This window comes from Pseudomonas sp. UBA5706, assembly GCF_002419965.1.
Classification (GTDB): domain Bacteria; phylum Pseudomonadota; class Gammaproteobacteria; order Pseudomonadales; family Pseudomonadaceae; genus Aquipseudomonas.
On record NZ_DIHC01000054.1, the window covers coordinates 1 to 57,671 of the forward strand.

Consider the following 57,671-nt stretch of genomic DNA (forward strand, 5'->3'; position numbering starts at 1 on the left):
TCGTCGAGTTCAAGCGGGTGACGCCATGACGAAAGAGGAAATCGCAGAGCTTGGCCCAAAGGTCGCAATTGCGATCGAGGCCGGCAAGGCAGCAGCGGCAGCGTGCAACAACGACGGCGGCAGCGCCAACCTCGACAGGGTGGTGATCCCGATCCCTGGTATGCGCGCAGCATCGGTGAAAGGTCTACCGGGCTACGTGCAGAAAAAGCACGGCTATCACCAGCAGGGCATTCACCTCGATACCCCTTGGCCGGGAATCGGCAACCAGCACAGCGCAGGCGTCCAGGCCATGCACAAATCACTCAAGGATCAGGGCGTGGACTGCTACGTCTACTACCAGATCGACTGATTAACCCCAGCCATCCATATGCCTGTCAGTACATAGCGGCACCTTCTACCGGCACCACTGACGTTCGCAGGGAATGCCGTTGTGATCACCGTCCATTTTGGTGCCAGGGCAATATTTCAGGAAGTATTTAGCCTCGGCGCACGAAGTCATCTGCGAGCAGTACTTACGACCGTCACATTTGAAAGAACCAGGCGGAGCATTTGAGACGAGCGAAGGGACCGGTGCTTCCTGCCGGACTGTGCGTAGAGGTGCCAAATAATCCCCCGCCCACGCTTTAAACACTGGGGAGGTGCTCAACACAAAAGCCACCAGGAAGGCCAGCAAAACCAGAAATATTCCTTTCATTACTCACTCCTTGATCAATCGCGCATTCACGCGCCGCCTGATTGCCAACGCAAACTTCCTATGAACCATAGCCTGCCGGTGTACGGCGGGCGGGAGATTTCTGTGTCCAAAGAAAACCCGATTCACCAGCAAGACCAGGCCCTGATTGAAGCCATTCATTCACAGCACCTCGAAAGGATAGGAGTGCTGGGCGATGAAGCGATCAAGTTTCAAGACGCCTCTTACGCGGTCGGCAGGCAGCGCGGCTCTAAAGAAGCGAACGAAACGCTGCTCGCCCTGGTGATCCGAATGCGCAGCTACATGGATCAGGCAGGCATCGATCCGAGACCTGAGAGCATGAATCCAATGGAGAAGCTTGCTTCGGACATCGACATCGCGCTTGAGGCGTTCAGCGCACTCAACCCCGCATAGACCCCGGACGGAGGTAGCCATGTTCCTGACAGCAAAAGAAGTGGCCGATCTGACGGGCTATCTTAAACCCAGCGCCCAGATCAAATGGCTCGAGGCGGAGCGTTACGGATATGCAGTCGGCGGTGACGGACACCCAAAGGTGCTGCGAGAGGTTGTGATATCGCGGTTGGGTGGGATTCAATCGAAGAAAGGACCGCAATTGCGGCTTGCATGAGGAAGGGATATGCGCCCTCGGAAGAAAGACCGACACCTGCCGGCGTGCATGTATTTCGCGCACGGTGCTTATTACCTGGTGCGCAAAGGAAAATGGAGGCGCCTGGACACAGATTATCAGGCGTCCCTAATGCTGTACGCCCGAGAGCAAGGGCGCGCTGGGAAAGGGGGAATGGCCGAGTTGATCGATGAAGCGTTGGCATACATGAAGCCGGCGCTCGCGGCCAACACGGTTACCCAGTACGAAGCAGCCGCTGAAAAGCTGAAGGATCAGCTTGCGGAGTTCGAGCCCCGCGACGTGCTTCCCCGCCACGTGGCCGCAATAAAGATGCATGGCGCAGCCACTCCGAACATGAACAATCGGATCATTTCGTTTCTACGTATGGTGTTCGCCTACGCCCTCGAAAAAGGCTTGGTTGACTCCAATCCGTGCGTCGGTATCAAACGTCACGCCGAGAAAAAGCGGGACCGGTACCTAACCGACGCTGAATTTAATGCGATATGCGCGGGAGCGAGTGACAACATGCGCGCTATTTACGAGATGTGTTATCTGACGGGGCAGCGTATCAGCGACGTGTTGAACATTCGGCTAGCAGATATCAGCGATGAGGGGATCGCCTTCACTCAGCAAAAGACGAAGGCAAAACTGATTGTGCGAATGACTCCTGACTTGAAAGCGCTTATTGCCAGGGTGAAGGCGTTGCCTCGGAGAGTCAGTGGTCTGACGTTATTCACGGCGCGAAGTGCGGGCAAGCCAGTCAGTTACGACACTGCGAAACAGGCGTTTCGAGTCGATTGCAAAAAGGCAGGGGTCAAAGGCGCGACGCTTCATGACCTTCGCGCCAAGTCACTTACCGATACTGACAAGCAAGGCAACAACGCCCAGAAACTTGGAGGCCACAGCGACCCAAGAATGACCGCCCGCTATCTGCGGCTTCGCGAGATCGACATCGCCGAGCCGCCGACAATGCCCAAAAAATCCCTGTAGTATTAGACGAATATCCCTTGTCAAAAAGACAGATCGAGCTAAGCCCCTGAATGTCTGACCTTTCTAGCCATACCCCAATGATGCAGCAGTACTGGAAGCTGAAAAACCAGCATCCGGACCAATTGATGTTCTATCGCATGGGCGACTTCTACGAGATTTTCTACGAAGACGCCAAGAAGGCCGCCAAGCTGCTGGATATCACCCTGACCGCGCGCGGCCAGTCGGCAGGCCAGAGTATCCCTATGTGCGGCATTCCTTATCATGCCGCCGAGGGTTATCTGGCCAAGCTGGTGAAACTGGGCGAATCGGTAGTGATTTGTGAGCAAATCGGCGATCCGGCAACCAGCAAAGGTCCGGTTGACCGTCAGGTGGTGCGGATCATCACGCCCGGCACGGTGAGCGATGAAGCGCTGCTCGATGAGCGTCGCGACAACCTGATCGCTGCCGTACTGGGTGACGAGCGCCTGTTCGGACTCGCGGTGCTGGATATCACCAGCGGCAACTTCAGCGTTCAGGAAATCAAGGGCTGGGAAAATCTGCTCGCGGAACTTGAGCGCATCAACCCGGTTGAATTACTGATCCCCGACGATTGGCCTCAGGGTTTGCCGGCCGAAAAACGTCGAGGCTCGCGTCGCCGCGCGCCTTGGGATTTCGAGCGGGACTCTGCACACAAGAGTTTGTGTCAGCAGTTTTCGACTCAGGATCTCAAGGGCTTCGGTTGCGAAAATCTGACCCTGGCTATAGGCGCAGCCGGCTGTTTGCTTGGCTATGCCAAGGAAACCCAACGCACCGCCCTGCCCCATCTGCGTAGCCTGCGACACGAGCGGATGGATGACACGGTGATCCTTGATGGCGCCAGCCGCCGTAACCTGGAACTGGACACCAATCTGGCTGGCGGTCGCGATAACACCCTGCAATCGGTCATGGACCGCTGCCAGACCGCCATGGCGACTCGTTTGCTCACGCGCTGGCTGAACCGCCCATTGCGGGATTTGACGGTACTGCAGGCGCGTCAGGAATCGATCGGCTGTTTCCTTGAGCGCTATCGCTTCGAGCATTTGCAACCGCAACTTAAGGAAATTGGCGATATCGAGCGGATTCTCGCGCGAATCGGTCTGCGCAATGCCCGCCCCCGGGATCTGGCACGCCTGCGGGACGCTCTTGGAGCGTTGCCGCCATTGCAACTGGCGCTGGCAGAACTGGAGGCGCCGCATATACAAAAACTGGCAAAAACCGCTGGCACCTATCCCGAACTTGCCGACCTGCTGCAGCGGGCGATCATCGATAACCCGCCTGCTGTCATTCGTGACGGTGGCGTGTTGAAGACCGGATATGACGGTGAATTGGACGAGCTGCTGTCACTGAGCGAAAACGCCGGCCAGTTCCTGATTGACCTGGAAACCCGCGAGAAAGCCCGTACCGGCCTGGCCAACCTCAAGGTCGGCTACAACCGGGTGCATGGCTACTTTATTGAACTGCCGAGCAAGCAGGCCGAACAGGCACCTGCTGATTACATTCGGCGCCAGACACTCAAAGGCGCCGAGCGCTTTATCACACCGGAGCTCAAGGAGTTCGAGGACAAAGCGCTGTCAGCCAAGAGCCGCGCCCTGGCTCGAGAAAAGATGCTCTATGAGGCGCTGCTCGAAGACCTCATCGGCCATCTCGCGCCGCTGCAGGACACTGCTACCGCATTGGCCGAACTGGACGTGCTAAGCAATCTGGCCGAGCGCGCGCTGAATCTGGATCTGAACCGTCCGCGCTTTACCGACGAGCCTTGCATGCGCATCGAGCAAGGTCGTCACCCGGTGGTCGAACAGGTGCTGACATCACCCTTCGTGGCCAACGACCTGGATCTGAATGACAACACCCGCATGCTGGTCATCACCGGTCCTAACATGGGCGGTAAATCTACTTACATGCGCCAGACCGCGCTGATCGTGCTGCTGGCTCACATCGGCAGCTTCGTTCCGGCCGCCAGCTGCGAGCTTTCTCTGGTTGATCGTATCTTCACCCGTATCGGCTCAAGCGATGACCTGGCGGGCGGGCGCTCGACGTTCATGGTGGAAATGAGCGAAACAGCGAACATCCTGCACAACGCCACCGACAAAAGCCTGGTGTTGATGGACGAAGTCGGACGCGGTACCAGCACCTTCGACGGTCTTTCGCTGGCGTGGGCGGCGGCAGAAAGTCTCGCCCAGTTGCGCGCCTACACGCTGTTCGCTACCCATTATTTCGAGCTGACCGTGTTGCCGGAGAGCGAACCGCTGGTGGCGAACGTGCACCTCAACGCTACCGAACATAACGAACGGATTGTGTTCCTGCACCGCGTGCTACCAGGGCCTGCGAGTCAGAGCTACGGATTGGCAGTGGCCCAGCTCGCGGGAGTTCCAGGCAAGGTGATCACCCGCGCCAAGGAGCACTTGCAGCGCCTTGAAACCACCAGCCTGCCCCACGAGCAGCCCAAATCCAAGCCCGGCAAGGCGCCAGCGCCGCAACAGGCCGACATGTTCGCCACCCTTGCGCACCCTGTGTTGGAAGAATTGTCGAAACTGAAGATTGACGAAATGACGCCGCGCCAGGCGATCGAATTGTTATATGGACTGCAGAACCGGATCTAACGGTATTGGCAACAAGCTGTTAGAATCCCGCGCGGTTTGGGAACGGTACGGCCTGCAGCCGGGCTGTATGAGATCCGAGCCGCGTTCGAACATGGCGAACCAAGCCAAGCCCTCATGTGCTGTCGCCAGGAGGGCTGGACTGACTGTGTTCTGAATGGCCCGGGAACGATCCCAACCGAGCAACCCTGACGTGAAGGGCTCTGCTGCCGCCGCCTGAGGAGAAAATTAGCAATGACCTTCGTCGTCACCGACAACTGCATCAAGTGCAAGTACACCGACTGCGTAGAAGTCTGTCCGGTGGACTGCTTTTATGAAGGCCCGAATTTCCTGGTGATTCACCCGGACGAGTGCATTGACTGCGCCCTTTGCGAGCCTGAGTGTCCAGCTACAGCGATTTTCTCGGAAGACGAGATTCCGGCGGGTATGGAAAATTTCATCGAGCTTAACGCGGAGCTGGCTGACGTCTGGCCCAACATCACCGAACGTAAAGATGCGTTGCCTGACGCCGCAGAGTGGGATGGCAAGCCTGGCAAGATCGCTGACCTTGAGCGTTGAGCTCTGGCGCGGCACTTGGAAACGCAAACAGGCCCTTCGGGGCCTTTTTAGCGTCTCGTTCAAAAGGCTGGGGTGCGCTGTTTCGCGAGCAAAAAAAAGGGGCGGTTTGACCCGCCCACATTTTTTTCGTAATCCCTTTATTCCTTTTCATCGTCCTGATGAATCGCATCCTGCGATGTCCTTGAGCAGTCTTCCGTGACCACCTGTACCCATCCGTTGGTACAGTTCTGATCTTAGTGAAATATCAGCGCAGGGCAATACCCACGACTTTGCAAAAAGCGACAGAAATCAAAGCTGTTAAAAAATAAACTCTATTTAAATCAACTGGATAATCGATATCTCGCATATGAAAACGTCGCCTGCTGTCAGAAAACAACGTGATCGCTGACAACCTGCGTAAGAAATGTCTTACAACTAAAATTAGATAAAATCGCCATTTGCACAAAGATTAAAACTTACGTATAGCCGTTTCTATTTCGCTTAGTCGGGCGTACTTTAAAATTGCCGCAATAAAAAAGCCCCAGTTAATGGGGCTTTAATGATGCCAGTTCGCTATGAACCGGTAATAGCGGCGTTACTGAAACAGTGACTCGCTGGACAGGCCATTCTTTTCAAGAATTTCCCGCAGACGCTTCAATCCCTCGACCTGAATCTGCCGCACCCGCTCGCGAGTCAGGCCGATTTCAAGACCGACGTCTTCAAGCGTGCTGCTTTCATGACCGCGTAGACCAAAGCGGCGCACTACCACCTCACGCTGCTTATCGGTGAGTTCGGAGAGCCATTGGTCAATGCTTTGGGAGAGGTCATCGTCCTGCAGCAGTTCACACGGGTCGGTAGGTCGATCGTCTGTCAGGGTATCGAGCAAGGTTTTATCGGAGTCCGGGCCCAGGGATACATCTACCGAGGACACCCGTTCGTTAAGCCCCAGCATGCGCTTGACCTCGCCTACCGGCTTCTCAAGCAGGCTGGCGATCTCTTCGGGAGAGGGCTCGTGGTCCAGCTTCTGGGTTAACTCGCGCGCTGCTCGCAGATAGACATTGAGCTCCTTGACCACATGAATCGGCAGGCGGATGGTCCGCGTCTGATTCATGATTGCACGCTCGATAGTTTGGCGTATCCACCAGGTCGCGTACGTTGAGAAGCGAAAGCCACGCTCGGGATCGAATTTCTCGACCGCGCGAATCAGGCCAAGATTGCCTTCCTCGATGAGGTCCAGCAAGGACAGGCCACGATTAACGTAACGCCTGGCAATTTTAACCACCAGTCGCAAATTGCTTTCAATCATGCGCTTGCGCCCGGCCGGGTCGCCCTTTTGCGACAGGCGCGCAAAATGGACTTCTTCTTCCGGGGATAGCAAGGGGGAAAAGCCGATTTCATTCAGATACAGTTGCGTGGCATCCAATGCCCGCGTGTAGTCGATGTATTTGTGCTGTTTGAGTGCTGTCGAGTTTTTGGTTTTCGCACGAACAGAAGGTGCTGCTGGCTTCTCATCCGCTGCAGAATCCAGGACGATTTCGGGCTCCATGAGGAGCACTTCATCGTCAATGTCAAACTCCGGCACTTCTCTGTTGAGAGCCATTGTAATAGTCCTTTGGTGAGTTCGACCTCAAGCTCCAGTGGCGCCTTTTTCCTTGGCATCACGTGAGCCTGTCCCCTCTACGGCAGGAACAGGCTGGTAACCGATCAACGACGTGGCAAGAATTCCAGTGGATCTACCGGTTTGCCCTGACGGCGAATCTCGAAGTGGAGTTTCACCCTGTCAGTCCCCGTGGACCCCATCTCGGCAATTGCCTGCCCTGCCTTGACCTGCTGCCCCTCCCGAACCAGAAGCCTACGGTTGTGACCGTAAGCACTGACGTAGGTATCGCTGTGTTTGATGATGACTAATTCGCCGTAGCCCCGCAATCCACTCCCGGCGTAAACAACTGCCCCATCAGACGCGGCCAAAACAGGCTGTCCCAAATCACCGGCGATATCAATGCCTTTATTCAAACTACCGTTTGAAGAAAATTTGCTGATCAAAACACCGCTCGCTGGCCACCCCCAACCGCTTGCAGAACGTGCGCCAGCGACCACTGGCGTATTGACGGGAGTGGTTACCGGCGTGGTCGCGGGCGTGCCGCTGCTACCTGAAGGCGCCCCCACCGGACGTGTAATGATCGTGGTCTTGATCGAACCGGAGGGCGAGCTTGAGCTGCCGGTGGTGGTCTGGGGGAGCACGACAGGTGCCGCGGCGACTGCGGTGGATGTAGAGTTCGAACGCCCATCGAAGCGAATCGTCTGACCGACGTGAATGGTATAGGGCTCCGGTACGTTGTTGCGGGCAGCCAGCGCTTTCCAGTCCCAGCCGTAACGGAAGGCGATTGAAAAAAGCGTATCACCCCGCTTGACCACGTACTGGCCGGTCGTCACGGGTTGCCGGGTGGGTGCGGCCGGTTTGCCGCCATTGCGATCGACGACACGCACTCCGCCCGCCGGCGTGCTGGAGCAGCCGACCAGAAGGACACTCAGGGCAATGCCAATCACCAGACGTGGAAAACTTGCTGAAAACGTACGCTGCCGAATGACTGTGAGACTCACCCGCCACTCCCTTTAACGGTGACTGAAATAATGCTGCCTATTGTGTCTTGAGGATGACGGGCAGCCATGGGGAAACTGGTTACGAAAAACTTCATGACAACGTCCAGCGGGCGGACCGGGCCCTCATCGAAAACCGCCAGCCTGTAGACAGGTGCCGCCTCACGGAATTCATTGCCGCTGCAAAACTGTGCTTATGCCAATGGCCCGTTGAGCAACGGCACGAACCTGACCGCCCCCAGGACGTGCCGGGAGAAACCATTGTCTTCGCGGATGATCAACATCAGCTGCTGCACTTCGCCTGCCCCTACCGGTATGACCAGACGCCCGCCGGGTGCCAGTTGATCCAGCAGTGCCTGTGGCACGTCCGTTGCCACTGCTGTAACGATGATGCCGTTGTATGGCGCCAGGGCCGGCCAACCTTCCCAACCATCGCCCCAGCGAAATACCATGTTGCGCAGGTTGAGTTCGAGCAGACGTTCCTTTGCCCGATCCTGCAATACTTTGATGCGTTCAACGGAAAACACCCGCTCCACCAGTTGCGCCAGTACCGCAGTTTGATAACCGGAGCCTGTCCCGATTTCCAGCACCTTGTCCAAGGGTCCCGCCGCCAACAGCAGCTCGCTCATGCGCGCAACCATGTAGGGCTGGGAAATGGTCTGATTGTTGCCGATCGGCAATGCGGTGTCTTCGTAAGCGCGGTGCGCCAGCGCTTCGTCGACGAATAGATGACGAGGCGTCTTGCGAATGACGTCAAGCACTTGGGTGTTAGCGATGCCTTCTTCGTATAGCCGCTGAATCAAACGCTCGCGGGTACGCTGAGAGGTAAAACCCACGCCACGACGCAACAGATCATCTTGTTCACGCGACATCAGGCCATTCCCTCCAGCCATGCGTTCAGACTGCTGAAACCGTCCTGATAGGTTCGATCCAGTTGCAACGGGGTAATCGACACGTACCCCTGCATGACCGCGTGAAAATCCGTACCGGGTCCGCCATCCTCTGCATCGCCTGCAGCGGCGATCCAGTAACCGGCGCGGCCACGCGGGTCCACCACGCGAACCGGTGCGGCGGCGCGGGTACGATGTCCCAGGCGAGTCAACTGAATGCCGCGCACGTTTGCCAGCGGCAAATTAGGAATATTCACATTCAATACGGTACGTGGTGGAAGATCGAGCTGCTCATGCGCCTCGACCAGAAGCCGTGCGTAATGTGCGGCGGTTCCCAGGTTATCGACCTGACGCGACAAAAATGAAAAGGCAAATGACGGACATTGCAGGAAACGCCCCTCCAACGCGGCAGCCACGGTACCTGAATAGAGCACGTCGTCGCCCAGATTGGCACCCAGATTGATACCCGATACCACCATGTCCGGCTCGTGTTCAAGCAAGCCATGAATGCCCAAATGCACACAATCGGTGGGGGTACCATTGATGCTGATGAAGCCGTTGTCCAGGTGTTGAGGATGCAGCGGACGGTCGAGGGTCAGCGAACTGCTGGCCCCACTCCTGTCTTGATCCGGAGCGATGACCACGCACTGGGCATAGTCCGCCAGCGCTGCGTAGAGCGCAGCGAGTCCGGGTGCCGAGACCCCATCATCATTTGAAATCAAAATACGCATGAGCTGTCCGTCTGTCCTGCGGGCGCCAGATCGACGAGTTCACGCACCAATACAGTGGCGAAGCACCCGGCTGGCAGGACGAATTCCAGTTGCAGAATGTCAGGCTCGGGATAATGCCACGTCAACCGCCCGATGGGCAGTCGCAGGATACGACGTTCGTGTTCCATTCCTGCTTTTATCAACCAGTTACAGAGCGATGCCTCACGCTCGGCGATGCCGTTTTCAAGCTCGGCAGTGGCGCCAGTTGCAGGTGAGTCACCCTCGCCCCACTGGGGGCCGGTGGGATGCAAGTCTAGGATCGCCAGACGCGGGTCATTGCACTCGGCCTGCGCGGCGGGAAAGAAGCTGCGACTGTCGGTAAAGGCCAGAAGATCGCCGACCCGGGCCCGCTGCCAGCTGCCATCGGCAACCCGCGCTGCCAGCACTTGATTGAACAGGTAACTGCGCGCCGTGGAGAGCAGCCGTGAGCGCACGTTGCGCTGCTCAGGCAGCGCCTGACGCTCGGCATAGTGCCGAGCTTCGCCAACGTTACCGCCTTCGTAGCCAAAACGCTGGGCACCAAAATAATTGGGAATACCTTGTAGCTTGATGGCTTCCAGTCGCTTGTCGAGTTCTGCCCGGTCCGCGTGCAACTGGGTCAAGCGCACGGTGAAACCGTTGGCAGCATGCGCGCCGCGCTGCAATTTGCGCTTGTGACGCTTGCGGTCAAGAATCTTCAGCGCTTCGTTTTCGGACGCCGACATGTCGGGATCGGCCTTGCCCGGCAGCTGGATACTGAACCACTGCCGGGTCAGCGCCTGACGGTCTTTCAGCCCTGCGTAAGCGACGGTGCGCAGCGACACACCTGCAGCCTTGGCCAGACGTCGCGCGGCCTCCTCGGTATTCAGCCCTCGCTTCTCGACCCATAACCATAGGTGCTCTCCGTCGCCGGACAGCGGAATGTCCAGCACCTCGTCTACCTGGAAATCCTCGGTCGCGGCCTTGAGTACGGCCGTACCCAGCGCATCGCCATAGGCCCGGGGGCCCAAGAGTTCGAATTCGGTCATGCGGCGATCAGCAATGCGACGGCGTGAACCGCGATGCCTTCCTCACGACCAGCGAAACCCAGCTTTTCGGTGGTAGTGGCCTTTACATTGACCTGATCGAGTTGGACCTGCAGATCTTCAGCAATCAGCGCGCGCATGGCGTCGATATGTGGCGCCATTTTCGGAGCCTGGGCGACGATGGTGGCGTCGACATTACCGACCTTCCAGCCTTTGGCCTGAACCTGTATCAGCACGTGACGCAACAGCGCGCGGCTGTCGGCGCCCTTGAATTGCGGGTCGGTATCGGGAAAGTGCTTACCTATGTCGCCCAGCGCGGCGGCACCCAGCAGAGCATCGCTCAGTGCATGCAACAGGACGTCGCCATCGGAGTGCGCGAGCAAGCCGAATCTGTGCGCGATCCGCACCCCACCCAAGGTAATGAAATCGCCTTCAGCGAAACGGTGCACATCATAGCCGTGGCCAATACGCATAAAAAAACGCCCTGAAAAAGTCAGGGCGTGATTCTACCTACTTTGTCGAACATTAGGGCCTGGAGGCGCTCAATTGCCCGCCAGTCGATTGCGATTGAATGCCAGCCCCTCAACCCGCCAATGCGCGCCCGTGATAGCGCAAATGATCCTCGATAAAGCTGGCGATGAAATAGTAGCTGTGGTCATAGCCGGGCTGCAGGCGCAGTTCCAGTGGATGACCAACCGCCCTGGCCGCCTGCACCAACGTTTCAGGCTTGAGCTGATTGGCCAGGAAATCATCGCGATCGCCCTGATCCACCAGCAACGGCAAACGTTCGGACGCATCGGCAATCAACACGCTGGCATCCCATTCGCGCCAGCGCGAGCGGTCTTCACCCAGATAGCGGGAAAAAGCTTTCTGGCCCCAAGGGCAATCCATTGGGTTGGCAATCGGTGAGAAAGCCGAAACCGACTTGTAGCGCCCCGGATTGCGCAAAGCGCAGACCAACGCGCCATGACCACCCATCGAGTGGCCGCTGATGCTGCGCTTGTCCGAAGCCGGAAAATGCGCCTCGATCAATGCAGGCAGTTCGCTAACCACATAGTCGTACATCCGGTAGTGGCGGGCCCAAGGTTGCTGGGTGGCATTCAGATAAAAGCCTGCACCTACACCGAAATCGTAGGCATTGTCCGGATCGTCCGGCACATCGGCGCCGCGAGGGCTGGTGTCCGGCGCGACGATGATCAACCCCAATTCAGCGGCAAGACGGTGGGCACCGGCCTTCTGCATGAAGTTCTCATCGGTGCAGGTCAGGCCCGACAGCCAATACAGTACCGGCAGCTTGCCGCCCTGCTCCGCCTGAGGCGGCAGATAGACTGCAAATACCATGTCGCAGCCCAACACATCAGAGTGATGTTTGTAACGTTTATGCCAGCCGCCGAAGCTTTTCTGACACGAGATATTTTCCAGACTCACGGTCGTTACCTCCCGGTTGCGAGCTTCAGGCCACAAGCTGCAAGAGGGTGCAGCACTCCTGCTTGCAGCTCGGGGCTGCCTTTAGAAGTGGATGACCGAACGAATGCTCTTGCCTTCGTGCATCAGGTCGAATGCTTCATTGATCTTGTCCAGGCCCATGGTGTGGGTAATGAAGGTGTCCAGCGGAATCTCGCCCGTCTCTGATTTTTCGACGTAGCTTGGCAGCTCGGTACGGCCCTTCACACCGCCGAACGCCGACCCGCGCCAGACGCGGCCGGTGACCAATTGAAAAGGACGGGTGGCGATTTCTTGACCCGAGGGCGCAACACCAATAATGATCGACTCGCCCCAGCCTTTGTGGCAGCACTCCAGTGCAGCGCGCATCAGCTGGACATTACCGATGCATTCGAAGCTGTAATCCACGCCGCCGTCGGTCAATTCAACGATGACGTCCTGAATCGGCTTGTCGTGGTCCTTCGGGTTGATGAAGTCAGTGGCGCCCAGTTCGCGTGCCACCTCGAACTTCGCCGGGTTGATATCGATCGCGATGATGCGCGACGCCTTGGCCATCTTCGCGCCGATGATCGCCGCCAAACCAATTCCGCCGAGACCAAAAATCGCGACGGTTGCACCCTCTTCAACCTTGGCGGTGTTCAGTACAGCGCCAATCCCTGTGGTCACGCCGCATCCCAGCAGGCAGATTTTTTCCAGCGGGGCTTGCTTGGGGATCTTTGCCAAGGAGATTTCCGGGACGACGGTGTACTCGGAAAACGTCGAGCAGCCCATGTAGTGATAAACCGGCTCGCCGTTGTAGCTGAAACGGGTCGTACCGTCTGGCATCAGACCCTTGCCTTGCGTTGCACGTACCTTTTGGCAGAGGTTGGTCTTACCGGATTTGCAGAATTTGCATTCGCGGCATTCGGCGGTGTACAGCGGAATAACATGGTCACCGACGGCCAGCGAGGTGACGCCCTCGCCAATAGCTTCAACAATACCGCCACCTTCGTGACCAAGGATGCACGGGAACACGCCTTCGGAATCAGCACCGGACAGGGTATAGGCATCAGTATGGCAAACGCCGGAAGCGACGGTTCGGATCAGCACCTCGCCGGCCTTTGGCGCCTCAACGTCCACTTCGACGATTTGTAGCGGTTGATTGGGCGCGAAAGCAACGGCAGCTCGTGACTTGATCATCATCCTCTCCAGCAAAGTAAAAACGAGCCAGAAGTGTAAAGCACTGCCGTTTAATTAATAATCCGCGTAAAAGCAAAACATTAATGCCGTACAGGGATAATCGATGTACACCAATCGCTGGGATGGGCTGGATGAATTCGTCGCGGTGGCCGAGTGCGGTCAGTTCACCGCCGCTGCGCAACGGATGGGGGTTTCCTCCTCGCACATCAGCCGCCAAATTGCGCGACTGGAAGAACGCCTGCAAACCCGTTTGCTTTATCGCAGTACGCGCAAAGTTGCCCTCACCGAAGCCGGACAGACATTTCTGCACCACTGCCAGCGTCTGCAGGATGGCCGCGAAGAAGCATTGCGCGCGGTGGGTGATCTGACCAGCGAACCCAAAGGCTTGCTGCGCATGACCTGTGCGGTGGCTTATGGCGAGCGTTTCATCGCGCCTCTGGTCACCCGCTTCATGGAGGACTACCCACAACTACGCGTTGATATCGAACTCACTAACAACACGCTGGATTTGCTGCATGAGGGGCTGGACCTGGCGATCCGTCTCGGCCGCTTGCAGGAATCTAGACTGGTGGCCACCCGCCTGGCGCCCCGACGCATGTACCTGTGTGCCTCACCTTCTTATCTTGAGCGATATGGACGTCCCCATAGCTTGTCGGAGTTGAGCCGCCATAACTGCCTGATCGGCAGCTCCGACAATTGGCTGTTACAGCACAACGGGCGTGAATTTTCCCAACGGGTACAGGGAAACTGGCGCTGCAACAGTGGGCAAGCCGTACTGGACGCCGCATTGCAAGGGCTAGGGTTGTGTCAGTTACCGGACTATTACGTGCATGAACATCTAAACAGTGGTGCGCTGATCTCGTTGCTCGCCGCCCACCAGCCGCCCAATACAGCGGTTTGGGCGCTGTATCCGCAGCAGCGGCATCTGTCGCCGAAAGTCAGAAAACTGGTGGATTATCTGAAGGCGGGATTGGTGTTGCGCGCCGAATACCGACAACAGGGACCGAGTAATGGCGACAAGGAGCTGTAGTGGCGCGGCTTACCGACCGTCGCGACCCTCCGAACGTCACCGCTGGCGAGCCGTACCGCTACGTGCGCCCGGTGTCGATTGAGCCTGTCAGCGGTTAAGCTCGCCGCGCCGCTGCCGCAACCACTCAAGATCCTCGGGGCGGGTGACTTTGATATTGTCAGCCCGACCTTCGATAAGGCGGGGCGCCTGCCCCGACCATTCGATAGCCGACGCTTCATCGGTAATCGAAACATTCGACACCAGGCTGTCCGCCAGCGCTCGATGCAATGCGCCAAGGCGAAACATCTGCGGCGTGTACGCCTGCCAGATCAGGCTGCGATCAACGGTTTCGGTGACGCGGCCATAGGCATCAGCGCGCTTCAACGTGTCCTTGGCCGGAACCGCCAGCAGGCCTCCGACCGGGTCGTCAGCCAATTCAATGAGCAAATTGTCCAGATCCGAACGAGCCAGATTCGGTCGGGCGGCATCGTGTACCAGCACCCAGTCATTATCATCTGCGCCGCCAGCGTGCAGATGCAGCAAGGCATTGAGCACTGAATCCGCCCGTTCCCTTCCACCGGCTACCTGCTGGATGCGCGAATCCTGCGCACAAGGCAATGTGGGCCAATACGGGTCGTCCGCAGCCAGACTGATCACCAGCCCCTTGAGTCGAGGGTGATCGAGAAAGCAAAGCAGACTGTGTTCCAGAATGGTGAGGCCGCCCAGTTGCAGATACTGCTTGGGACGGTCTGCCGCCATGCGCGTACCCACACCCGCTGCGGGAATCACTGCCCAGAAGGCAGGAAGGGATTGTTTCATTTACGCCAACGTCACTGTGCCAACTGATAGAGAGTCTCGCCGTCCTTGACCATCCCCAGTTCGTGACGGGCACGCTCTTCGACGGTCTCCAGGCCCTTTTTCAGCTCCAGCACCTCCGCGTCCAGAACCCGGTTACGTTCAAGCAACGCATCGTTTTCGGCATGCTGATCGGCGATTTGCTGGGTCAGGCTGGCGACCTGCGCGAGGCTACCGTTACCCACCCATAGTCGGTATTGCAAGCCAGCGAGCAGCAAGAGCAGAACGAGGAACAACCAGTTAGGACTGCGCATTGTGAATATCTGTTACCTGGTAGAAAGACAGCAAAAACCGACCATTTCAAATGCCCAAGAGCCCGGTGGTCACCGGGCTCTTGGATCAGGACGTCAGGACAAAACGCTTTCAACGAATTTCCCTACAGCGCCTGCTGCCTTTTTACCATCTTGCACTCAACCGCGAAACTCGCCGCGACCACGGTACACCGCTTTGGCACCCAGTTGCTCTTCGATACGCAGCAATTGGTTGTACTTGGCGATACGATCGGAGCGGCTCAGCGAGCCTGTCTTGATCTGGCCGGCAGCCGTCCCCACAGCCAGGTCGGCAATGGTCGAATCTTCGGTCTCGCCGGAGCGGTGGGAGATCACTGCTGTATAGCCGGCGGCCTTGGCCATCTGGATGGCTTCCAGGGTTTCGGTCAGGGTGCCGATCTGGTTGAACTTGATCAGGATCGAGTTACCGATTTTCTTGTCGATACCTTCTTTCAGGATCTTGGTGTTGGTCACGAACAGGTCGTCGCCCACCAGCTGAATCTTGTCGCCGATCTTGTCGGTGAGGACTTTCCAACCGTCCCAGTCGGACTCGTCCAGGCCGTCTTCGATAGAGATGATCGGGTGTTTGCTGACCAGATCAGCCAGGTAGTCGGCGAAACCGGCGGAATCGTATTCGCCTTCTTCGCTCAGGGTGTACTTGCCGTTCTTATAGAACTCGCTCGCTGCACAGTCCAGCGCCAGGGTCACGTCGGTGCCCAGCTTGTAGCCGGCGTTTTTCACGGCTTCAGCGATTGCGTCGAGGGCATCGGCGTTGGAGTTCAGGTTCGGTGCGAAACCACCTTCATCACCCACTGCAGTGTTCAGGCCACGAGCCTTCAACACAGCCTTCAAGTGGTGGAAGATTTCGGTGCCCCAGCGCAAGCCCTCCGAGAAGGTCTTGGCGCCAACCGGCTGGATCATGAATTCCTGGATGTCGATGTTGTTATCGGCGTGCTCGCCACCGTTGATGATGTTCATCATCGGGACTGGCATCGAGTAAACGCCCGGCGTGCCGTTCAGGTTTGCGATGTGCGCGTACAGCGGCAGATCCTGATCCTGAGCAGCGGCCTTGGCAGCGGCCAGGGACACGGCAAGAATGGCGTTAGCGCCCAGGCTCGCCTTGTTTTCGGTGCCGTCGAGCTGAATCATTGCCTGATCCAGCGCCTTCTGGTCAACCGGGTCTTTACCCAGCAGCAGGTCGCGGATCGGCCCATTGATGTTGGCCACCGCCTTCAGAACGCCCTTGCCCAGATACCGGCATTTGTCGCCATCGCGCAGCTCAAGTGCTTCACGCGAGCCGGTGGAAGCACCGGACGGCGCACAGGCACTGCCGATGATGCCGTTGTCGAGGAGCACATCAGCTTCCACGGTGGGATTGCCACGGGAGTCGAGAACTTCACGACCTTTGATGTCGACGATTTTTGCCATTGTTGTTAACACTCCAAGATTGAAGAAAACGACGCAGCTGGGAAAACGACTGGCATCAAGGGCACTAGACAGCGGGCAGCCCCGAGATGACAGTATTTCCCGACCCGTTGGTCGGGAAATAAACGAGCGGCACTGTACCGGAGGCCATCGCGCCGGAGAAGCGGGTTTATGCCGTTTCTATCGTCGGGAACGCCTTGACCAGGTCATCGAGCGCCTTGAGCTGGGTCAGGAACGGCTCCAGTTTGTTCAGGCGCAATGCGCAGGGTCCGTCGCATTTGGCGTTATCCGGGTCCGGATGCGCCTCGAGAAACAGACCTGCCAAACCCTGGCTGATACCGGCTTTGGCCAAATCCGTCACCTGCGCGCGGCGGCCACCGGCGGAATCGGAGCGCCCACCCGGCATCTGCAGCGCGTGCGTCACGTCGAAGAACACCGGGTATTCGAAGGCTTTCATGATGCCGAAGCCGAGCATGTCTACCACGAGGTTGTTGTAGCCGAAGCTTGAACCCCGCTCGCACAGGATCAACTGATCGTTACCGGCTTCTTCGCATTTGTTCAGGATATGTTTCATTTCCTGAGGCGCGAGAAACTGGGCTTTCTTGATATTGATCACGGCACCGGTTTTCGCCATTGCCACGACCAGATCGGTTTGACGGGACAGGAAAGCTGGCAGCTGGATGATGTCGCAGACTTCGGCCACCGCTGCGGCCTGGTGCGGCTCGTGCACGTCGGTGATCACGGGCACGCCGAACGTGCTCTTGATTTCTTCGAAAATGCGCATGCCCGCTTCAAGTCCCGGTCCCCGGTACGAGGTCACGGAAGAACGGTTGGCTTTGTCGAAGCTGGCCTTGAATACGTACGGGATATCCAGCTTCTGGGTGACCCGCACATATTCTTCGCAGACCTGCATGGCCATGTCCCGCGACTCCAGGACATTCATGCCGCCGAACAGGACCATAGGCTTGTCGTTGGCAATGTCGATGGAACCGACGCGGATGGTTTTCTGTGCCATGTAATGAGTTCCCTGTCAGGCGTTCTTCTGGTGTTGAGCGAGCGCTGCCTTGACGAAGCCACTGAACAGTGGGTGACCATCGCGAGGCGTGGAGGTGAATTCAGGGTGGAACTGGCAAGCGACGAACCATGGATGATCCAGCGACTCGACCACTTCGACCAGCGCGCCGTCACCGGAGCGACCGGATACTTTCAGGCCGGCCTCGATCAATTGCGGCAGCAGCTTGTTGTTCACTTCATAGCGATGACGATGACGCTCCACGATCACCTCGTTGGCGTAGCAGTCGTGCACCAGGGAGCCCGGCTCCAGTTGGCACTCTTGTGCGCCCAGGCGCATGGTGCCGCCCAGGTCGGAAGCTTCGGTACGGGTTTCGACGGCACCAGTGGCATCTTCCCACTCGGTGATCAGACCGACCACCGGGTGCGGGCTGCTGCGATCGAATTCGGTGGAGTTGGCGTCCTTCCAGCCCAGCACGTTACGCGCAAACTCGATGACCGCCACCTGCATGCCCAGGCAGATGCCCAGATACGGCACCTTGTTTTCACGCGCGAACTGAACGGCGGTGATCTTGCCTTCGACGCCGCGCAGACCGAAGCCGCCCGGAACCAGGATCGCGTCCACGCCTTCCAGCAGGCCGGTGCCCTGGTTTTCAATGTCTTCTGAATCGATGTAGCGCAGATTGACCTTGGTGCGGTTGGTGATGCCAGCGTGACTCATCGCTTCGATCAGCGACTTGTAGGCGTCCAGCAGCTCCATGTACTTGCCGACCATCGCGATGGTGACTTCGTGCTCGGGGTTGAGCTTGGCATCGACGACCTTTTCCCATTCGGAAAGGTCGGCGCCTGCGCACTGCAAGCCGAAGCGCTCAACGACGAAATCATCCAGGCCCTGGGCGTGCAGGATGCCCGGGATCTTGTAGATGGTGTCGGCGTCTTCCAGCGCAATGACCGCACGCTCTTCAACGTTGGTGAACTGCGCGATCTTGCGCCGCGACGAGACGTCAATGGCGTGGTCGGAGCGGCAAACCAGCACGTCGGGTTGCAGACCGATGGAGCGCAGTTCCTTTACCGAATGCTGAGTCGGCTTGGTCTTGGTTTCGCCGGCGGTGGCGATATAAGGGACCAGCGTCAGGTGCATCAGCATCGCGCGCTTGGCGCCGACTTCGAACCGCAGCTGACGGATCGCTTCCAGAAACGGCTGCGATTCGATGTCACCGACGGTGCCACCGATTTCGACCAGGGCCACATCGGCATCGCCTGCGCCCTTGATGATGCGACGTTTGATTTCATCGGTGATGTGCGGGATCACCTGGATGGTCGCGCCCAGATAATCACCACGGCGCTCTTTGCGCAGGACGTGTTCGTAGACACGGCCAGTTGTGAAGTTGTTGTTCTGGGTCATGGTGGTACGAATGAAACGCTCGTAGTGCCCCAGGTCCAGGTCGGTCTCGGCGCCGTCGTGAGTGACGAACACCTCACCGTGCTGAAACGGGCTCATGGTGCCCGGATCGACGTTGATGTAAGGGTCCAGCTTGAGCATGGTGACCTTAAGTCCCCTCGCCTCCAGGATGGCCGCCAATGAAGCCGAGGCAATGCCTTTCCCCAATGAAGAAACAACACCGCCCGTGACGAAGATGTAGCGCGTCATGAAAAACCCTAGAAGTCTGCGTTAAAGCGGTCAGAGCCGCCGGGGAAAGCGAAGGAAGGCCGAAGCCCCCGATGACCTGCATGCTTCACAGTGCATTTCAGAATCTGCTGCGTTGAAAGCGACCGGCCGTATCCGGACCTGTCCATTACTCGCCACATTTTAAGAATCGCCCAGTAAAGACTGGCTGGTAATCGGCAACTTGCATCGTTCCGAAAGGATCGACATAAGCTGTATCAAGAAGGGAGCGTAGTCTACCGGAAACGGGCACTCATCTCAAACTGTGGTCGTTCGTCGGTGGCTGCCAGTGCAATCGCCAGTCGCCACCGGGGTCGGCATCCAGCCCGGGAAGGTTGGCAACCGCCAGCAGTCGCTCCCCGCGATACAACAGCGGCAATCGGCCGCGCAGAAACACCGGCACGCCCTTTTCATTGAGCAGGCGTTTGAGGTCGCGGCGCCCGCGATCAGGCACATCCAGCACTTCGCCGCCTTGGCGATAATGCACATGCAGCCCGCCGCGGGGAATTTCCCCAAAAATTTGCAACAGGCCGTTGCCCGGTAGATACAGCGGCTGTGAGGCTGTGGACCAATGCTGCGAACCGGCGACATCCCTGAGCCAGATGCCGGACAGCCACCAGATTCGCCCTTCGGCGCGATGCAACTGCCCGTCGGCAAGCCGCCATATCGGCCGGCCGTCGGGTCCGGCATCGCGCAGCGAATCCCAGCCTGCCCAGTGATCGCTGTCGGGTAAACGTGTCAACGCAGCCAGCCAATGACGCAGCGCATTGCGCTGGCGCGCGGCAGACAATCCCTGAAGTGGTGCCAGCTCCAATGACGGCAGACCCAGCCAGGACCATGGGCACGGTGTATCGGCGAGCGACAGATCCTGCAGCGCCAGTTCATCCAGCAAGCCTTGGGCCTCGGCCAGATGCGCCGCGCTTCGGGTCATGCTGGCGACGGCCTGCGGCCAACGACTGGTCAGCATCGGCAGCACCTGATTGCGCAGGTAGTTACGCGAAAAACGGCTGTCGCTGTTGCTGGGGTCTTCAATCCAGCTCAGCCCCTCCTCTTGCGCGTAACGCTCAAGCAGCGCCCGCGGCTCTTCCAGCAGAGGCCGGAACAGGCGTCCCTCGCCCAACGTCCGTTGCGCAGGCATCGCTGCCAATCCTCGGACGCCGGCGCCGCGCAGCAGACGAAACATCAGGGTCTCTGCCTGATCGTCACGATGCTGAGCTGTCAGCAGCACTTCGCCGGTCTGCAACAGCTCATTGAAGGCGGCGTAACGCGCATCCCGGGCAGCCTGTTCCAGACTCGCCCCGGGATGAATCTGAACGTCAATGACCTGCAGCGGCACACCCAGTATCTGGCAAACCTGACGGCAATGTCCCGGCCACGATGCAGCCACGGCCTGCAAGCCGTGATGAACGTGAACAGCAGTCAAAGGTGGAAGACGCTGGTGCCTGGTGAGCTCGGCCAGCAGATGCAGCAGAACGGTGGAATCAAGCCCACCCGAGAAGGCAATGCGCCAAGCGGCTGCGTCGCGCCAAGGCTCGAGGCGTGACAGCAGCCGAGTGGATAACGCTTTCTTGCAACTGTCCGGCTTGCTCATGCTGGGTAACCCTGGGCGTCAAGCTGGCCGGACCATCGAAAACCAGCGGTCAGAGGCCGTAGCTCATCAAGCGATCGTAACGGCGAGCCAGCAGCGCGTCGTTGTCAAACTGCTTGAGCATGGCCAACTGGCTGCTCAGTGATTCGCGGATGGAGGCCGAGGCTGCTGCCGGATCACGATGCGCGCCGCCCAGCGGCTCGTCGATAACCTGGTCTACGATACCCAGCCCTTTGAGACGCTCGGCGGTGATGCCCATCGCCTCGGCAGCGTCAGGCGCCTTCTCGGCAGTCTTCCATAGGATCGATGCACAGCCCTCGGGCGAAATCACCGCATACGTGGAGTATTGAAGCATGTTCAATTGATCGCACACGCCAATGGCCAGCGCGCCGCCCGAGCCACCTTCGCCGATCACAGTAGCGATGATGGGGGTCTTCAGACGCGCCATCACGCGCAGGTTCCAGGCGATCGCCTCGCTTTGGTTGCGCTCTTCAGCGTCGATCCCAGGATAAGCGCCCGGTGTATCGATGAAGGTCAGGATCGGCATCTTGAAACGCTCGGCCATTTCCATCAGACGGCATGCCTTGCGGTAGCCCTCAGGGCGCGGCATGCCGAAGTTGCGACGCACCTTCTCGCGCACTTCACGGCCTTTCTGGTGACCGATCACCATCACTGGCTGGTCGTCCAGCCGCGCGATGCCGCCAACGATGGCTGCGTCATCGGAGAAGTGGCGGTCGCCATGCAGTTCGTCGAACTCGGTGAAAATGTGTTCGATGTAGTCCAGCGTGTACGGACGACGCGGATGACGCGCCATGCGCGCGATCTGCCAACTGGTCAGGTTGCCGAAAATGCTTTCGGTGAGCGTATTGCTCTTCTCTTGCAGTCGAGAGATTTCATCGCCGATGTTCAGCGAGTTGTCATTGCCAACCAGGCGCAGCTCTTCAATTTTGGCTTGCAGGTCAGCAATCGGCTGTTCGAAATCCAGAAAATTCGGGTTCATAGGCATCCGTCTTGGGTCGACGGCCAAGAGGCCGGCCGGTTGATCCGTAAGCGCCATACCTTAATGGAGCGGGCGCCGTCCGGTCGAGTTTAAATAATTCGTTAGATCAGCTTTCAGCGATACTGCAGGAAGACGTTCTCTCGTCCGAACTGGTCACGCAGGGCCTGAATCAGGCTGTCTGCGGGATCGATCCGCCACGCTTCGCCGAACTGCAGCAAGGCGCGGGCATCCTGAGCGGTGTAATCGAGCGTGATCGGACACGCTCCCCGATGTTTCCTGCACAAGTCTCCCAACCAGCGTAGACGATCGCCCTTGAGCGCCTCGCTACGTACGGTCAGGCGCAAACTTTCAGCCAGGCCGGTCCGCGCTTCCTCCAGGCTCATCACCCGCTTGGCCCGCAGACGCAAGCCGCCGGAGAAGTCATCGGAGCTGACCTCGCCTTCCACCACAACCATCGCGTCGGTCTGCAACAGCGACTGCGCGGCCTGGAAAGAGTCGGCGAACAACGATGCTTCAATTCGGCCTGAGCGGTCATCGAGGGTGATGAAACCCATTTTGTCGCCCTTTTTGTTCTTCATGACCCGCAACGCAATGATCAAACCTGCAACGGTCTGGGTGTCGCGGGCCGGCTTCAGATCGACGATGCGCTGACGGGCGAATCGACGAATTTCGCCCTCATACTCATCGATCGGGTGACCGGTCAGGTAAAGCCCAAGGGTTTCCTTCTCGCCACGCAGGCGCTCCTTGAGAGTGACCTCCTTGGCAGCGCGATGGTTCGCGTAAACATCCGCATCGGCTTCGACGAACAGCCCGCCAAACAGATCGGCGTGCCCGCTGTCATGGCTGCGTGCCGTCTGCTCCGCGGCCTGGATCGCGCCTTCCAGCGCGGCCAGCAATACGCCGCGATTGCGGTCGATATTGGCCTGATACTGTTTAGGCTCATCGAAAAAGAATGGTCCGAGCCGGTCCAGCGCACCACTGCGAATCAGGCCGTCGAGGGTCCGTTTGTTGACGCGCTTGAGATCAACACGCGCGCAGAAGTCGAACAGATCCTTGAAGGGACCCGCCTGCCGCGCTTCGGTAATCGCCTCCACCGGGCCCTCACCGACGCCCTTGATCGCGCCAAGGCCGTAAACGATGCGACCTTCGTCGTTAACGGTGAATTTGAATTCGGAGTTGTTCACGTCCGGCGCATCGAGGCGCAACTTCATGGTCCGCACTTCTTCGATCAAGGTCACGACCTTGTCGGTGTTGTGCATATCCGCCGAGAGAACCGCAGCCATGAACGGCGCCGGGTAATGCTTTTTCAGCCACGCCGTTTGGTAGGACACCAGGCCGTAGGCCGCAGAGTGGGACTTGTTGAAGCCGTAGCCAGCGAATTTTTCCACCAGGTCGAAAATGTTACCCGCAAGGTCCGGGTCGATATTATTGGTCTTGCAGCCTTCGATGAAACCACCGCGCTGCTTGGCCATTTCCTCTGGCTTCTTCTTACCCATGGCGCGACGCAGCATGTCCGCGCCGCCGAGGGTGTAACCGGCCATGACCTGGGCAATCTGCATCACCTGTTCTTGATACAGGATGATGCCGTAGGTGGGGGCCAGTACGGGCTTGAGGCCCTCGTACTGATAGTCGACGTGCGGATACGAGAGTTCGGCGCGACCATGCTTACGGTTGATGAAGTCATCCACCATGCCCGATTGCAGCGGGCCGGGACGGAACAGCGCCACCAGTGCGATGAGGTCTTCCAGGCAGTCGGGCTTGAGCTTTTTGATCAACTCTTTCATGCCGCGAGATTCAAGCTGGAACACCGCAGTGGTTTCAGCTTTCTGCAGCAGGTCGTAGGTCGGGGCGTCGTCCAGCGGAATGAACGCGATGTCCAGTGGCTCCTCGCCTACCTTGGCACGGTCGCGGTTGATGGTCTTCATGGCCCAGTCGATGATGGTCAGCGTACGCAGACCGAGGAAGTCGAACTTCACCAGACCCGCCGCTTCGACGTCATCCTTGTCGAACTGAGTGACAAGGCCGCTGCCCTCCTCATCGCAATAAATAGCCGCGAAGTCGGTGAGCTTGGTTGGCGCGATGACCACGCCCCCGGCGTGCTTGCCGACGTTACGCACCACGCCTTCGAGCTTGCGCGCCATCTCCCAGATTTCCGCCCCTTCCTCGTCGGTCTTGAGGAAGTCGCGCAGGATCTCTTCCTGCTCGTAGGCCTTTTCCAGGGTCATGCCGACTTCGAACGGGATCATCTTCGACAGGCGATCGGCCAGGCCGTAAGACTTGCCTTGCACCCGCGCCACGTCGCGAACCACCGCCTTGGCCGCCATCGAACCAAAAGTGATGATCTGGCTGACCGCGTTGCGGCCGTATTTCTCGGCCACGTAATCGATCACCCGGTCGCGACCGTCCATGCAGAAGTCAACGTCGAAGTCGGGCATCGAAACCCGTTCGGGGTTGAGGAACCGTTCGAACAGCAAATCATATTGCAGCGGATCGAGGTCGGTGATCTTCTGCACATAGGCCACGAGAGAACCGGCACCCGATCCCCGGCCCGGTCCGACTGGCACGCCGTTGTTCTTGGCCCACTGGATGAAGTCCATCACGATCAGGAAGTAACCGGGAAAGCCCATCTGGATGATGATATCCAGCTCGAAATTCAAACGATCGACGTAGACCTGACGCTTGGCCTCGTAGTCGGGCGTGGTTTCCTTGGGCCACAGCACAGCAAGACGCTCTTCCAGACCTTCGAAGGACACCTTGCGGAAATATTCATCGATGGTCAGGCCATCGGGGATGGGGAAGTTGGGCAGGAAGTGCGTACCCAGCTTGACTTCGATGTTACAGCGCTTGGCGATTTCGACGGTGTTGGCCAGCGCGTCGGGCAGGTCGCTGAACAACTCGGCCATCTGCTCGGCGCTTTTGAGGTACTGCTGATCGCTGTAGTTATGCGAGCGACGCGGGTCGTCCAGCGCTCGGCCTTCGCCGATGCACACACGGGTTTCGTGGGCTTCGAAATCTTCCTGCTTGATGAACCGCACATCGTTGGTTGCCACCAGCGGCGCGCCATGACGCTCGGCCAGGGCCACGGCGGCATGCAGATGTTCCTCGTCATTGATACGGTTGGTGCGCTGGACCTCGACATAAAAACGGTCCGGGAACACCGCCATCCATTCCTTGAGCAGCTCATCGGCCTCGGCAGGATTACTGCCCAGCAGGGCCATGCCGATTTCGCCTTCCTTGGCCGCCGACAGGGCAATCAATCCTTCGCTGGCTTCTGCTACCCATTCGCGGTCGATTATCACCAGGCCGTTGCGCTGGCCGTCCATGAAGCCACGGGAAATCAGCTCGGTGAGGTTCAGATAGCCTCTGGGGTTCATCACCAGCAGACTCATGCGGCTCAGTGGAGCATCGCGGTCGCGGCCGGCCAGCCAGATGTCGGCACCGCAGATCGGCTTGATACCGGCGCCCATGGCGGTTTTATAGAATTTGACCAGCGAGCAAAGGTTGTTTTGGTCCGTTACCGCTACCGCAGGCATGTTCATGCCGGTCAGCGCCTTGACCAACGGCTTGACCCGAACGAGACCGTCAACCAGGGAATATTCGGTGTGCAGGCGTAAATGAACGAAAGAAGCCGGCATGGGTGATCCTATAGCGCACGGAAAACGAAGGCCGGATTGTACCGGCCGCTGAGCAAAACATCAGCCCGCGTTCAATTGAATGGCAATGGTGTAAAGCCGGTGGAAATCATCATGTCTTGCGCTTCATACGCCGCGCGCACCGGCGCAAAGGAGCGTCGATGAATCGGCGTCGGCCCCAGCCGCGCCAACGCTTCCAGATGAACCGGCGTGGGATACCCCTTATGACCACCAATGCCGTAGCCCGGATAAACCAGCTCCAGCGCGGCCATTTCCCGATCACGAGAGACCTTGGCGAGAATCGATGCCGCAGCGATGGCCGGCACCTGCCCGTCCCCTTGAATGACCGGCGCGCTAGGCACCGACAGCTGCGGGCAACGGTTACCGTCGATAAGTGCCAGCTTGGGCGTGATCAACAATCCTTCGACTGCGCGCTTCATCGCCAGCATCGTGGCGTGCAAGATGTTCAACTCGTCGATCTCGTGCACTTCAGCCCGCGCGATGTGCCAGCACAGGGCCTTTTCGCAGATCTCGTCGAACAGCTTTTCGCGCTTGGCTTCAGTGAGTTTTTTCGAATCGTTAAGACCCACAATCGGGCGCTTGGGATCGAGGATCACCGCAGCGGTCACCACAGCGCCGCACAGCGGACCACGGCCCACCTCATCGACACCGGCGACCAGTTCCTCGACCAGATTGAAATCCAGACCCATTTGCATTGATTACACACTCATCGTGAAGGCGATGGGCCAATCAGGCTCAATACCGCATCGGCGGCCTGATTGGACGCATCGCGACGCAAGGTACGGTGAATTTCGTCGAACCCGACAGTCTGCTCCTCGCCATTGTCGAGCAACGGCAGCAGGGTTTGCGCAAGGGTGTCGGCAGTCGCTGCGTCCTGCAGAAGCTCAGGAACCAGCAAACGCTGGGCCAACAGGTTCGGCAGCGACACATACGGACTTTTCACCATCCGCTTGAGTATCCAGTAAGTCAGCGGTGCCAGACGATAGGCAACCACCATCGGTCGTTTGTACAGCAACGCTTCCAGCGTCGCGGTTCCCGAGGCGATCAGGACCGCATCGCAGGCAGCCAAGGCAACATGGGAGCGGCCCTCGAGCAACGTCAGTGGCAGATCGCGGCCCTGTAGCAGTTGTTCGATTTGCGCACGACGCTGGGGACTGGCGCATGGCAGAACGAAACGCAGATCTGGACGTCGCGCCAGCAGACGCTCTGCGGTATCGAAGAACAGTGCGCCCAGCCGCCCGACTTCACCGCCACGGCTGCCGGGCATCAGTGCCACGACGGGGCCTTCGCCGAACCCCAGTTCGGCGCGGGCTGCCTGTCGATCGGCTTCAAGGGGAATGGTGTCCGCCAGCGGGTGCCCGACAAAGCGTACCGGCACGCCCTTCTCTTCGTAGAATCTTGCCTCGAAGGGCAGCAAGGTCAGCATCAGATCACAGCCTTCGCGAATCTTCAGCACGCGCTTCTGCCGCCACGCCCAAACGGATGGGCTGACGTAGTGCACGGTCTTAATCCCGGCTTGACGCAGTTTGAGCTCTATATTCAGGGTGAAATCAGGGGCGTCGATACCGATGAAGACATCCGGCTTTGCATCGATCAGGGTCTGGATCAGCAGCTTACGCCGCGCCAGCAACTCCTTGAGCCGGCCCAGCACTTCCACCAGTCCCATGACCGACAGGCGCTCCATGGGGAAGTAGGAGGCCATGCCTTCAGCTTCCATGAGCGGACCACCGACACCGATGAATTGTGCGTCAGGATGTCGGGCTTTGATGGCATGCATCAAACCCGATCCGAGAATGTCGCCGGAAGCTTCCCCGGCGACCAGCGCGATACGCAGTACACTCATGGTTAACGGGTGATGCCGCGGGTCGAGTTCTGAATGGACTCAAGGAACAACGCAACTTCCGTAAACCTTGAAGCGGGCTCGGCGAGTTCGACCACGGCCTGCTCCACCGTCAGGCCCTGGCGATAAACCGTTTTGTAGGCGCGACGCAGCGCGTGGATCGCATCGTCGGAGAAACCGCGACGGCGCATGCCTTCGAAGTTCATGCTACGCGCTTGTGCCGGGCTGCCGAATACGGTGACGAACGCAGGAACGTCCTTGCCGATGGCCGTGCCCATGCCGGAAAAGCTGTGAGCGCCGATATGGCAGTACTGATGAACCAGTGTAAAACCCGACAGGATCGCCCAGTCAGCCACATGGACATGGCCCGCCAATGCCGTGTTGTTGACCAGGATGCAGTGATTGCCGATGACGCTATCGTGCCCGATGTGGGCATAGGCCATGATCAGGTTGTGATCACCAATCGTGGTTTCAGCGCGGTCCTGAATGGTGCCACGATGGATCGTGACGCCTTCGCGAATCACGTTGTGGTCACCGATGACCAGACGTGTCGCCTCACCCTTGTACTTGAGATCAGGGGTGTCCTCACCTACCGAGGAAAACTGGTAAATGTGGTTGTGTTTACCGATTCTGGTCGGGCCGCGCAGGATCACATGGGGACCAATCACCGTACCCTCGCCAATTTCCACACCGGGCCCGACGATCGACCACGGGCCGACCTCCACATTGGCAGCCAGAACGGCCGTCGGATCGATGATTGCGCGAGGGTCAATCAAACTCATAGCTTACGTTCCGCACAGATGATTTCTGCGGAGCATACCGGCTTGCCGTCTACCGAAGCCTGGCAATCGAACTTCCAGATCTGACGCTTGCAACTGAGAAACTTCGCTTCAAGGATCAACTGGTCGCCTGGTAATACTGGCTGGCGAAACCGCAGCTTGTCGGAGCCCACGAAGTAATACAGGGTGCCGTCAGCCGGCTTCACGTCAAGCATTTTGAAACCGAGGATGCCCGCTGCCTGCGCCATCGCCTCGATGATCAACACGCCCGGCATGATCGGATGCTGGGGAAAGTGACCATTGAAGAAGGGTTCATTGATGCTGACATTCTTATAGGCACGAATGCTTTTATTCTCAACATCCAGCTCCACCACACGATCCACCAAAAGGAATGGATAACGGTGGGGCAGATATTCGCGAATTTCGTTGATGTCCATCATTTCGAGAGCAAGCCTGTAGTAAAGATTGGGAGTGCGCGACAAATGCGCAGCACTCCTCTAGCAAATCAAGGAGGCAGTTTATCGGCTGTGCACACTTGATAAGAAAAAGGTATCAGCCATCAGATGAAGCTTTACCGCCTGAGGTCACTGCCTCGACAATCTTTTCTAGCTGTTGCAGCCGCCGTGACATGTCGTCGAGCTGGCGAATCCGAGCAGCGCTTTTTCGCCATTCTGCAGCTGGCTGCATAGCGGTCCCGGAAGAATAGGAACCAGGCTCGGTAATTGAACGGGTCACCATGGTCATACCAGTGATGAACACGTTATCGCAAATCTCGATATGCCCGACCAGCCCGACACCGCCGGCGAGCATACAGTGTTTACCGATCTTCGCGCTGCCGGAAATGCCCACGCACGCCGCCATGGCCGTGTGGTCGCCCACCTGAACGTTGTGCGCGATCTGAATCTGGTTATCCAGCTTCACACCATTGCCAATGCGGGTATCGTCCATGGCACCGCGGTCGATGGCAGTGTTCACGCCGATCTCGACATCGTCTCCAATGGTGACCCCACCGATCTGCGCGATCTTTTGCCAGACACCTTTTTCGTTGGCGAAGCCGAAACCCTCACCACCGAGCACAGCGCCGGACTGGACCACCACACGCTGGCCGATCCGCACATCGTGGTACAGCGTCACGCGAGGCGCGAGCCAGCCACCTTCGCCGATCACACTGCGGGCACCAACGTAGCAGTGAGCACCGAGTGTGACGCCTGCTGCAACACGGGCACCGCTTTCGATAATCACGTAGGGACCGATACTGGCAGCCGCATCGACCACCGCGTCGTCAGCCACGACTGCCGTTGGATGAATACCGGCAGCAGCCTTGGGCTTCGGATCGAACAGGTGGGAAATACGTGCGTATGCCAGATAGGGATCAGCGATCAGCAGTGCATCCCCCGCATAGCCTTCGGCATCTGCAGGCTTGAGAAGCACCGCAGCGGATTGGCTGGTCGCGAGGAATTTTCGATACTGGGGATTGGCCAGAAAACTCACTTGGCCGGGACCCGCCTCCTGCAAGGTGGCGAGTCCGGATATTTCCTTGTCCGCCGGGCCACGTAGCGTGGCACCGAGGAACTCGGCCAGATGGCCGAGTGTGATGGGCGCAGTCATGAAATTACTTCAGCTGGTTCATGCGCTCGATAACCTGACGAGTGACGTCGTACTGTGGCTTGACGTCAATCACCGCACCGCGCTCGAATACCAGGTCGAAACCGCCCTTCTTGATCACTTCCTCTACTGCCTGGTCCAGCTTTGGCTTCAGTTGCTTGAGCATTTCGCGGTCGGCAACGGCTTTGGCTTCGTTCAGCTCCTTGGACTGGAACTGGAAGTCACGGGCCTTCTGCTTGAAGTCCAGTTCCAGCTTTTCGCGCTCAGGCTGGGCCATCTTGTCGCCACCAGCCACCAGACGATCCTGAATGCCTTTAGCACTGCTTTCCAGCGCCTTGAGCTTGGTCAACTGAGGGCCGAATTTTTTCTCGGCATCGACTGCATATTTCTTGGCTGCATCCGACTCAAGCAGCGCCATTTGATAGTTCAGTACGGCGATCTTCATGTCGGCGAACGCGGGGCCCGCGATCAGAACGGTTGCCAGCAGTGCCAATTGGGTCAACTTACGCACGTTGTAACTCCTACAGAATCCGTTGTCGTGATCAGTGATCAGACCCTTAGAAGGTCTGACCGAGAGAGAATTGGAAGACCTGGGTTTCGGTGCTGTCGTCCGGCTTCTTGACTGGCATAGCCAGAGCGAAACTCAATGGGCCCAGAGCGGTAATCCAGGTTACGCCTACGCCGACAGAGCTTGCCAGACCTGAAAGATCAGGGCCGTTACACTCTACCTTTTCGTTATTCGCAGTGAACTTCGTGGACCCACAATTGGTACTGAATACATTACCCACGTCCCAGAACAACGACGTCCTCAACGACCGTTGATCTTTCACAAACGGGAGCGGGAAGAGAATCTCGGCGCCACCAGTGATCAGCACGTTACCGCCGAATGGGAGCGGATCCTGGTCCGGATCCAGAGCTGTACCTTTAGAAGTATTTAGCTTACTAGGCGTACTACGCGGGCCCAATGTGCTGTCCTTGAAACCACGAACCGAGTTGAAGCCACCCGCGTAGTAGTTCTCGTAGAACGGCAGGCCAGACGTCGAGCCGAAGCCGTCGCCATAACCCAGCTCCGAGTGCAAACGAAGGGTGGTGCTGTTGGTGATCGGGTGGAATAACTGGCCACGGTAGTCGAGCTTATAGAACGACAGGTCGCTGCCGGGAATGGTGGTTTCCAGCGTCAGGCTCTGCGAGTGACCACGTGTCGGTAGCGTGCCCTTGTTCAACGTGGACTCGGACCAGCCAACAGACGCTTTGAAGTTGGTGAAACTGTCGCCTTCTTTTTCCAGGAAGTCGAAAATTTCGTCAACGGTATAGGTACCGGTGTTGATCTCGTCCTTCTGTACCGACAGACCGAAGTTCAGACGCGCGGTTTCACTGATCGGGTAGCCCATGTTGATCCCGGCACCCAGGCTGTCTACCGAGTAGCTCGCCACGTCGACATCGAGGTCATCGTAGTTGGTCTTGCGATAGAACGCGCTGTAGCCCAGGCTCACACCGTCCGGTGTGAAGTACGGATCGACATAGCTGAAGTTGTAGCGGGTCTGGTATTCACTTTTGGTCAAGCCGATGCTGACCTTATTACCCGTACCCAGGAAGTTGTTCTGGCTGATCGAGCCGCCGAGGATCAAGCCCGCGCTTTGCGCGAAGCCCACGCTTGCGGTGATCGAACCGGAAGCTTGCTCTTCCACGGCATAGTTCACGTCAACCTGATCGTCAGTGCCCGGCACCGCAGGTGTTTCAACATTCACTTCCTTGAAGAAGCCCAGACGATCGAGACGGGTCTTGGACTGATCGATCAGGTAGGTAGAAGCCCAACCCCCTTCCATCTGACGCATCTCGCGACGCAGCACCTCATCCGCAGTCTTGGTGTTGCCGCGGAAGTTGATGCGGTTCACGTAAGCACGCTTGCCAGGATCGACAGCGAAGGTGATGTCCACGGTGTGGTCTTCATCGTTCGGCGTCGGTATGCCGTTGACGTTGGCGAAGGTATAGCCCTCGTTGCCCAGACGACGAGTGATCAGTTCAGAAGTGGTAGTCATGACCTTGCGCGAGAACACCTGGCCTGGCTTGACCAGCAACAGCGACTTGACCTGGTCTTCCGGCACCTTGAGATCACCGCTCAGCTTGACCGATTTGACGCTGTACTTTTCGCCTTCATGGATATTGACGGTGATGTAAACGCTTTTCTTGTCGGGCGTGATCGAGACCTGGGTCGAGGCGATATCCATATTGATATAGCCGCGGTCGAGGTAGTACGAACGCAGACGCTCCAGGTCGCCGGACAGTTTTTCCCGGGCGTACTTGTCGTCGTTCTTGAAGAAGGAAAGCCAATTGGTGGTTTTCAATTCGAACAGGTCAACCAGATCCTGCTCGGGGAACACCGAGTTGCCCACCACATTGATGTGCTGGATCGCGGCGACTGCGCCTTCGTTAATATTGATCTTCAGACCTACGCGGTTACGTGGCTGAGGAACGACTTCGGTGGCGACTTCCGCCGAATAGCGGCCTTGAGCGACATACTGACGCTGCAGTTCGTTACGAACGCCTTCAAGGGTTGCCCGCTGGAAGATCTCGCCTTCTGCCAACCCCGATTGCTTGAGCCCTTTCATCAAGTCTTCGGTAGTGATCGCCTTGTTGCCATCGATCTCGATGCTCGCAACCGATGGGCGCTCGACCACGGTGATCACCAGAACGTCGCCGTCGCGGCCCAGCTGGATATCCTGGAAAAATCCGGTTTTGAACAGTGCACGCGTGGCATCCACAAGACGCGCGTCATCGGCCTGCTCACCCACGTTCAACGGCAGCGCGCCGAAGACACTACCAGCGGACACCCGCTGCAGGCCGTTGACACGGATATCGGAGATAGTGAAGGACTCGGCGTGAACTTCGGCGATCATCAGTACGGCAAGAACCGCAGTTAGCAGCAGACGTTTCATGAAGTCCTTTCTTATTCCAACTGGCAATAAACAAACTGCCGCAAAATGCGGCAGATTCACAATTCGGCGTAGCTTTACAGTCGTCCCAGATCGTTGACCAGTGCGAGCAACATGACTCCAACCACCAGACTTATACCGATCTGAGCCCCCCAGCCCTGAACCTTTTCCGACAGGGGACGACCACGCGCCCACTCGATCAGATAAAACAGCAAGTGCCCCCCGTCCAATACTGGAATGGGCAGCAAATTGAGAACCCCCAGGCTTATGCTCAGATAAGCAAGGAAATTCAGGAAGTCACCCACACCTGACTGGGCCGAAGCGCCCGCCACTTTAGCAATGGTTATCGGTCCGCTCAAGTTTTTTACCGAGAGCTCGCCGAACAACATTTTCTTCAGTGAATCGAGGGTCAGCACGCTCATGGTCCATGTACGTTGCGCACCCTCTGCCACGGCGGCCACAGGGCCGTACCTGACCTCCCTGAGCATTTCAGGTGGCCAGGCGATAGCCTTGACCCCCGCACCGAGATACCCGGCGGCTGCCTTCCCCTCCCCGCGAGCGACCAGCGTGACCGGCACGTCGAGTTTCGCATCATCGCGCTCAATACTCAGCGAAATTCGGGTATCAGGCCGGACACGAACCCAGTCCACTACTTGCTGCCAGTCGCTGAGCGGCTGGCCGTCCAGCGCCAACAGGCGATCACCGGTTTTCAGACCAGCGGCCTGAGCCGGTCCCGCAGGATCGAGTTCGGCAAGCACAGGTGGCAGTGACGGACGCCACGGGCGAATCCCGAGTGAGCGGATAGGGTCCGGCTCGGCAGAGCCCTTGAGCCAGTTATCCAATACCAGAGAACGAGGCGTCTCGATCTCGGAGCCCTGATCGCGAACCTTCAGCGCAATGCTGCCGGTCTCACCCAGGCGACGAACGAGCTGCAGATTGACAGCCGACCAGCCGGTCGTGTTTTCGCCATCAACCGATACAATTTCCTGTCCGGACGTCAGTCCGGCCTTGTCTGCGATGCTGCCCGCCTCCACGCCGCCGATGACCGGCCGCACTTGCTGGCTGCCCAGCATTGCCAGCACCCAGAAAAATACAATCGCCAGCAAAAAGTTCGCAACCGGCCCGGCAATGACGATGGCGATGCGCTGATAGACTGACTTGCGGTTGAAGGACTGATCGATCAGCTCGGCAGGCACTTCGCCTTCGCGCTCGTCGAGCATCTTCACGTAGCCACCCAGAGGGATGGCAGCCACAACATACTCGGTGCCTTGACGGTCGCGCCAGCGCAACAGCGGCATGCCGAAACCCACCGAGAAGCGCAACACCTTGACGCCACAACGCCGCGCCACCCAAAAGTGACCAAACTCGTGAAAAGTCACCAGCACGCCCAGCGCAACCAGGGTGCCAACAATCATATAGAGCGCGCTCATCGCTGTTCTCCGGGTGTTCGTTTGGCGTTGCAGGCCGGTACCCAGCGCGTGCCTGCTCGCGTCGATGAACCTGTACCGAGTTGCACCTGCGGGCTAGCGATCATTACGATCCAGCCACTGATCAGCCAGCGCCCGCGCCCTTGCGTCGATCTCGAACACCGTCTCAAGCTCGTTCACTGCAACGATAGGTTCGAGATTCAGGACTTCGTCGATCATACTCGCGATTTCCGGAAAGCGAATACGCTGTTCCAGAAACGCCGCGACCGCGACCTCGTTGACGGCATTGAGCACTGCAGGTGCGCTGTCGCCGGCCTCGGCAGCTTGCCGTGCTAGACGCAGGCAAGGGAAGCGCACTTCGTCCGGCGCCTGGAAATCCAGGCGTGCAATACTGAACAGATCCAGCGGCGCAACCCCCGACTCGATGCGTTCGGGCCAAGCGAGCGCATGGGCGATCGGTGTACGCATGTCTGGATTACCCAACTGGGCCAGGACGGAGCCGTCCACGTAATCCACCAGGGAATGAATGACGCTCTGCGGGTGTATCACCACTTCTATGCGCGCCGGAGCGGTGTCGAACAGCCAGCAAGCCTCGATCAGCTCCAGCCCCTTGTTCATCATGCTGGCGGAGTCGACGGAAATCTTGCGCCCCATGGACCAGTTCGGATGCGCACACGCCTGCTCGGGCGAAACATGCTCCAGTTCCGGCAAAGGCGTTGCGCGAAACGGGCCACCGGACGCGGTGAGCAGGATGCGGCGCACGCCGACAGAGCCAAGACCGCCGGCGTAGTTGGCTGGCAGGCACTGAAAGATAGCGTTGTGTTCGCTGTCCAGAGGTAGCAGTACTGTGCCACTGCGTCGAACAGCCTGCATAAACAAGGCACCCGACATGACCAGGGCCTCCTTGTTAGCCAACAGCACCTTCTTGCCCGCTTCTACAGCCGCCAGCGTCGGACGTAGCCCGGCCGCACCGACGATAGCCGCGAGCACCGTGTCCACCTGTGGGTGAGCGCTGACTTCACACAGACCACCCTCCCCTACCAATACCCGGGTATCGAGGCCAGCCGCGCGCAGATCATCCTGCAACTGGCGCGCCGCAGCGGTGGTCGGCACGACGGCGAACTGCGGCGCATGACGAACGCAAAGCGCCAGCAACTCAGCCAGGCGCGTAAAGCCGGTGAGCGCAAACACCTTGTAACGTGAGGGATGCCGGGCGACGACGTCGAGGGTACTCAGGCCGACCGAGCCCGTCGCGCCCAGGACAGTAATCTGTTGAGGCTGACTCACATTACGCCCCAGTCTTTGGCAGCCCACAGCAGGAGGGCAAATACAGGAATCGCGGCGGTGAGGCTGTCGATGCGATCCAGCACCCCGCCATGCCCGGGCAGCAGATTACTGCTGTCCTTGACTCCGGATTTGCGCTTGAACATGCTCTCGGTGAGATCGCCCACGACGGAGATCAGCACTACGACCGCTGCTCCCACCAGAGCGAACAGGATTTCAGCCGCCGCCCAGCTCCGATACAAGCCGACCGCCAGGGTGATCAGCAGACACGCAACCAGGCCGCCGTACAAACCTTCCCAGCTTTTCCCGGGGCTGACTTTAGGCGCCAGCTTGCGCTTACCAAATGCCTTGCCGGAAAAATAGGCCCCAATGTCTGCGCCCCACACCAGCACCATCACCGAGAGAATCAGCCAGTTGCCCATGGGCTCAAGCTTGATGAGTACAAGGCCTTGCCAGGCGGGAAGCAAAATAAGAAGACCAATGACCAACTTGCAGAGCACGCTGGACCAGTGCTCGCTTGACTCCGGATAGGTCAAAACCAGCCAGGTCGCCGCGATCCACCAGATCAGCGCCGCCACCAGAATCCACGGCGCCAGCCCGGGCAGCACGTACAGCGCAAAGAGCAGCACAGCCACCACCACCGCGTACCCCATGCGAACTGACTGAGTTTCGAAACCGGCCAGACGTGCCCACTCCCAGGCGCCCAGCACCACCACGGCGCCGATGAACAGCGCAAAGCTGCCGCCTTCGAGCAGAAAGAAGCCACACAGCGCCAGCGGCGCGAGAATTAACGCGGTAATGATTCGTTGTTTGAGCATTAAGCACGGGCTCCAGCTTCTACCTGCTCGCTGGTTTTCCCGAAGCGGCGTTGGCGCGAAGCAAAATCAGCCAGCGCATGGCGCATGGCATCGTGTTTGAAGTCCGGCCAAAACAGGTCGGAGAAGTACAGCTCGGCATACGCCAGCTGCCAAAGCAGGAAGTTGCTGATGCGATGCTCGCCTCCGGTACGAATGCACAAATCCGGAAGCGGCAGGTCGCCGGTTGCCAGACACGTCTGCAACAGCTCCGGCGTAATGTCCTCCGGACGCAGATGCCCGGCTTGAACTTCACGCGCCAGGCGCTGTGCGGCTTGAGCGATATCCCACTGGCCGCCATAATTGGCAGCGATTTGCAGGACAAAGCGGGTATTGCCGGCAGTTCGGGCTTCGGCCTCGCGAATAGCCGCCTGAAGCTCGGGATGGAAACGCGAACGGTCGCCGATGATGCGCAGGCTGATGCCGTTCTCGTTCAGACGCTTGGTCTCACGCCGAAGAGCGGTAAAGAACAGCTCCATGAGCGCGCCCACCTCGTCGGCCGGACGCTGCCAGTTCTCACTGGAGAAGGCGAACAGCGTCAAGACCTCGACCTTGGCTTCGGCACACACTTCGATAACCGCCCGGACAGCGTCCACGCCAGCCTTATGACCCGCCACGCCGGGCAACAGACGCTTTTTGGCCCAGCGATTGTTCCCATCCATGATGATCGCGACATGACGCGGCACCGACGACGGCACTGCCAGCTTTGTCTTTTCCATGAAAGCTTCCTGACCCTTATACGGCCATCAGGTCTTTTTCTTTCTCTTCCGTGGCTTTTGTGATCTGAGCCTCGAAATCCTTGATCAGCTTGTCGATCTCAGTCGTGCCACGACGCTCTTCGTCTTCGCTGATTTCCTTGTCCTTGACCAGTTTCTTCAGATCGCCCAACGCATCACGACGAATGTTGCGCACGGCAACGCGAGCATCCTCGGCCGCGGCGCGTGCCTGTTTGGTGAAGCCCTTGCGAGTTTCTTCGGTCAGGGCCGGCATGGAGATCAACAGCAACTCGCCAAGGTTGGTCGGGTTGAGGTTCAAGCCTGCGCTCTGGATCGCCTTGTCGACCGCCGCGAGCATGTTGCGCTCAAACGCCACGACCTGCAGGGTACGGGAATCTTTAACCGTGACGTTGGCAACACCGCTCAAGGGGGTATCGGCACCGTAGTACGGGACCATCACGCTGCCCAGAATGCTAGGGTGGGCCTTGCCAGTACGAATCTGACCAAAAGCATGGCTCAGGGACTCGATGGTTTTCTGCATGCGCTCTTGAGCGTCTTTTTTGATTTCGTTGATCATTGCTCGCCTTCCTCGATCAAAGTTCCTTCCGCGCCGCCATGCACGATATTCAGCAGGGCACCGGGTTTGTTCATATTAAAAACACGCAGCGGCATCTTGTGGTCACGACACAGGCAGATAGCGGTCAGATCCATTACGCCCAGCTTGCGATCCAGTACTTCATCGTAAGTCAGATGATCGAACTTCTCGGCATGCGGGTCCTTGAATGGATCGGCAGTGTACACACCATCGACCTTGGTTGCCTTCAGCACGACATCGGCGTCGATTTCGATCGCACGCAAGCAGGCGGCCGAATCGGTGGTGAAGAACGGATTGCCAGTACCTGCCGCGAAAATCACGACTTCCTTGGCATTCAGGTGACGCATCGCTTTGCGACGATCGTAGTGATCGGTCACGCCCACCATGGAAATCGCCGACATCACGATGGCCGAAATATTGGCGCGCTCCAGCGCATCACGCATTGCCAGAGCATTCATCACAGTGGCCAACATACCCATATGGTCGCCGGTGACCCGATCCATCCCGGCAGCACTAAGTGCCGCGCCGCGGAACAGGTTGCCGCCGCCGATGACCAGGCCAACCTGAACGCCAATACCTACCAGTTGGCCTACTTCAAGCGCCATGCGATCCAGTACTTTTGGGTCGATGCCGAACTCTTCGGACCCCATCAGGGCCTCGCCGCTAAGCTTGAGTAGAATGCGTTTATAGCGAGCTTGATAACCACTGCCCTGCTGAGCCATTGCGAATCTCTCCTGCGGCGTTAAAAAAATCTTTCGAGTCTGCCAGCCGTTTTAAACCAGCGCTAACTCTAGGCTACTTCGTCAGGATTTCGCAGCCTCATGAGCCGCGCCTCCCGGAAAAACAAATTCCTTCTGCCGTTTTGACAAAGAGGCTGCGCGCGTGAGCGGGCAGCCTCTTGATCGACAGTGGGAGGACCGTCTTATTGCTTGCTTGCAGCTACTTGAGCAGCGACTTCTTCAGCGAAGTTGTCCACTGGCTTCTCGATACCTTCACCGACTTTGAAGTAGGTGAAAGAAACGATTTCAGCACCGGCTTTCTTGGCCAGCTCACCGACCTTGATGTCCGGGTTCTTGACGAACGCCTGCTCAACCAGGCTGGCCTCGGCCAGGAACTTGGTGATACGACCCTGGACCATCTTCTCGGCGATCTCGGCAGGCTTGCCCTTGATCTTGTCTTCGTTCAATTGCAGGAAGACATTCTTCTCGCGCTCGATCGCTTCAGGGGAGACGTCCGAAGGCAGCAGGAATTCAGGGTTGCTGGCAGCAACGTGCATCGCGATGTCTTTGGCCAGTTCAGCGTCGCCGCCTTTCAAGGCTACAACAACGCCGATCTTGTTGCCGTGCAAGTAAGAACCCAGCACGTCGCCTTCAATGCGAGCCAGACGACGAATGTTGACGTTCTCGCCTACCTTGGCAACCAGCGCAGTGCGCTCGACTTCCTGAGCCTCGATCAGCGGAGCGGCGTCAGTCAGTTTGTCAGCAAACGCTTTTTCAACGCTGCTGGCGACAAAGCTCTTGAAGTCGTCCTGCAGAGCCAGGAAGTCGGTCTGCGAGTTGACTTCGATCAAGACTGCGGCTTTACCGTCATCCTTGATGGCGATAGCACCTTCAGCGGCAACGTTGCCTGCTTTCTTGGCGGCTTTGATTGCGCCCGATGCACGCATATCGTCGATGGCTTTTTCGATGTCGCCGCCAGCCTTGGTCAAGGCCTTTTTGCAATCCATCATGCCTTCGCCGGTACGCTCGCGCAGTTCTTTGACCAACGCTGCAGTAATCTCTGCCATTTCAAAATCCTCTTGGATAGGTCTTCAACCATTCCACCCGCCGGGCGGGCGTTCAAATTCTTGAAACCATGGTGGCAGCTGCGCATGACGATAGGTCCATGGCAATGCCAGATGGTTTTCGAGGTGGCAAAAAGGGGGCCAAGCCCCCTTTTTGCGTACTGAGTAAACGCTAGGCGTTTGCTACTCAGCCTTCAACAGCTGCTGCTGGAGCTTCTTCAACGTAAACGTCGGTGCCGCCAGCGACATTGTTGCGACCACGGATAACAGCGTCAGCCATCGAACCCATGTACAGCTGGATGGCGCGGATGGCGTCGTCGTTACCTGGGATGATGTAGTCAACGCCTTCCGGGCTGCTGTTGGTGTCGACTACGCCGATGACCGGGATACCCAGCTTGTTGGCTTCGGTGATCGCGATGCGCTCGTGGTCAACGTCGATGACGAACAGTGCGTCTGGCAGACCGCCCATGTCCTTGATACCACCCAGGCTACGATCCAGCTTTTCCAGATCGCGAGTACGCATCAGCGCCTCTTTCTTGGTCAGCTTGGCGAAAGTACCGTCTTCAGCCTGAACTTCCAGCTCGCGCAGACGCTTGATGGAGGCACGGATGGTTTTGAAGTTGGTCAGCATGCCGCCCAACCAGCGGTGATCGACGTACGGCGAACCGCAACGTGCTGCTTCTTCAGCAACGATCTTGCCAGCGGAACGCTTGGTGCCGACGAACAGAATCTTGTTTTTGCCTTGGGCCAGACGCTCAACGAAAGTCAGTGCTTCGTTGAACATAGGCAGGGTTTTTTCAAGGTTGATAATGTGAATCTTGTTACGCGCGCCGAAAATGTACTTACCCATTTTCGGATTCCAGTAACGGGTTTGGTGACCGAAGTGCACACCGGCCTTCAGCATATCGCGCATGTTGACTTGGGACATGATAGTTCCTTGATAAGTCGGGTTAGGCCTCCACGTATCCCAATGACCAACCAGCGGCTTGAACCGAAGGCACCCAGGTCATCGTGTCGACACGTGTGTGGGTTTGGGCTTTCAGGGCGCACCCCGTAAAGCGGCGCATTTTATATCACAAAGTTTTGGATAACGGAACTGCAAACAAGATCCTGTTTTTCGATGCTTTTGCCGCTCCAGCGCGCCGTGCAGCACACGCTGTCGGCTTCCTATGGGGCGAAGCGATGATAACCCGCCCGGCGGCGGTCTGGTAGAATCGCATTTTTCCGTGTTTAGCTGCGGCCCCGCCGCGCCGAGAGAGCCTTGTATGACCGTTACCATCAAAACCCCTGAAGACATCGAAAAGATGCGTGTCGCCGGTCGCCTGGCCGCGGACGTACTGGAAATGATCGGGGCGTACGTCAAGCCCGGCGTCACCACCGACGAACTGGACCGCATTTGTCATGACTACATCGTCAACGAACAGAAGGCCATCCCTGCCCCGCTGAACTACAAGGGCTTCCCTAAATCGATCTGCACCTCCATCAACCACGTTGTCTGCCACGGCATTCCGAACGAGAAGCCACTGAAGGAAGGCGACGTGTTGAACATAGACGTTACCGTCATCAAGGATGGCTACCACGGCGATACCAGCAAGATGTTCCATGTGGGAAAGGTGCCGGAGTGGGCTGAACGGCTGTCGAAGATCACCCAGGAGTGCCTGTATAAAGGCATCGAACTGGTCAAGCCCGGTACGCACCTGGGCGATATCGGCGAGGTGATCCAGAAGCACGCCGAGAAAAACGGCTTTTCGGTGGTCAGGGAATACTGCGGCCATGGCATCGGCAAAGTGTTCCACGAAGAGCCGCAGGTCTTGCACTACGGCAAGACTGGCACCGGCATCGAGCTCAAGGAAGGCATGACCTTCACCATTGAACCGATGATCAACCAAGGCAAGGCCGACACGCGTCTATTGGGCGATGGTTGGACGGCCATCACCAAGGACCGCAAACTCTCGGCGCAGTGGGAGCACACCATCCTGGTCACCGCCACCGGTTACGAGATCTTCACCTTGCGCAGCGACGACACCATTGCCCGCACATCGGCCTGATAACAACGCCGCTACCCTGCCGATATAGATAGAAGGAAAGCAGTCCCATGCCGCAGGTAGATCCGGATTTGTTCGACCGTGGCCAGTTCCAGGCCGAGCTGGCATTGAAGGCGAGTCCTATCGCTGCTTTCAAGAAGGCCATTCGTCAGGCCCGTGAAGTGCTTGATGAGCGCTTCAGGTCAGGGCGTGAGATTCGTCGACTGATCGAGGACCGCGCCTGGTTTGTCGACAATATCCTGCAGCAGGCCTGGGAACAGTTTGACTGGAGCGAAGACGCCGATATCGCGTTGCTCGCGGTCGGCGGCTATGGCCGTGGCGAGCTGCACCCCTATTCCGACATCGACCTGCTGATTTTGCTGGACAGCGCCGACCACGAGGTTTTCCGCGACTCCATCGAGCGCTTCCTGACCCTTTTGTGGGACATTGGCCTTGAGGTTGGTCAGAGCGTGCGCTCGGTCGATGAATGCGCAACCGAGGCCCGCGCCGACCTGACGGTGATCACCAACCTGATGGAGAGCCGCACCATCGCCGGCCCGGAGCGTTTGCGCCAGCGCATGCTGGAAGTCACCAGCCCTGCCGAAATGTGGCCAAGCAAGGACTTCTTCCTGGCCAAGCGCGTCGAGCAGAAGGCCCGTCATCACAAGTATTTCGATACCGAGTACAACCTGGAGCCTAACGTCAAAGGCTCGCCGGGTGGTCTGCGCGATATTCAGACCATCCTCTGGGTAGCTCGTCGTCAATACGGCACGCTGAACCTGCATGCGTTGGCCGATCAGGGTTTTCTGCTGGAAAGCGAGAACGCACTGCTCGCCTCTTCACAGGAGTTTCTGTGGAAAGTGCGCTATGCCCTGCACATGCTTGCCGGTCGCTCCGAGGACCGCTTGCTGTTCGATTACCAGACCGGCATCGCCCGACTTCTGGGGTATCAGGACAGCGATGCGAAACTGGCCATCGAGCGCTTCATGCAGAAGTATTACCGGGTAGTCATGAGCATTGCCCAGTTGAGCGACTTGATCATCCAGCACTTCGAGGAAGTGATCCTTTCGGACGACGAAAATACCGTCACCGAATCGATCAACTCACGTTTCCAGCTGCATGACGGCTATATCGAGGCGACTCAGCCGAATGTCTTCACGCGCACGCCGTTCGCGATGCTGGAGATTTTCGTGCTGATGGCGCAACAGCCGGAAATCAAGGGTGTACGTGCCGATACCATTCGCCTGCTGCGCGAACACCGGCATCTGATCAACGACGATTTCCGCCACGATATTCGCAACACCAGCCTGTTCATCGAGCTGTTCAAATGTGAGATCGGCATCCATCGCAACCTGCGCCGAATGAACCGCTACGGCATACTCGGCCTTTACCTGCCGGAGTTCGGGCATATCGTCGGGCAGATGCAGCATGATTTGTTCCACATCTATACGGTTGACGCTCACACCCTGAACCTGATCAAGCACCTGCGTAAGCTTCAGTACACTCAGGTGTCAGAAAAATTTCCGCTAGCCAGCAAGCTCATGGGCAAGCTGCCCAAACCCGAACTGATCTATCTGGCCGGTCTTTACCACGATATCGGCAAAGGGCGCGGCGGCGACCACTCGGAGCTGGGCGCCGCCGATGCCCAGGCATTCGGCATTCGTCATCATTTGCCGAACTGGGACACTCAACTGATCGTCTGGCTGGTACAAAACCATCTGGTGATGTCTACCACAGCCCAGCGCAAGGACCTGTCCGACCCACAGGTAATCCACGATTTCGCCCAGTTCGTCGGCGACGAGGTGCATCTGGATTACCTGTATGTGCTAACCGTGGCCGACATCAACGCCACCAACCCAACCCTATGGAATTCCTGGCGCGCCAGCCTGTTACGCCAGCTCTACACGGAAACCAAGCGTGCGCTCAAACGCGGTCTGGAAAACCCGGTGGACCGCGAAGAACAGATCCGCCGCACGCAAAGCGCGGCGCTGGATATTCTGGTGCGCAATGGCACCGATCCGGACGATGTCGAGCAGCTCTGGTCGCAACTGGGTGATGACTACTTCCTGCGGCACACGGCTGGCGACGTCGCATGGCACAGTGACGCCATCCTGCGGCAGCCGGCCGATGGCGGGCCGCTGGTACTGATCAACGAAACCACGCAGCGCGAGTTCGAAGGCGGCACGCAGATCTTCATTTACGCGCCAGACCAGCATGACTTTTTCGCCGTGACCGTTGCGGCGATGGACCAGTTGAACCTGAACATTCATGACGCACGGGTCATCACCTCGACCAGTCAGTTCACCCTCGACACCTATATCGTGCTCGACAGTGACGGCGGCTCGATTGGCGAAAACCCGGAGCGCATCAAGGCCATTCGCGACGGACTGACCGAAGCCCTGCGCAATCCGGACGACTACCCGACGATCATCAAGCGTCGGGTGCCGCGCCAGCTCAAGCACTTCGCCTTCGCGCCGGTGGTGACCATTTCCAACGACGCCCAACGCCCGGTCACGCTGCTCGAACTCAGCGCGCCGGACCGTCCGGGGTTGCTGGCCCGCATCGGCAAGATCTTTCTGGAGTTCGACCTGTCGCTGCAGAACGCCAAGATCGCCACCCTCGGCGAGCGCGTGGAAGACGTGTTCTTCCTGACCGACGAGAACAATCAGCCGCTGTCCGACCCACAGCTGTGCAGGCGCTTGCAGGACGCAATCGTTGAGCAACTCAGCGTCAACGCAGAGCCTGCGAGCGAACTGCGCATCAGCATTTGAATCGACACCAGCACGCTATTCAATGGCGCCTGAACCCGTGCGGAAGGCGCCCCGTTCCTTGAGACCGATTGCCCATGAACAACGCTCTGCAACAGCTTCAGCCTTACCCGTTCGAAAAGCTTCGCGCCCTGCTCGCCGGTGTTACACCCAAACCGGACAAACGCCCGATTGCCCTGTCCATCGGCGAGCCCAAGCACCAATCGCCAGCATTCGTTGCCAAAGCCCTGGCTGATAACCTGGATCAGATGGCGGTCTATCCGACCACCGCAGGCATCCCGGCATTGCGTGAGGCCATCACCCAATGGTGCGAACGCCGTTTCAGCGTTCCACACGGCTGGCTGGACGCGAGCAAGCATGTGCTCCCGGTCAACGGCACTCGGGAAGCGCTGTTCGCCTTCACTCAAACCGTGGTCAATCGTAGCGATGACGCGCTGGTGGTCAGTCCGAACCCTTTTTATCAGATCTACGAAGGCGCAGCGTTTCTCGCTGGCGCCAAACCGCACTATCTGCCTTGCCTGGCGGAGCACGGATTCAATCCGGATTTCGATGCCGTACCTGCCGACATCTGGAAACGCTGCCAGATTCTGTTCCTCTGCTCGCCGGGCAACCCGACTGGCGCGCTGATCCCGCTGCAAACCTTGAAAAAGCTCATCGCCCTGGCGGACGAGTACGATTTCGTGATCGCTGCAGATGAATGCTACAGCGAGCTGTATTTCGACGAAGACACGCCACCGCCGGGCTTGCTGACCGCTTGCGCCGAGCTGGGCCGCGAGGACTTCAAGCGCTGTGTGGTATTTCACAGCCTGTCCAAGCGCTCCAACCTGCCTGGCCTACGCTCGGGCTTCGTCGCCGGTGACGCCGATATCCTCAAGGGCTTCCTGCTCTATCGCACCTATCACGGTTGCGCCATGCCGGTTCAGACCCAACTGGCCAGCATCGCAGCATGGGGCGACGAGGAACATGTGCGCGCCAACCGCGATTTGTACCGCGAGAAATATGACGCGGTGCTGAGCATCCTGTCTCCGGTAATGGATGTGCAGCGCCCGGACGGCAGTTTTTATCTATGGCCCAACGTCGGAGGCGACGATGCGCAGTTTTGCCGCGATCTGTTCGAAGCCGAACACGTGACGGTGGTACCGGGCTCGTATCTGTCAAGGGAAGTCGATGGGTTCAACCCGGGCGCAGGACGGGTGCGGATGGCACTGGTTGCTCCGCTGGCAGAATGCGTCGAAGCGGCGCAGCGGATTCGCGAATTCATCACCCGGCGCCACTCGGCGTAACGCCAGATCCGCATCCGGCAGGCCCATGTACGCAACGCGTTGCGGGTCTGCCAAGTGCCTATCCTTTTGTGAGCTCAAGGCCGGTCCGGGTCATGGACATGGTCTTCTCACGCAAGGCGCCAAGTGCATGAGCGAGTATTCATCCACCAGACCATTCTGGACCGGCATGAGGCTGCAGACTTTTCCTATTCATGCCATCACCTGCAATCGGTGATGCGTGACAACGTGCCCTGGAGCACACCGTAAGCACCTTCTTCGTTGACGAGACTGGACGCATATTAATGAAAGGCACGTCGAACGCTTGAGCACGCTCTACCGCGATCGACAGCGCAGCCACAGACATCTTTGGTCGTTAAGGCGGAACAACGCAGTATTGAACGGCGACGGGTTGGTGATTTTTTCTCAGCAACTGCCCAGTCAGTTCAAGCCTACCCGTATGGATACGGTGCCCATGCAACTTTCTTGTACAAGAGCCAGTACCTGATTCAAATCAAATCTCAATCAGCAAAGACCAGCCTCTTTATAAATCATTCGAACGAATATAAAAAACCGTACGATCGGATAGATTTCCTTATTGTTCAATGCGCTGCAAAACTTGTACACGCCCTTCTATGCCGTCTAATAATAATCTGCGCGCTTTCTCTCCAAATGAATGTAAACACACTTCAGCTCAGTCAAGCATCTGCTGCAGCTTCTGGGGCTTAAAGCCCGGCGCAGAAGGCTTCCCGACAGCCGGTTGATTTCTGACGTCAAGTTTTCATAAGGCCACCAGATACAGAGGTACACGCAAATTCATACAGCATCTTGCTCTAATTGACGGAACGCCTATGACCGGTCATGGAAAAACATCTGCTGTCGGGATCCTCGGCCTCGGCATCGTCTGCGCAGTCGCTTCGTTTGCAATACTGTCGATGCAAGTTGTCGGCACGCTTTCCTGGCCGGCCTTGTTGTTGGGTATTCTGTTACCGGTGTTGGCGACAAGTTTCTTTGCAGTGTTGCGTATAAGAAAAAGTGAAGGCCAGGCCGCTTCCAAAGCAGAACTTTTATTACTGGCGCAGTCCATGTCGGACCGGGAAACATCGCGGCCGATCGCCGAAAGTCTGTTCCAGCAAACCTTGCCTATCTGGGTGCGGCAAATTGAGACCGCCGGGGCGCAGACCGAACAGGCGATCACCGACCTGACGGCACGCTTCGTCGATATCTCACAGCGCCTGGACCACACCGTCCAGGCCTCACAGGCCGCCGCGGGCAACGGCACCGAGGGCGCCGGTGGACTCAGCACCAGCGAGAGCGAGTTGTATCAGGTGGTGGACTCATTGCACGTGGCTCAGCAGAGCCGCGACGAGATGGTCAAGGAAGTCAGCGCGCTGACTGCCTACACCGGTGAACTGCGCTCCATGGCCGCCGATGTCGCTGCCATTGCTGCGCAAACCAACCTGCTGGCGCTCAACGCCGCCATCGAAGCGGCGCGCGCCGGTGACGCCGGGCGCGGTTTTGCAGTCGTCGCCGACGCCGTGCGAACGTTGTCGAGCCAGTCCAGCGAGACCGGCCAGAAGATGTCGGCCAAAGTGGACATCATCAACGCGGCCGTCAGTCGCCTGGTGCAAGTGGCAGGCGAGAGCAGCGAGCGCAGCCAGGATCAGGTCAGTGCCTCGCAGAACACGATCGAAAGCGTGCTGGGGCGTTTCAGCACGATCACCGGGCAACTGCGCGAGTCGGCCGACGGCCTGCTCAATGAGAGCGCCGGCATCGGCCAGGAGATCAATCAGGTGCTGGTCGCACTTCAGTTTCAAGACCGTGTGAGCCAGATCCTCGGCCAGGTGCGCGAACGCATGAGCGCGCTGCACGACCAATTGCAGCAAGCCGAGCACAGTGGTCAGCCGCTGACGCTGGACGTCAAGACGTGGATGGCCGACATGGAGCGCGGATACGCCATGCGCGAACAGCGCCAGAACCACCACGGCAAGGTTGTAAAAGCCGCCGACGAAAACGCAATCACTTTTTTCTAAGGAGAAAACAATGGCCAAGACCATATTGGTGGTCGACGACTCGGCAAGTATCCGCCAGGTCGTCGGGATCACCCTCAAGGGTGCCGGTTATGACGTGATCGAGGGCAGCGACGGCAAGGATGCACTGAGCAAGCTCACCGGGCAGAAAGTGCACCTGATCATCAGCGATGTGAACATGCCGAACATGGATGGCATCACCTTCGTCAAAGAAGTAAAGAAACTGCCAGCCTACAAATTTACGCCGATCATTATGCTGACCACCGAATCCCAGGAAAGCCGCAAACAGGAAGGCCAGGCCGCCGGCGCAAGGGCGTGGGTGGTCAAACCGTTCCAGCCGGCACAGATGATGGCTGCCGTGGCCAAGTTGATCCTGCCGTGATGACCGTCGACAGCCGTGAAGGCATCACCCACATGATGGTGCACGGGGAGATGACCATTTACACCGCGGCCGAGTTGGCGGCCCTGTGGATGCCCTGGCTAACCGACGCACAAAACTGGCTGCTGGACCTGAGCGAGGTTGCAGAGATCGATGGTGCGGGTTTGCAACTTCTGTTGCTGGCCCGACGAGAACTCGGCGCCGCCGGCGCAACGCTGCAACTGACTGCACAGAGCCCGGCCGTGGAGCAGGTGCTGCAACTGTGCCAACTCAGCGAGCAGTTCAGCTCCCGACACTAAGGACACCAAGGGCCCACAGCTCTTTGACAGAGGACAGTCGCCTTGAATATCAACCTCGACCAGGCCTTGCAAACCTTCATCGCTGAAGCGCGTGAGCTGCTGCAGGATATGGAGCAGTCCCTATTGCAGCTCGAGCACGCCCCCAAGGATGCGGATCAACTGGCCAGCATCTTCAGGGCGGCGCATACCATCAAAGGCTCGGCCGGCCTGTTCGGGCTCGATCCGATCGTCAGCTTTGCGCACGTGGTCGAGGATGTACTGGACCGCCTGCGTGACGGACAGGTACTCGCCGACCGGGATCTGATTGCACTGATGCTGGAGTGCAACGACCACCTGGTGGAATTGATAGAAGTGGTGGCGGTCCAGCGCTCGACACTGGCTGCGCAGGCCCTTGATCACCAAGCTCAGCTGCGCCAGCGCCTGGACAGCTATCGCCAGGCACAGGCACCGGTGCCGCCTGCGCAAGAGACCGCGCCAGCCCATGCAACCTGGCACATCTCGGTACGCTTTGGCACCGACATGCTGCGCAACGGCATGGACCCGTTGTCGTTCCTGCGTTACCTGGCGACCCTTGGCGAACTGCTGGGCGTGGTGACCTGCTACGAAAACCTGCCGGCGGCTGCGCAAATGGACGCCGAAAGCTGCTATCTGGGTTTCGAGATCAGACTGTTGTCCGACAAGGACGAGGCAAGCATCGCAGAAGCATTCGAGTTCGTACGGGACGACTGTAGGCTGTTCATTTTTGCCCCCGATACTCCCGCCCAACAGTACCGCCAATGGTTGCAGGACATGGGCGCCGAAGCCGCGTGGCTCGCCGACGCGCTTGTTCGTTGTGGCAGCGTTACAGAAGAAGACCTGCTGGAGCCGGCGGACGAAGCCCCTGCCGCAGCGACCGCAGCACCGGCGGCCGACAAAGTGGTTACCGAGAACAAAAGTCAGCGCTTCATTCGTGTGCGCGCCGACCAATTGGAAACCTTGATCGATCTGGCGGGCGAATTGATCACCGCCAGTGCCGGCGCCCAGTTGATGGCCCGGGAAAGGGCCGACGAAGACCTGATGGAAGCGACCTCAGTGGTCGCCGGGCTGGTGGAGCAATTGCTCGATGGCGCCCTGGCGATGCGCATGGTCCCTATCGGCGATACCTTCAATCGTTTCCAGCGGGTCGTGCGCGACGTCAGCGCAGAGCTGGGCAAAGACATCGAGCTGCTGATCAGCGGCGCCGACACGGAGCTGGATAAAGCGCTGGTGGAGCGTATCGGCGACCCGCTGATGCACCTTCTGCGCAATGCGATGGACCATGGCATCGAGCCGCCCGATGTACGCGTCGCTGCGGGTAAACCGGCACGTGGCACCCTGCGCCTGAACGCTTTTCACGACTCAGGCAGCATCGTCCTCGAATTGCTTGACGACGGGGCCGGCCTGAATCGCGCGCGCATCCTCGCCAAGGCGCGTGAACGAGGCTTGATTGGCGCTGCCGACCCCAGCGACCGTGACCTGCTCAATCTGATTTTCGAACCCGGATTTTCGACCGCCGAAGCGGTCACCAATCTGTCGGGACGTGGCGTGGGCATGGACGTGGTCAAGCGCAATATCACCAGTTTGCGAGGCACCATTGACCTGTACAGCGAGCCAGGCCAAGGCACCACGGTGCGCATACGCCTGCCCCTGACCCTGGCGATGATCAATGGCTTGTTGGTGGAAGTGGCAGGGGGCGGCTTCGTCGTCCCGCTGGATGTGGTGCATGAGTGCCTCGAACTTCCCCCGGGGCAGCGCGACATCCTGCGCCAGCGTGGCCATATCGATCTACGTGGCGAAGTCTTGCCACTGGTATTCCTGCGCGAGCAACTGGCGCTGGAAGGCAGCATTGCGCGTCGAGAAAACGTGGTGGTGGTCAAGGCCCAGGGCCAGACGGCAGGGCTGGTGGTCGATCACCTGATGGGCGAACACCAGACCGTTATCAAGCCGCTGGGGCCGCTGTTCGGCAGCCTGCGTGGCATCAGCGGGTCAAGCATCCTGGGCAACGGCAGTGTGGCGCTGATCCTGGATATCCCCGCACTCCTCAAGACCCTGATCGAAAAAGACAGCCAGCGTCGGCTGGATTCAATTGGACATTCATCGATTATTCGTAACGCCATCTAGGCCGGGCCAGTCCCAAGGAAGTCACCATGCAATGGTTCTACAACCTGAAAATATCCACCAAGTTGCTGACCTCGTTCGTTGCAGTGCTGTCGTTGAGCGTCGTCATGGGCGCGTTCGCCATCATTGAACTGGCCAAGGTCAATGACACCTCCACTGAAATGAAAGAGAACTGGATTCCGTCGATGCGCGCGGCCTCCGGCATGCGTTTCTACATGGCCGAATACCGCACTCGTGAGGCACGCCACGTGCTGTCAGAGGATCAGGAGAAGGTAGCTATCGAAGGACAGCTGGCACAATCGCGCAGTGACGCCGAAAAGCGCCTGGCCGACTACAGCACGCTGATCAGCAGCCCGGAAGAACAACAGCTGTTCGACACCATCAGCGCTGACATGACCGGCTATTTCAACTCCAGCAAGACACTGCTCGACTTCTCGCGGCAAAACCAGATAGATCAGTCGCGCATCCTGCTCAACGGCAGTTCGAAGACGGTATTCGATCGGATTTCTGCCAACCTGTCGCGCCTGGTACAGGTCAATAACGATGGCGCTGCAGCCGCCAGTGCCGAGGGTGACCGGGTTTATGCCAGCGCGCGCATTGCCATCATTGCGGTATTGAGCGGCGCTCTGATCCTTGGCCTGTTCCTGGCCTGGTTCGTGTCGCGCACCATTTCCCGTCCGCTCAAACAGGCTGCCGAACTCGCCCAACGCCTGGCACAAGGCGACCTCACCGCACAAGTCGCTGCCACCAGCCGGGATGAAACCGGCCAGTTGATGGGCTCGATGCAGAACATGATCGCCAAACTGGCGCGCATCATCGGCGAAGTCCGGCATGCCGCCGACGGCTTGGCCAGCGCCTCCGAAGAGGTCAGCGCCACCGCCCAATCGATGAGCCAGGCCACCAGTGAGCAAGCGGCAAGCGTCGAACAGACCAGCGCTTCGGTAGAACAGATCAGCGCCAGCATCAACCAGAACACCGACAACGCCAAAGTCACCGACGGCATGGCTAGCAAGGCCGCCCGCGAAGCCAGGGAAGGCGGCGAGTCGGTGGACCAGACCGTAGCGGCGATGAAGAAGATCGCCCAACGCATCGGCATCATCGACGACATCGCCTATCAGACCAACCTGTTGGCGCTCAACGCCGCGATCGAAGCAGCGCGTGCCGGGGAACACGGCAAGGGCTTTGCCGTGGTGGCCGCCGAGGTGCGCAAACTGGCCGAACGCAGTCAGGTCGCTGCTCAGGAAATCGGTGAGCTGTCTACCAGCAGCGTCGAGCTGGCGGAACACGCCGGCTCCCTGCTTGGCGAAATGGTCCCCTCGATTACCAAGACGTCCGACCTGGTTCAGGAAATCAGCGCCGCCTCCGAAGAACAGGCCGCAGGCGTCTCGCAGATCAATATCGCCATGGTTCAGCTCAGTCAGGTCACCCAGCAGAACGCTTCGAGCAGCGAGGAACTGGCAGCCACCGCCGAGGAAATGAGCAGTCAGGCCGAGCAACTGCAAAGCGCCATGAGTTTCTTCACCCTGGAGGCAAGCCAGGAGGAAACGGCCGTTGCGATGCTGCCTCGGGCCTCGGCCAAGACCCACCGGTCTACACCTGCTCGCGCTCAGCAGCGTCGCCCGCAGCCCGCGCTGGAAATCAACGAAGCCGAATTCACTCACTTTTAAGGACGCCGTCATGTCCACTGTAGAGAAAACAGCACCCAGCGACGGGCAGGACAATCAATACCTCACCTTTACCCTGGGCGAGGAGCTGTACGCCCTGGCCATCCCGGGCATCAAGGAAATCATCGAGTTCGGCCAATTCACCGTGGTCCCGATGATGCCTGACTACGTGCGCGGGGTGATCAACCTGCGCGGCGCCGTGGTGCCGGTCGTTGACCTGGCTGCGCGCTTCGGCCAGCCGCGCTCGAAGATCAGCCGCCGCAGCTGCACGGTGATCATCGAAGTTCACGGCGACGACGGTGAACGTCAGGTGTTCGGACTGTTGGTGGATGCCGTGTCAGCGGTGCTCGATATTCCTCCGGAGGCGATCGAGCCGCCGCCGAGTTTCGGTTCACGCATCCGTACCGAGTTCATCAGCGGCATGGCACGCATCGACGGGCGCTTCGTCATTGCCCTGGATGTCGATCATGTACTCAGCGTCGAAGACATGGTCGCCATTGCCAGCGTCAGTCCGGAACATGCCGCATGAACGGCATAGCCCTGAAGGACAAGGAATTCCAGCAGTTTCAGGCGTGGCTGCACGGTGTTGCCGGTATCCACATGGCCGAAGGAAAAAAGGCCCTGGTCGCAGGTCGCTTGTCCAAGCGCCTGCGTCACCATGACATGAACAGCTATGGCGATTACTTTCGACTGATCAGCAGCCAGGAAGGCGCCGCCGAATCCGTGGTGGCGCTGGACATGCTGACCACCAACGAAACCTACTTCTTTCGCGAACCCAAGCATTTCCAGTTTCTGCGCGAGCAGGTGCTGCCCCACGCCTCCAGCACGCGGCCGTTCCGCGTCTGGAGCGCAGCCTGTTCCAGCGGTGAAGAGCCCTACAGCCTGGCCATGACCCTGGCAGACAGCCTGGGCATCAGCCCATGGGAGATCCTGGCTTCGGACATCAGCACTCAGGTGCTGGCCAAGGCTCGCGCAGGCCACTACCCGATGGAGCGCGCACATAATTTGTCCCACGATCTGCTCAGCCGCCACTGCCTCAAGGGCGTAGGCCCGCAAGCCGGCACGTTGCTGGTGGAGCGGCGCTTGCGCGAACGGGTGCAGTTCAGTCGTATCAACCTCAATGAGCCATTGCCTCATCTGGGTGAGTTCGACCTGATCATGCTGCGCAACGTGATGATCTATTTCGATATGCCGATCAAGCGCAAGGTCGTGCAGCGTCTACTGCCGCATTTGCGCCGCGGCGGTTACTTTCTGGTCAGTCACTCGGAAAGCCTCAACGGCGTGTGCGAGAGCCTGGATGTCATTTCACCTTCGATCTATCGCAAACCATGAACAGGATCAAAGTCATGGTGGTCGACGATTCGGCGGTCGTCCGTCAGGTGATGCAGAGCATCCTTGAAGCCGAGCCGGACTTTCACGTCCTGGGCGCGGCCAGTGACCCGCTGTTTGCCATGGATAAAATGGCCAAGCAGTGGCCCGACGTCATCGTGCTCGACATCGAAATGCCGCGCATGGACGGGCTGACCTTTTTGCGCAAGCTTATGAGCGAACGGCCCACTGCCGTGGTGATCTGTTCGTCCTTGACCGAAAAAGGCACGCAAACCGCCCTGCAAGCCATGGCGGCCGGTGCGGTTGAGGTCATCACCAAACCGCGCAGCAGCCTTAAGGATTTTCTTCATCAGTCGGCGTCGGAGCTGGTCGGCGCGGTACGTGCTGCCGCCAAGGCCAATTTGAACGCCTTGAAAGCGCGTGCCCGTCCGGCAATAGCGGTGCCGCAACGCTGCGATGCCGATGTCATTTTGTCAGCCGGCAGCAAGGCCATGGCGCAGACGACCGAGCGCGTGGTAGCCATTGGCACCTCAACTGGAGGGACTCAAGCACTGGAACACGTGCTGACCCGATTGCCCCGGGTGTGTCCCGGCTTGGTAATCGTGCAGCACATGCCGGAGAAATTCACCGCGTCGTTCGCCGAGCGGCTGAACAGCCTGTGTGCCATCGAAGTGCGCGAGGCCCGCAACAACGATCGAGTGTTGCCGGGCCTGGCGTTGATTGCCCCTGGTGGCAAACACATGGTACTCAAGCGCGACGGCGCCATGTATCACGTCCAGGTGCTCGACGGCCCACACGTCAATCGGCACCGGCCTTCGGTGGATGTGCTGTTCCGCTCGGTGGCCCGGTTCGCCGGACGCAACGCCACCGGCATTATCATGACGGGCATGGGTGACGATGGTGCGCGCGGGATGAAGGAGATGTTCGACGCGGGCGCTGAGACCTACGCTCAGGATGAGGCCAGTTGCGTGGTGTTCGGCATGCCGCGCGAGGCGATAAAACTCGGCGGTGTCGATCACATTGTGTCCCTTGACGACATCGCCGCGAAGGTGGTGGCCAGCGGCAGAAGGCAGCCGGCCTGACGCTGAGGTCTGAAGGCTCCGCAGAGGCTGAGCAGACCCTCGGCGGCTTCTACTCATAGCACGTTGGCTACTTGCCCAACCCCAGATTGGCTTCGTTAAGGTCCAGCTCGGCCAAGACCAGGCGCAGCACGTCATCGCCGATCTGGCGATGGCGATGCAGGTTGTACAGTTCCAGCCGCTGGGCACGCAGGGCGCTGATGCGCATGCGTTTCTCCAGCTGATCCATCTGGAACGCCAGCGCCTGGGCCTCGGCAGTGTCGTTGAAAATTTCCAGGCGATGGCGGTATTCGGACATGATCCGCGCCTTCACCTCGGTGGCCAGCACTTCCTGGGCCGCATCGGGTGTCGCCGTGGTGTCGTTGAGTCCTTCGTTCTCCAGTGCGTGGATCGCTGCCTCGGCGGTCCGCTTCCAAGCGTCGCGCACTTCACGCTTCATGCGCAAATCCGGCTCGCTGGCGACGCCGCGCAACAGCAGCGGCAGGCTGATACAGGCCACTCCCAACGACAGCAAAATCACCCCGGCGGCGATGAAGATCAGCAGGTCGCGTTCAGGAAACGCCGCGCCGGCACTGATCAGGATCGGCACCGACAAGGTACCGGCCAGCGTTACCGCACCGCGTACGCCGCCGACCGTCAGCAGCATCGAGGAGCGCCGGGACAACTCCAGCGAATCATCGGCACGCCCGCGCCAGCGGCGTATCTGAACCATCAGCCGCCAGACACTGCGCACCCAGACATAGCGCAATGCCGCCAATACTACGAAAATCGCCAGCACATCCAGGCAACGCCACAGCAGGGTTGGCCACAGCGTGACCTCGTTATGGGTCACTGCAGTGACGATGTCAGGCAACTGCAGGCCCAGCAGCAAAAAGATCAGGCCGTTAAAGGCGAACTCCAGCAAGGCCCAGACGCTGCGATTGAGCAAACGGGTGGTGGTCTGACGCGGCAACAGATCGACCCAGCTTTGCATCATCCCCGCCGCCACCGCCGAGAGGATTCCGGACATCTCAAGCCGCTCCGCCAACACATAAGCGGCGAACGGCAACAGCAACATGAACACCACGTGGGTCGCCGGATCGTCCCAGCCGCGGGCAATCATCCAGCCGCGCAGGCGCCCCACCAGCCAGCTCAGGGCAACGCCCACCGCCAGGCCGCCACACGCGACCATGAGGAACGTGAGGCTGGCATCGGTGAGGGAAAAAATCCCGGTCATGGCCGCTGCCAGGGCAAACTTGAAGGTCACCAGACCGGTCGCGTCGTTCATTAACGCTTCGCCCTGAAGCATGCGCATGATCGGAACAGGCAACCGGTCTTCGGCAATCGCCGATACGGCCACGGCGTCGGTAGGCGACAGGACGGCCGCCAAGGCGAATGCGACCGGCAGCGGGATGGTCGGCAGCAGCCAGTGAATGAAAAAGCCGGCACCGACCACGGTGAAGATGACCAGGCCCACCGCCAGGGTCAGAATCGGTCCGCGATAACGCCACAGGTCCCGCTTGGGCATGCGCCAGCCATCGGAGAACAACAGAGGCGGCAGGAAAAGAAAGAGAAACAAATCGGGGTCCAGCGCCACATGCAAGCCCAGGCTGGGCCAGGCAAGCAAGGCGCCAGCAGCGATCTGGACCAGCGGCAAAGGGATGGGAATCACGCGGGCCATTAATCGCGAGACACCTACCAGCGTCAACAAGATAAGGACGGTATAGGCTGTCTGCATGGTGTTTTTCTCCAACGGCAACTTGAACTGACACCCGTAACGGACCCGGGTTGAGCGTCGAAGTGCCCTATTAACCGCCTAAAACTGTCGCTCGGATGGGTAACCGGGTCGTCATCGACACCAAAAATCCCGGCAAACTGACACAAAGCATCCCTGGCCTGCGCCAAGCGGCGTGTCCGTGGCATAATCCGTCACCGTTTTTTTGCGCCATCCCGGAGGAGCAAGCTCATGAGTAGTACCCACACGTTGCACCTGTACGGGATTAAAGCTTGCGACACCATGAAAAAGGCTCGCACCTGGCTCGATGAAAAGTCGGTGATCTACGATTTCCACGACTACAAGACACAGGGCATCGACCGCGAACACCTGACCCGGTGGTGCAATGAGCACGGCTGGCAGACGGTGTTGAACCGTGCGGGCACGACCTTTCGCAAACTGGACGAGGCGCACAAAGCCGACCTCGACCAGAGCAAGGCCATCGAACTGATGCTTGCCCAGCCGTCGATGATCAAGCGCCCCGTGCTGGAACTCGGCGACAAAACCCTGATTGGCTTCAAACCCGAACTGTACGCAGCAGCTATCGCCTGAACAGGCCGTTCGAAAACGTAGCGAGCGAAGGCAAGACAAGGCAAAAACGGGCGAAGAAGCGGAGTTTTGGTTTTCTAAATGAGCATTTTTCGCCCGTTTTTAACGCAGTATTGACCAGCGCAGCAGTTTTCAAACGCCTGTGATCGAGATAGCCATTAAAGAGGTATTCACATGTCCACTTCCCCCTTCAGCCTGGCCTTCGGCGTCGGCACTCAAAATCGTCAAGGCACCTGGCTGGAAGTCTTCTACGCCCTGCCACTGCTCAATCCATCGGCTGATATCGTTGCCGCCATCGCACCGATCCTGGGGTATACCGGTGGCAACCAGGCCATCGCGTTCAACACCGATCTGGCTTCGAAACTGGCTGACGCACTGAAATCGGTAGACGCCGACCAAGCCGCGTTGCTGACCCGTCTAGCCGAAAGCCACAAGCCGCTGGTGGCGACTGTGCTGGCCGAAGATACCGCACTGACGTCCACGCCTGAGGCCTACCTCAAGCTGCACCTGCTGTCCCATCGTCTGGTCAAGCCCCACGGCCTGAGCCTGGCGGGCGTGTTCCCGCTGCTGCCTAACGTAGCCTGGACCAGTCAGGGCGCAATTGACCTGGGCGAACTGGCTCAGCGTCAGCTGGAAGCGCGTCTCAAAGGCGAGTTGCTGGAAGTGTTCTCGGTGGACAAATTCCCGAAAATGACCGACTACGTAGTCCCGGCGGGCGTACGTATCGCTGACACTGCTCGCGTTCGTCTGGGCGCTTACATCGGTGAA

General features: G+C 58.7%; 53 protein-coding genes (1 of these 53 running past the window's edge). 20 read left to right on the plus strand and 33 right to left on the minus strand.

The genetic code is table 11. The annotated features are described in order from the left end of the window. The first annotated feature begins 25 nt into the window (after positions 1–25). Positions 26–349, plus strand: coding sequence for a hypothetical protein (locus B3I26_RS25445; RefSeq protein ID WP_349681491.1), 324 nt, complete (start codon positions 26–28; stop codon positions 347–349). A 45-nt stretch (positions 350–394) separates the two neighbouring features. Here the strand turns inward: B3I26_RS25445 and B3I26_RS25450 are convergent, their stop codons facing one another. Next, complete coding sequence (locus tag B3I26_RS25450) at positions 395–694, minus strand: excalibur calcium-binding domain-containing protein (protein WP_296261889.1); 300 nt, start codon at positions 692–694, stop codon at positions 395–397. Positions 695–754: 60 nt separating this feature from the next. Between B3I26_RS25450 and B3I26_RS25455 the strand changes: the two genes are divergently transcribed. The 5 genes from B3I26_RS25455 to fdxA all read left to right on the plus strand — a co-directional run bounded on the left by B3I26_RS25455 (position 755) and on the right by fdxA (position 5,479). Next, positions 755–1,105 carry a hypothetical protein gene (locus tag B3I26_RS25455; protein WP_296261891.1) on the plus strand — a complete coding sequence of 117 codons (351 nt, stop codon included), beginning with the start codon at positions 755–757 and terminating at the stop codon, positions 1,103–1,105. Positions 1,106–1,124: 19 nt separating this feature from the next. Continuing rightward, positions 1,125–1,319 (plus strand): DUF4224 domain-containing protein, encoded by a 195-nt coding sequence (locus B3I26_RS25460; protein ID WP_296261893.1) that lies wholly within the window; start codon positions 1,125–1,127, stop codon positions 1,317–1,319. A gap of 9 nt (positions 1,320–1,328) precedes the next feature. Then, positions 1,329–2,306 carry a tyrosine-type recombinase/integrase gene (locus tag B3I26_RS25465; RefSeq protein WP_296261895.1) on the plus strand — a complete coding sequence of 326 codons (978 nt, stop codon included), beginning with the start codon at positions 1,329–1,331 and terminating at the stop codon, positions 2,304–2,306. A 50-nt stretch (positions 2,307–2,356) separates the two neighbouring features. After that, positions 2,357–4,924, plus strand: a complete 2,568-nt coding sequence (gene mutS, locus B3I26_RS25470; RefSeq protein ID WP_296261897.1) for a DNA mismatch repair protein MutS — start codon at positions 2,357–2,359, stop codon at positions 4,922–4,924. Positions 4,925–5,155: 231 nt separating this feature from the next. After that, a complete protein-coding gene (gene fdxA, locus B3I26_RS25475; RefSeq protein ID WP_296261899.1) occupies positions 5,156–5,479 on the plus strand; it encodes a ferredoxin FdxA in 324 nt (107 codons plus the stop codon). Between the two features lie 574 nt (positions 5,480–6,053). Here the strand turns inward: fdxA and rpoS are convergent. The 8 genes from rpoS to B3I26_RS25515 form a co-directional block, all read right to left on the minus strand. Next, the gene (gene rpoS / locus B3I26_RS25480) at positions 6,054–7,058 is read right to left on the minus strand and encodes an RNA polymerase sigma factor RpoS (protein WP_296261900.1); all 1,005 of its coding nucleotides are present in this window, start codon (positions 7,056–7,058) and stop codon (positions 6,054–6,056) included. A gap of 104 nt (positions 7,059–7,162) precedes the next feature. Beyond that, entirely contained in the window at positions 7,163–8,059 is an 897-nt protein-coding gene (locus B3I26_RS25485; RefSeq protein WP_296261902.1) for a peptidoglycan DD-metalloendopeptidase family protein, read from the minus strand. A gap of 191 nt (positions 8,060–8,250) precedes the next feature. Then, positions 8,251–8,928, minus strand: a complete 678-nt coding sequence (locus B3I26_RS25490) for a protein-L-isoaspartate(D-aspartate) O-methyltransferase (RefSeq protein ID WP_296261903.1) — start codon at positions 8,926–8,928, stop codon at positions 8,251–8,253. After that, entirely contained in the window at positions 8,928–9,677 is a 750-nt protein-coding gene (surE, locus tag B3I26_RS25495) for a 5'/3'-nucleotidase SurE (RefSeq protein ID WP_296261905.1), read from the minus strand. Before surE ends, B3I26_RS25490 begins: the two co-directional genes overlap by 1 nt. Beyond that, positions 9,665–10,723, minus strand: coding sequence for a tRNA pseudouridine(13) synthase TruD (truD, locus tag B3I26_RS25500; protein WP_296261906.1), 1,059 nt, complete (start codon positions 10,721–10,723; stop codon positions 9,665–9,667). The genes surE and truD overlap by 13 nt, the downstream gene beginning before the upstream one ends. Beyond that, positions 10,720–11,193: a 2-C-methyl-D-erythritol 2,4-cyclodiphosphate synthase gene (gene ispF, locus B3I26_RS25505; protein WP_296261908.1), complete on the minus strand. Its 474-nt coding sequence runs from the start codon at positions 11,191–11,193 to the stop codon at positions 10,720–10,722. Before ispF ends, truD begins: the two co-directional genes overlap by 4 nt. 109 nt (positions 11,194–11,302) lie before the next feature. Next, on the minus strand, positions 11,303–12,148 hold the full coding sequence (gene fghA, locus B3I26_RS25510) for an S-formylglutathione hydrolase (protein WP_296261910.1): 846 nt from the start codon (positions 12,146–12,148) through the stop codon (positions 11,303–11,305). 81 nt (positions 12,149–12,229) lie between these two features. Next, a complete protein-coding gene (locus B3I26_RS25515) occupies positions 12,230–13,342 on the minus strand; it encodes an S-(hydroxymethyl)glutathione dehydrogenase/class III alcohol dehydrogenase (RefSeq protein WP_296261912.1) in 1,113 nt (370 codons plus the stop codon). 103 nt (positions 13,343–13,445) lie between these two features. Here B3I26_RS25515 and B3I26_RS25520 point away from each other — a divergent pair, with 103 nt between their 5' ends. Further along, positions 13,446–14,372 carry a LysR substrate-binding domain-containing protein gene (locus tag B3I26_RS25520; RefSeq protein WP_296261914.1) on the plus strand — a complete coding sequence of 309 codons (927 nt, stop codon included), beginning with the start codon at positions 13,446–13,448 and terminating at the stop codon, positions 14,370–14,372. Positions 14,373–14,459: 87 nt separating this feature from the next. Here the strand turns inward: B3I26_RS25520 and ispD are convergent, their stop codons facing one another. The 23 genes from ispD to rpsB all read right to left on the minus strand — a co-directional run bounded on the left by ispD (position 14,460) and on the right by rpsB (position 40,562). Then, on the minus strand, positions 14,460–15,170 hold the full coding sequence (gene ispD / locus B3I26_RS25525; RefSeq protein ID WP_296261915.1) for a 2-C-methyl-D-erythritol 4-phosphate cytidylyltransferase: 711 nt from the start codon (positions 15,168–15,170) through the stop codon (positions 14,460–14,462). An 11-nt stretch (positions 15,171–15,181) separates the two neighbouring features. Continuing rightward, positions 15,182–15,460 carry a cell division protein FtsB gene (gene ftsB, locus B3I26_RS25530; protein ID WP_074752716.1) on the minus strand — a complete coding sequence of 93 codons (279 nt, stop codon included), beginning with the start codon at positions 15,458–15,460 and terminating at the stop codon, positions 15,182–15,184. 156 nt (positions 15,461–15,616) lie between these two features. Beyond that, positions 15,617–16,903: a phosphopyruvate hydratase gene (eno, locus tag B3I26_RS25535; RefSeq protein ID WP_296261916.1), complete on the minus strand. Its 1,287-nt coding sequence runs from the start codon at positions 16,901–16,903 to the stop codon at positions 15,617–15,619. Between the two features lie 166 nt (positions 16,904–17,069). Next, complete coding sequence (kdsA, locus tag B3I26_RS25540) at positions 17,070–17,915, minus strand: 3-deoxy-8-phosphooctulonate synthase (protein ID WP_296261917.1); 846 nt, start codon at positions 17,913–17,915, stop codon at positions 17,070–17,072. A 15-nt stretch (positions 17,916–17,930) separates the two neighbouring features. Beyond that, on the minus strand, positions 17,931–19,562 hold the full coding sequence (locus B3I26_RS25545) for a CTP synthase (protein ID WP_296261918.1): 1,632 nt from the start codon (positions 19,560–19,562) through the stop codon (positions 17,931–17,933). A 268-nt stretch (positions 19,563–19,830) separates the two neighbouring features. Then, the gene (tilS, locus tag B3I26_RS25550) at positions 19,831–21,168 is read right to left on the minus strand and encodes a tRNA lysidine(34) synthetase TilS (protein ID WP_296261919.1); all 1,338 of its coding nucleotides are present in this window, start codon (positions 21,166–21,168) and stop codon (positions 19,831–19,833) included. A 49-nt stretch (positions 21,169–21,217) separates the two neighbouring features. Continuing rightward, entirely contained in the window at positions 21,218–22,165 is a 948-nt protein-coding gene (locus B3I26_RS25555; RefSeq protein WP_296261921.1) for an acetyl-CoA carboxylase carboxyltransferase subunit alpha, read from the minus strand. A 113-nt stretch (positions 22,166–22,278) separates the two neighbouring features. Then, positions 22,279–25,800: a DNA polymerase III subunit alpha gene (gene dnaE, locus B3I26_RS25560; RefSeq protein ID WP_296261924.1), complete on the minus strand. Its 3,522-nt coding sequence runs from the start codon at positions 25,798–25,800 to the stop codon at positions 22,279–22,281. Between the two features lie 71 nt (positions 25,801–25,871). Continuing rightward, entirely contained in the window at positions 25,872–26,513 is a 642-nt protein-coding gene (rnhB, locus tag B3I26_RS25565) for a ribonuclease HII (RefSeq protein WP_296261926.1), read from the minus strand. Between the two features lie 11 nt (positions 26,514–26,524). Next, entirely contained in the window at positions 26,525–27,661 is a 1,137-nt protein-coding gene (gene lpxB / locus B3I26_RS25570; protein WP_296261928.1) for a lipid-A-disaccharide synthase, read from the minus strand. Positions 27,662–27,663: 2 nt separating this feature from the next. After that, complete coding sequence (gene lpxA, locus B3I26_RS25575) at positions 27,664–28,440, minus strand: acyl-ACP--UDP-N-acetylglucosamine O-acyltransferase (protein WP_296261931.1); 777 nt, start codon at positions 28,438–28,440, stop codon at positions 27,664–27,666. Further along, positions 28,437–28,877 (minus strand): 3-hydroxyacyl-ACP dehydratase FabZ, encoded by a 441-nt coding sequence (gene fabZ, locus B3I26_RS25580; protein WP_296261987.1) that lies wholly within the window; start codon positions 28,875–28,877, stop codon positions 28,437–28,439. Before fabZ ends, lpxA begins: the two co-directional genes overlap by 4 nt. A gap of 112 nt (positions 28,878–28,989) precedes the next feature. Continuing rightward, positions 28,990–30,045, minus strand: a complete 1,056-nt coding sequence (lpxD, locus tag B3I26_RS25585; RefSeq protein ID WP_296261934.1) for a UDP-3-O-(3-hydroxymyristoyl)glucosamine N-acyltransferase — start codon at positions 30,043–30,045, stop codon at positions 28,990–28,992. Between the two features lie 4 nt (positions 30,046–30,049). Continuing rightward, complete coding sequence (locus B3I26_RS25590; RefSeq protein ID WP_296261936.1) at positions 30,050–30,553, minus strand: OmpH family outer membrane protein; 504 nt, start codon at positions 30,551–30,553, stop codon at positions 30,050–30,052. Positions 30,554–30,599: 46 nt separating this feature from the next. Further along, a complete protein-coding gene (bamA, locus tag B3I26_RS25595; protein WP_296261939.1) occupies positions 30,600–32,978 on the minus strand; it encodes an outer membrane protein assembly factor BamA in 2,379 nt (792 codons plus the stop codon). Positions 32,979–33,052: 74 nt separating this feature from the next. Then, positions 33,053–34,405: a sigma E protease regulator RseP gene (gene rseP / locus B3I26_RS25600; RefSeq protein WP_296261940.1), complete on the minus strand. Its 1,353-nt coding sequence runs from the start codon at positions 34,403–34,405 to the stop codon at positions 33,053–33,055. 93 nt (positions 34,406–34,498) lie between these two features. Further along, positions 34,499–35,689: a 1-deoxy-D-xylulose-5-phosphate reductoisomerase gene (ispC, locus tag B3I26_RS25605; protein WP_296261943.1), complete on the minus strand. Its 1,191-nt coding sequence runs from the start codon at positions 35,687–35,689 to the stop codon at positions 34,499–34,501. Further along, positions 35,686–36,504: a phosphatidate cytidylyltransferase gene (locus tag B3I26_RS25610; protein WP_296261945.1), complete on the minus strand. Its 819-nt coding sequence runs from the start codon at positions 36,502–36,504 to the stop codon at positions 35,686–35,688. The genes ispC and B3I26_RS25610 overlap by 4 nt, the downstream gene beginning before the upstream one ends. Then, on the minus strand, positions 36,504–37,259 hold the full coding sequence (uppS, locus tag B3I26_RS25615) for a polyprenyl diphosphate synthase (RefSeq protein WP_296261947.1): 756 nt from the start codon (positions 37,257–37,259) through the stop codon (positions 36,504–36,506). Before uppS ends, B3I26_RS25610 begins: the two co-directional genes overlap by 1 nt. Positions 37,260–37,275: 16 nt before the next feature. Beyond that, the gene (gene frr, locus B3I26_RS25620; RefSeq protein WP_296261949.1) at positions 37,276–37,833 is read right to left on the minus strand and encodes a ribosome recycling factor; all 558 of its coding nucleotides are present in this window, start codon (positions 37,831–37,833) and stop codon (positions 37,276–37,278) included. Further along, positions 37,830–38,573 carry a UMP kinase gene (pyrH, locus tag B3I26_RS25625; protein WP_019692086.1) on the minus strand — a complete coding sequence of 248 codons (744 nt, stop codon included), beginning with the start codon at positions 38,571–38,573 and terminating at the stop codon, positions 37,830–37,832. The genes frr and pyrH overlap by 4 nt, the downstream gene beginning before the upstream one ends. 200 nt (positions 38,574–38,773) lie before the next feature. After that, a complete protein-coding gene (gene tsf / locus B3I26_RS25630) occupies positions 38,774–39,637 on the minus strand; it encodes a translation elongation factor Ts (RefSeq protein ID WP_296261951.1) in 864 nt (287 codons plus the stop codon). A gap of 184 nt (positions 39,638–39,821) precedes the next feature. Beyond that, the gene (gene rpsB, locus B3I26_RS25635; RefSeq protein ID WP_296261953.1) at positions 39,822–40,562 is read right to left on the minus strand and encodes a 30S ribosomal protein S2; all 741 of its coding nucleotides are present in this window, start codon (positions 40,560–40,562) and stop codon (positions 39,822–39,824) included. A 337-nt stretch (positions 40,563–40,899) separates the two neighbouring features. Between rpsB and map the strand changes: the two genes are divergently transcribed. The 11 genes from map to B3I26_RS25690 all read left to right on the plus strand — a co-directional run bounded on the left by map (position 40,900) and on the right by B3I26_RS25690 (position 54,604). Continuing rightward, a complete protein-coding gene (gene map, locus B3I26_RS25640; protein ID WP_296261955.1) occupies positions 40,900–41,682 on the plus strand; it encodes a type I methionyl aminopeptidase in 783 nt (260 codons plus the stop codon). A 47-nt stretch (positions 41,683–41,729) separates the two neighbouring features. Then, positions 41,730–44,429 carry a [protein-PII] uridylyltransferase gene (locus B3I26_RS25645; RefSeq protein WP_296261957.1) on the plus strand — a complete coding sequence of 900 codons (2,700 nt, stop codon included), beginning with the start codon at positions 41,730–41,732 and terminating at the stop codon, positions 44,427–44,429. A gap of 74 nt (positions 44,430–44,503) precedes the next feature. Continuing rightward, the gene (dapC, locus tag B3I26_RS25650) at positions 44,504–45,709 is read left to right on the plus strand and encodes a succinyldiaminopimelate transaminase (RefSeq protein ID WP_296261959.1); all 1,206 of its coding nucleotides are present in this window, start codon (positions 44,504–44,506) and stop codon (positions 45,707–45,709) included. A 1,346-nt stretch (positions 45,710–47,055) separates the two neighbouring features. Then, complete coding sequence (locus B3I26_RS25655) at positions 47,056–47,718, plus strand: methyl-accepting chemotaxis protein (protein ID WP_409522068.1); 663 nt, start codon at positions 47,056–47,058, stop codon at positions 47,716–47,718. A 10-nt stretch (positions 47,719–47,728) separates the two neighbouring features. Beyond that, positions 47,729–48,097 carry a response regulator gene (locus B3I26_RS25660; RefSeq protein WP_133751730.1) on the plus strand — a complete coding sequence of 123 codons (369 nt, stop codon included), beginning with the start codon at positions 47,729–47,731 and terminating at the stop codon, positions 48,095–48,097. Further along, a complete protein-coding gene (locus B3I26_RS25665; RefSeq protein ID WP_296261966.1) occupies positions 48,097–48,393 on the plus strand; it encodes an STAS domain-containing protein in 297 nt (98 codons plus the stop codon). The genes B3I26_RS25660 and B3I26_RS25665 overlap by 1 nt, the downstream gene beginning before the upstream one ends. A gap of 42 nt (positions 48,394–48,435) precedes the next feature. Next, complete coding sequence (locus B3I26_RS25670) at positions 48,436–50,532, plus strand: chemotaxis protein CheA (protein WP_296261968.1); 2,097 nt, start codon at positions 48,436–48,438, stop codon at positions 50,530–50,532. Between the two features lie 26 nt (positions 50,533–50,558). Further along, complete coding sequence (locus B3I26_RS25675; RefSeq protein ID WP_313483942.1) at positions 50,559–52,196, plus strand: methyl-accepting chemotaxis protein; 1,638 nt, start codon at positions 50,559–50,561, stop codon at positions 52,194–52,196. A gap of 10 nt (positions 52,197–52,206) precedes the next feature. Further along, on the plus strand, positions 52,207–52,722 hold the full coding sequence (locus B3I26_RS25680; protein ID WP_296261970.1) for a chemotaxis protein CheW: 516 nt from the start codon (positions 52,207–52,209) through the stop codon (positions 52,720–52,722). Beyond that, the gene (locus tag B3I26_RS25685; RefSeq protein ID WP_296261972.1) at positions 52,719–53,525 is read left to right on the plus strand and encodes a CheR family methyltransferase; all 807 of its coding nucleotides are present in this window, start codon (positions 52,719–52,721) and stop codon (positions 53,523–53,525) included. Before B3I26_RS25680 ends, B3I26_RS25685 begins: the two co-directional genes overlap by 4 nt. Next, a complete protein-coding gene (locus B3I26_RS25690; protein WP_296261974.1) occupies positions 53,522–54,604 on the plus strand; it encodes a protein-glutamate methylesterase/protein-glutamine glutaminase in 1,083 nt (360 codons plus the stop codon). The genes B3I26_RS25685 and B3I26_RS25690 overlap by 4 nt, the downstream gene beginning before the upstream one ends. 67 nt (positions 54,605–54,671) lie before the next feature. Here B3I26_RS25690 and B3I26_RS25695 read toward each other — a convergent pair whose 3' ends face one another. Further along, positions 54,672–56,318 (minus strand): Na+/H+ antiporter, encoded by a 1,647-nt coding sequence (locus B3I26_RS25695; RefSeq protein WP_296261976.1) that lies wholly within the window; start codon positions 56,316–56,318, stop codon positions 54,672–54,674. A gap of 228 nt (positions 56,319–56,546) precedes the next feature. Here B3I26_RS25695 and B3I26_RS25700 point away from each other — a divergent pair, with 228 nt between their 5' ends. Both B3I26_RS25700 and dapD read left to right on the plus strand, forming a co-directional pair. Continuing rightward, positions 56,547–56,906 carry an ArsC family reductase gene (locus B3I26_RS25700; protein ID WP_296261977.1) on the plus strand — a complete coding sequence of 120 codons (360 nt, stop codon included), beginning with the start codon at positions 56,547–56,549 and terminating at the stop codon, positions 56,904–56,906. 171 nt (positions 56,907–57,077) lie between these two features. Further along, positions 57,078–57,671, plus strand: the 5' portion of a protein-coding gene (gene dapD, locus B3I26_RS25705; protein ID WP_296261981.1) for a 2,3,4,5-tetrahydropyridine-2,6-dicarboxylate N-succinyltransferase. It continues 441 nt past the right edge of the window; only the first 594 of its 1,035 coding nucleotides appear in the window; its start codon is at positions 57,078–57,080; its stop codon lies off the right edge, out of view.

Excerpts from the sequence above, each read along its gene's own strand:
- B3I26_RS25655 (WP_409522068.1), top strand. The coding sequence starts at position 47,056 with ATGGTCAAGGAAGTCAGCGCGCTGACTGCCTACACCGGTGAACTGCGC.
- B3I26_RS25460 (WP_296261893.1), top strand. The coding sequence starts at position 1,125 with ATGTTCCTGACAGCAAAAGAAGTGGCCGATCTGACGGGCTATCTTAAA.
- B3I26_RS25675 (WP_313483942.1), top strand. The coding sequence starts at position 50,559 with ATGCAATGGTTCTACAACCTGAAAATATCCACCAAGTTGCTGACCTCG.
- dapC (WP_296261959.1), top strand. The coding sequence starts at position 44,504 with ATGAACAACGCTCTGCAACAGCTTCAGCCTTACCCGTTCGAAAAGCTT.
- B3I26_RS25465 (WP_296261895.1), top strand. The coding sequence starts at position 1,329 with ATGCGCCCTCGGAAGAAAGACCGACACCTGCCGGCGTGCATGTATTTC.
- B3I26_RS25645 (WP_296261957.1), top strand. The coding sequence starts at position 41,730 with ATGCCGCAGGTAGATCCGGATTTGTTCGACCGTGGCCAGTTCCAGGCC.
- tilS (WP_296261919.1), bottom strand. The coding sequence starts at position 21,168 with ATGAGCAAGCCGGACAGTTGCAAGAAAGCGTTATCCACTCGGCTGCTG.
- ispD (WP_296261915.1), bottom strand. The coding sequence starts at position 15,170 with ATGAAACAATCCCTTCCTGCCTTCTGGGCAGTGATTCCCGCAGCGGGT.
- fabZ (WP_296261987.1), bottom strand. The coding sequence starts at position 28,877 with ATGATGGACATCAACGAAATTCGCGAATATCTGCCCCACCGTTATCCA.
- rpsB (WP_296261953.1), bottom strand. The coding sequence starts at position 40,562 with ATGTCCCAAGTCAACATGCGCGATATGCTGAAGGCCGGTGTGCACTTC.
- mutS (WP_296261897.1), top strand. The coding sequence starts at position 2,357 with ATGTCTGACCTTTCTAGCCATACCCCAATGATGCAGCAGTACTGGAAG.
- B3I26_RS25445 (WP_349681491.1), top strand. The coding sequence starts at position 26 with ATGACGAAAGAGGAAATCGCAGAGCTTGGCCCAAAGGTCGCAATTGCG.
- pyrH (WP_019692086.1), bottom strand. The coding sequence starts at position 38,573 with ATGGCTCAGCAGGGCAGTGGTTATCAAGCTCGCTATAAACGCATTCTA.
- ftsB (WP_074752716.1), bottom strand. The coding sequence starts at position 15,460 with ATGCGCAGTCCTAACTGGTTGTTCCTCGTTCTGCTCTTGCTGCTCGCT.
- rpoS (WP_296261900.1), bottom strand. The coding sequence starts at position 7,058 with ATGGCTCTCAACAGAGAAGTGCCGGAGTTTGACATTGACGATGAAGTG.
- lpxB (WP_296261928.1), bottom strand. The coding sequence starts at position 27,661 with ATGAGTGTACTGCGTATCGCGCTGGTCGCCGGGGAAGCTTCCGGCGAC.
- truD (WP_296261906.1), bottom strand. The coding sequence starts at position 10,723 with ATGACCGAATTCGAACTCTTGGGCCCCCGGGCCTATGGCGATGCGCTG.
- kdsA (WP_296261917.1), bottom strand. The coding sequence starts at position 17,915 with ATGGCACAGAAAACCATCCGCGTCGGTTCCATCGACATTGCCAACGAC.
- B3I26_RS25490 (WP_296261903.1), bottom strand. The coding sequence starts at position 8,928 with ATGTCGCGTGAACAAGATGATCTGTTGCGTCGTGGCGTGGGTTTTACC.
- lpxD (WP_296261934.1), bottom strand. The coding sequence starts at position 30,045 with ATGACTGCGCCCATCACACTCGGCCATCTGGCCGAGTTCCTCGGTGCC.
- fdxA (WP_296261899.1), top strand. The coding sequence starts at position 5,156 with ATGACCTTCGTCGTCACCGACAACTGCATCAAGTGCAAGTACACCGAC.
- B3I26_RS25610 (WP_296261945.1), bottom strand. The coding sequence starts at position 36,504 with ATGCTCAAACAACGAATCATTACCGCGTTAATTCTCGCGCCGCTGGCG.
- rnhB (WP_296261926.1), bottom strand. The coding sequence starts at position 26,513 with ATGCAAATGGGTCTGGATTTCAATCTGGTCGAGGAACTGGTCGCCGGT.
- uppS (WP_296261947.1), bottom strand. The coding sequence starts at position 37,259 with ATGGAAAAGACAAAGCTGGCAGTGCCGTCGTCGGTGCCGCGTCATGTC.
- B3I26_RS25680 (WP_296261970.1), top strand. The coding sequence starts at position 52,207 with ATGTCCACTGTAGAGAAAACAGCACCCAGCGACGGGCAGGACAATCAA.
- rseP (WP_296261940.1), bottom strand. The coding sequence starts at position 34,405 with ATGAGCGCGCTCTATATGATTGTTGGCACCCTGGTTGCGCTGGGCGTG.
- B3I26_RS25545 (WP_296261918.1), bottom strand. The coding sequence starts at position 19,562 with ATGACGCGCTACATCTTCGTCACGGGCGGTGTTGTTTCTTCATTGGGG.
- dnaE (WP_296261924.1), bottom strand. The coding sequence starts at position 25,800 with ATGCCGGCTTCTTTCGTTCATTTACGCCTGCACACCGAATATTCCCTG.
- bamA (WP_296261939.1), bottom strand. The coding sequence starts at position 32,978 with ATGAAACGTCTGCTGCTAACTGCGGTTCTTGCCGTACTGATGATCGCC.
- lpxA (WP_296261931.1), bottom strand. The coding sequence starts at position 28,440 with ATGAGTTTGATTGACCCTCGCGCAATCATCGATCCGACGGCCGTTCTG.
- B3I26_RS25450 (WP_296261889.1), bottom strand. The coding sequence starts at position 694 with ATGAAAGGAATATTTCTGGTTTTGCTGGCCTTCCTGGTGGCTTTTGTG.
- B3I26_RS25695 (WP_296261976.1), bottom strand. The coding sequence starts at position 56,318 with ATGCAGACAGCCTATACCGTCCTTATCTTGTTGACGCTGGTAGGTGTC.
- map (WP_296261955.1), top strand. The coding sequence starts at position 40,900 with ATGACCGTTACCATCAAAACCCCTGAAGACATCGAAAAGATGCGTGTC.
- B3I26_RS25555 (WP_296261921.1), bottom strand. The coding sequence starts at position 22,165 with ATGAACCCGAATTTTCTGGATTTCGAACAGCCGATTGCTGACCTGCAA.
- eno (WP_296261916.1), bottom strand. The coding sequence starts at position 16,903 with ATGGCAAAAATCGTCGACATCAAAGGTCGTGAAGTTCTCGACTCCCGT.
- B3I26_RS25515 (WP_296261912.1), bottom strand. The coding sequence starts at position 13,342 with ATGATCAAGTCACGAGCTGCCGTTGCTTTCGCGCCCAATCAACCGCTA.
- B3I26_RS25685 (WP_296261972.1), top strand. The coding sequence starts at position 52,719 with ATGAACGGCATAGCCCTGAAGGACAAGGAATTCCAGCAGTTTCAGGCG.
- surE (WP_296261905.1), bottom strand. The coding sequence starts at position 9,677 with ATGCGTATTTTGATTTCAAATGATGATGGGGTCTCGGCACCCGGACTC.
- frr (WP_296261949.1), bottom strand. The coding sequence starts at position 37,833 with ATGATCAACGAAATCAAAAAAGACGCTCAAGAGCGCATGCAGAAAACC.
- B3I26_RS25455 (WP_296261891.1), top strand. The coding sequence starts at position 755 with ATGAACCATAGCCTGCCGGTGTACGGCGGGCGGGAGATTTCTGTGTCC.
- B3I26_RS25690 (WP_296261974.1), top strand. The coding sequence starts at position 53,522 with ATGAACAGGATCAAAGTCATGGTGGTCGACGATTCGGCGGTCGTCCGT.
- ispF (WP_296261908.1), bottom strand. The coding sequence starts at position 11,193 with ATGCGTATTGGCCACGGCTATGATGTGCACCGTTTCGCTGAAGGCGAT.
- B3I26_RS25660 (WP_133751730.1), top strand. The coding sequence starts at position 47,729 with ATGGCCAAGACCATATTGGTGGTCGACGACTCGGCAAGTATCCGCCAG.
- B3I26_RS25665 (WP_296261966.1), top strand. The coding sequence starts at position 48,097 with ATGACCGTCGACAGCCGTGAAGGCATCACCCACATGATGGTGCACGGG.
- B3I26_RS25700 (WP_296261977.1), top strand. The coding sequence starts at position 56,547 with ATGAGTAGTACCCACACGTTGCACCTGTACGGGATTAAAGCTTGCGAC.
- B3I26_RS25520 (WP_296261914.1), top strand. The coding sequence starts at position 13,446 with ATGTACACCAATCGCTGGGATGGGCTGGATGAATTCGTCGCGGTGGCC.
- tsf (WP_296261951.1), bottom strand. The coding sequence starts at position 39,637 with ATGGCAGAGATTACTGCAGCGTTGGTCAAAGAACTGCGCGAGCGTACC.